The organism is Marilutibacter maris, assembly GCF_003233695.1.
Classification (GTDB): Bacteria; Pseudomonadota; Gammaproteobacteria; order Xanthomonadales; family Xanthomonadaceae; genus Marilutibacter; species Marilutibacter maris.
The window spans coordinates 2782503-2838240 of sequence record NZ_CP029843.1 but is presented as its reverse complement, the minus strand read 5'-3'; the positions used below and the strand labels follow the sequence as shown (position 1 = coordinate 2838240).

The 55738-nt window shown below is 68.6% G+C and carries 54 protein-coding genes and 1 pseudogene (2 of these 55 only partly in view); 33 read left to right on the top strand and 22 right to left on the bottom strand.

The window, feature by feature from the left end; genetic code table 11:
- The 5 genes from C9I47_RS12525 to C9I47_RS12505 all read right to left on the bottom strand — a co-directional run.
- Window positions 1–283, bottom strand: partial view of a carboxymuconolactone decarboxylase family protein gene (locus C9I47_RS12525; RefSeq protein WP_111267038.1) — the 5' portion only. It extends 128 nt beyond the left edge of the window; only the first 283 of its 411 coding nucleotides appear in the window; it begins with the start codon at window positions 281–283; its stop codon lies off the left edge, out of view.
- A 186-nt stretch (window positions 284–469) separates the two neighbouring features.
- The gene (locus tag C9I47_RS12520) at window positions 470–844 is read right to left on the bottom strand and encodes a MerR family transcriptional regulator (protein ID WP_111267037.1); all 375 of its coding nucleotides are present in this window, start codon (window positions 842–844) and stop codon (window positions 470–472) included.
- Window positions 845–939: 95 nt separating this feature from the next.
- A complete protein-coding gene (locus C9I47_RS12515) occupies window positions 940–1959 on the bottom strand; it encodes a zinc-binding alcohol dehydrogenase family protein (RefSeq protein WP_111267036.1) in 1020 nt (339 codons plus the stop codon).
- Between the two features lie 102 nt (window positions 1960–2061).
- The gene (locus C9I47_RS12510) at window positions 2062–3333 is read right to left on the bottom strand and encodes an SGNH/GDSL hydrolase family protein (protein ID WP_111267035.1); all 1272 of its coding nucleotides are present in this window, start codon (window positions 3331–3333) and stop codon (window positions 2062–2064) included.
- 66 nt (window positions 3334–3399) lie between these two features.
- Window positions 3400–4638, bottom strand: a complete 1239-nt coding sequence (locus tag C9I47_RS12505) for an MFS transporter (protein ID WP_223250126.1) — start codon at window positions 4636–4638, stop codon at window positions 3400–3402.
- Window positions 4639–4732: 94 nt separating this feature from the next.
- Here C9I47_RS12505 and C9I47_RS12500 point away from each other — a divergent pair, with 94 nt between their 5' ends.
- Window positions 4733–5674, top strand: coding sequence for a LysR family transcriptional regulator (locus tag C9I47_RS12500; protein ID WP_111267034.1), 942 nt, complete (start codon window positions 4733–4735; stop codon window positions 5672–5674).
- On the opposite strand, the gene C9I47_RS12495 is transcribed toward C9I47_RS12500, so the two are convergent.
- The gene (locus tag C9I47_RS12495; RefSeq protein ID WP_111267033.1) at window positions 5659–6477 is read right to left on the bottom strand and encodes a DODA-type extradiol aromatic ring-opening family dioxygenase; all 819 of its coding nucleotides are present in this window, start codon (window positions 6475–6477) and stop codon (window positions 5659–5661) included. The genes C9I47_RS12500 and C9I47_RS12495 overlap by 16 nt on opposite strands.
- Before the next feature lie 354 nt (window positions 6478–6831).
- Between C9I47_RS12495 and C9I47_RS12490 the strand changes: the two genes are divergently transcribed.
- From C9I47_RS12490 to C9I47_RS12475, 4 genes are all read left to right on the top strand, one after another.
- Window positions 6832–7947 (top strand): OmpA family protein, encoded by a 1116-nt coding sequence (locus C9I47_RS12490; RefSeq protein WP_111267032.1) that lies wholly within the window; start codon window positions 6832–6834, stop codon window positions 7945–7947.
- A gap of 409 nt (window positions 7948–8356) precedes the next feature.
- Complete coding sequence (locus C9I47_RS12485) at window positions 8357–9445, top strand: OmpA family protein (protein ID WP_111267031.1); 1089 nt, start codon at window positions 8357–8359, stop codon at window positions 9443–9445.
- 246 nt (window positions 9446–9691) lie between these two features.
- Window positions 9692–10210, top strand: coding sequence for a hypothetical protein (locus C9I47_RS12480; RefSeq protein ID WP_111268131.1), 519 nt, complete (start codon window positions 9692–9694; stop codon window positions 10208–10210).
- Between the two features lie 68 nt (window positions 10211–10278).
- Complete coding sequence (locus C9I47_RS12475; RefSeq protein WP_407067523.1) at window positions 10279–10998, top strand: pseudouridine synthase; 720 nt, start codon at window positions 10279–10281, stop codon at window positions 10996–10998.
- Window positions 10999–11037: 39 nt separating this feature from the next.
- Here C9I47_RS12475 and kbl read toward each other — a convergent pair whose 3' ends face one another.
- Window positions 11038–12255, bottom strand: a complete 1218-nt coding sequence (gene kbl / locus C9I47_RS12470; RefSeq protein WP_111267029.1) for a glycine C-acetyltransferase — start codon at window positions 12253–12255, stop codon at window positions 11038–11040.
- 105 nt (window positions 12256–12360) lie between these two features.
- Here kbl and C9I47_RS12465 point away from each other — a divergent pair, with 105 nt between their 5' ends.
- Window positions 12361–13050, top strand: coding sequence for a hypothetical protein (locus C9I47_RS12465; RefSeq protein WP_145985516.1), 690 nt, complete (start codon window positions 12361–12363; stop codon window positions 13048–13050).
- Window positions 13051–13271: 221 nt separating this feature from the next.
- Here the strand turns inward: C9I47_RS12465 and C9I47_RS18090 are convergent, their stop codons facing one another.
- The gene (locus C9I47_RS18090) at window positions 13272–13403 is read right to left on the bottom strand and encodes a hypothetical protein (protein ID WP_262982903.1); all 132 of its coding nucleotides are present in this window, start codon (window positions 13401–13403) and stop codon (window positions 13272–13274) included.
- Between the two features lie 7 nt (window positions 13404–13410).
- Window positions 13411–14445, bottom strand: a complete 1035-nt coding sequence (tdh, locus tag C9I47_RS12460) for an L-threonine 3-dehydrogenase (protein WP_190238503.1) — start codon at window positions 14443–14445, stop codon at window positions 13411–13413.
- 210 nt (window positions 14446–14655) lie between these two features.
- Here tdh and C9I47_RS12455 point away from each other — a divergent pair, with 210 nt between their 5' ends.
- The 3 genes from C9I47_RS12455 (at window position 14656) to C9I47_RS12445 (ending at window position 19646) form a co-directional block, all read left to right on the top strand.
- Entirely contained in the window at window positions 14656–16821 is a 2166-nt protein-coding gene (locus tag C9I47_RS12455) for a S46 family peptidase (RefSeq protein ID WP_111268129.1), read from the top strand.
- 171 nt (window positions 16822–16992) lie between these two features.
- Window positions 16993–17412: a MerC family mercury resistance protein gene (locus C9I47_RS12450; RefSeq protein WP_111267027.1), complete on the top strand. Its 420-nt coding sequence runs from the start codon at window positions 16993–16995 to the stop codon at window positions 17410–17412.
- Window positions 17413–17474: 62 nt separating this feature from the next.
- Window positions 17475–19646 carry a S46 family peptidase gene (locus C9I47_RS12445; RefSeq protein ID WP_111268128.1) on the top strand — a complete coding sequence of 724 codons (2172 nt, stop codon included), beginning with the start codon at window positions 17475–17477 and terminating at the stop codon, window positions 19644–19646.
- A gap of 76 nt (window positions 19647–19722) precedes the next feature.
- Here C9I47_RS12445 and C9I47_RS12440 read toward each other — a convergent pair whose 3' ends face one another.
- Together C9I47_RS12440 and C9I47_RS12435 are read right to left on the bottom strand one after the other, a co-directional pair.
- Window positions 19723–19950, bottom strand: a complete 228-nt coding sequence (locus C9I47_RS12440) for a DUF6289 family protein (protein WP_111267026.1) — start codon at window positions 19948–19950, stop codon at window positions 19723–19725.
- A 1120-nt stretch (window positions 19951–21070) separates the two neighbouring features.
- Complete coding sequence (locus C9I47_RS12435) at window positions 21071–21472, bottom strand: DUF3224 domain-containing protein (RefSeq protein ID WP_111267025.1); 402 nt, start codon at window positions 21470–21472, stop codon at window positions 21071–21073.
- A gap of 296 nt (window positions 21473–21768) precedes the next feature.
- On the opposite strand from C9I47_RS12435, the gene serA reads away from it, so the two are divergent.
- Together serA and C9I47_RS12425 are read left to right on the top strand one after the other, a co-directional pair.
- Window positions 21769–23334, top strand: coding sequence for a phosphoglycerate dehydrogenase (serA, locus tag C9I47_RS12430; protein WP_111267024.1), 1566 nt, complete (start codon window positions 21769–21771; stop codon window positions 23332–23334).
- Window positions 23335–23338: 4 nt separating this feature from the next.
- Entirely contained in the window at window positions 23339–23986 is a 648-nt protein-coding gene (locus tag C9I47_RS12425) for a histidine phosphatase family protein (protein WP_111267023.1), read from the top strand.
- Window positions 23987–24059: 73 nt separating this feature from the next.
- Here C9I47_RS12425 and C9I47_RS12420 read toward each other — a convergent pair whose 3' ends face one another.
- Window positions 24060–24284 carry a DUF6289 family protein gene (locus tag C9I47_RS12420; RefSeq protein ID WP_111267022.1) on the bottom strand — a complete coding sequence of 75 codons (225 nt, stop codon included), beginning with the start codon at window positions 24282–24284 and terminating at the stop codon, window positions 24060–24062.
- Between the two features lie 224 nt (window positions 24285–24508).
- On the opposite strand from C9I47_RS12420, the gene folC reads away from it, so the two are divergent.
- From folC to C9I47_RS12395, 5 genes are all read left to right on the top strand, one after another.
- Complete coding sequence (gene folC, locus C9I47_RS12415; RefSeq protein ID WP_223250125.1) at window positions 24509–25780, top strand: bifunctional tetrahydrofolate synthase/dihydrofolate synthase; 1272 nt, start codon at window positions 24509–24511, stop codon at window positions 25778–25780.
- 163 nt (window positions 25781–25943) lie between these two features.
- Entirely contained in the window at window positions 25944–26900 is a 957-nt protein-coding gene (locus C9I47_RS12410) for an SPOR domain-containing protein (RefSeq protein WP_111267020.1), read from the top strand.
- 40 nt (window positions 26901–26940) lie between these two features.
- Window positions 26941–27804: a CvpA family protein gene (locus C9I47_RS12405; RefSeq protein ID WP_111267019.1), complete on the top strand. Its 864-nt coding sequence runs from the start codon at window positions 26941–26943 to the stop codon at window positions 27802–27804.
- Window positions 27805–27870: 66 nt separating this feature from the next.
- Window positions 27871–29340 (top strand): amidophosphoribosyltransferase, encoded by a 1470-nt coding sequence (gene purF, locus C9I47_RS12400; RefSeq protein WP_111267018.1) that lies wholly within the window; start codon window positions 27871–27873, stop codon window positions 29338–29340.
- 92 nt (window positions 29341–29432) lie between these two features.
- Entirely contained in the window at window positions 29433–30239 is an 807-nt protein-coding gene (locus C9I47_RS12395; protein WP_111267017.1) for a ferritin-like domain-containing protein, read from the top strand.
- Between the two features lie 17 nt (window positions 30240–30256).
- On the opposite strand, the gene C9I47_RS12390 is transcribed toward C9I47_RS12395, so the two are convergent.
- Together C9I47_RS12390 and lpxH are read right to left on the bottom strand one after the other, a co-directional pair.
- Complete coding sequence (locus C9I47_RS12390) at window positions 30257–30850, bottom strand: hypothetical protein (RefSeq protein WP_145985515.1); 594 nt, start codon at window positions 30848–30850, stop codon at window positions 30257–30259.
- Window positions 30851–30861: 11 nt separating this feature from the next.
- Window positions 30862–31596 carry a UDP-2,3-diacylglucosamine diphosphatase gene (lpxH, locus tag C9I47_RS12385; protein WP_111267015.1) on the bottom strand — a complete coding sequence of 245 codons (735 nt, stop codon included), beginning with the start codon at window positions 31594–31596 and terminating at the stop codon, window positions 30862–30864.
- A 141-nt stretch (window positions 31597–31737) separates the two neighbouring features.
- Between lpxH and gltX the strand changes: the two genes are divergently transcribed.
- From gltX to C9I47_RS12370, 3 genes are all read left to right on the top strand, one after another.
- Complete coding sequence (gene gltX, locus C9I47_RS12380) at window positions 31738–33144, top strand: glutamate--tRNA ligase (RefSeq protein WP_111267014.1); 1407 nt, start codon at window positions 31738–31740, stop codon at window positions 33142–33144.
- Between the two features lie 9 nt (window positions 33145–33153).
- Complete coding sequence (locus C9I47_RS12375) at window positions 33154–33639, top strand: transcriptional repressor (protein WP_111267013.1); 486 nt, start codon at window positions 33154–33156, stop codon at window positions 33637–33639.
- 99 nt (window positions 33640–33738) lie between these two features.
- On the top strand, window positions 33739–34362 hold the full coding sequence (locus C9I47_RS12370) for a hypothetical protein (protein ID WP_145985514.1): 624 nt from the start codon (window positions 33739–33741) through the stop codon (window positions 34360–34362).
- A gap of 55 nt (window positions 34363–34417) precedes the next feature.
- Here the strand turns inward: C9I47_RS12370 and C9I47_RS12365 are convergent, their stop codons facing one another.
- The gene (locus C9I47_RS12365) at window positions 34418–36634 is read right to left on the bottom strand and encodes a TonB-dependent receptor (RefSeq protein WP_111267011.1); all 2217 of its coding nucleotides are present in this window, start codon (window positions 36632–36634) and stop codon (window positions 34418–34420) included.
- An 80-nt stretch (window positions 36635–36714) separates the two neighbouring features.
- Between C9I47_RS12365 and C9I47_RS12360 the strand changes: the two genes are divergently transcribed.
- The 11 genes and pseudogenes from C9I47_RS12360 (at window position 36715) to C9I47_RS17630 (ending at window position 44034) form a co-directional block, all read left to right on the top strand.
- Window positions 36715–37137, top strand: a complete 423-nt coding sequence (locus C9I47_RS12360; RefSeq protein WP_111267010.1) for a MerC domain-containing protein — start codon at window positions 36715–36717, stop codon at window positions 37135–37137.
- 413 nt (window positions 37138–37550) lie between these two features.
- Window positions 37551–37730: a 30S ribosomal protein THX gene (locus C9I47_RS12355; RefSeq protein WP_111267009.1), complete on the top strand. Its 180-nt coding sequence runs from the start codon at window positions 37551–37553 to the stop codon at window positions 37728–37730.
- Window positions 37731–37866: 136 nt separating this feature from the next.
- Window positions 37867–38100 (top strand): hypothetical protein, encoded by a 234-nt coding sequence (locus tag C9I47_RS17955; protein ID WP_223250407.1) that lies wholly within the window; start codon window positions 37867–37869, stop codon window positions 38098–38100.
- On the top strand, window positions 38097–38717 hold the full coding sequence (locus tag C9I47_RS12350) for an RHS repeat-associated core domain-containing protein (protein ID WP_223250374.1): 621 nt from the start codon (window positions 38097–38099) through the stop codon (window positions 38715–38717). The genes C9I47_RS17955 and C9I47_RS12350 overlap by 4 nt, the downstream gene beginning before the upstream one ends.
- 103 nt (window positions 38718–38820) lie before the next feature.
- Window positions 38821–39372, top strand: a complete 552-nt coding sequence (locus C9I47_RS12345) for a hypothetical protein (RefSeq protein ID WP_111267008.1) — start codon at window positions 38821–38823, stop codon at window positions 39370–39372.
- A gap of 110 nt (window positions 39373–39482) precedes the next feature.
- Window positions 39483–39945: pseudogene (locus tag C9I47_RS17950) on the top strand (transposase); the annotation flags it as partial.
- Window positions 39946–40178: 233 nt separating this feature from the next.
- On the top strand, window positions 40179–40412 hold the full coding sequence (locus C9I47_RS17945) for a hypothetical protein (protein WP_223250407.1): 234 nt from the start codon (window positions 40179–40181) through the stop codon (window positions 40410–40412).
- Window positions 40409–41149: an RHS repeat-associated core domain-containing protein gene (locus C9I47_RS17940; RefSeq protein ID WP_223250373.1), complete on the top strand. Its 741-nt coding sequence runs from the start codon at window positions 40409–40411 to the stop codon at window positions 41147–41149. Before C9I47_RS17945 ends, C9I47_RS17940 begins: the two co-directional genes overlap by 4 nt.
- A 733-nt stretch (window positions 41150–41882) precedes the next feature.
- A complete protein-coding gene (locus C9I47_RS12325) occupies window positions 41883–42206 on the top strand; it encodes a hypothetical protein (protein ID WP_111267007.1) in 324 nt (107 codons plus the stop codon).
- A 464-nt stretch (window positions 42207–42670) separates the two neighbouring features.
- Window positions 42671–43543 (top strand): RHS repeat-associated core domain-containing protein, encoded by an 873-nt coding sequence (locus tag C9I47_RS12320; protein ID WP_190238502.1) that lies wholly within the window; start codon window positions 42671–42673, stop codon window positions 43541–43543.
- Entirely contained in the window at window positions 43543–44034 is a 492-nt protein-coding gene (locus C9I47_RS17630) for a hypothetical protein (protein ID WP_145985513.1), read from the top strand. Before C9I47_RS12320 ends, C9I47_RS17630 begins: the two co-directional genes overlap by 1 nt.
- A 242-nt stretch (window positions 44035–44276) precedes the next feature.
- On the opposite strand, the gene C9I47_RS12315 is transcribed toward C9I47_RS17630, so the two are convergent.
- Complete coding sequence (locus C9I47_RS12315) at window positions 44277–45398, bottom strand: hypothetical protein (protein WP_111267006.1); 1122 nt, start codon at window positions 45396–45398, stop codon at window positions 44277–44279.
- A 128-nt stretch (window positions 45399–45526) separates the two neighbouring features.
- On the opposite strand from C9I47_RS12315, the gene C9I47_RS12310 reads away from it, so the two are divergent.
- A complete protein-coding gene (locus C9I47_RS12310) occupies window positions 45527–46468 on the top strand; it encodes a LysR substrate-binding domain-containing protein (RefSeq protein WP_111267005.1) in 942 nt (313 codons plus the stop codon).
- Window positions 46469–46475: 7 nt separating this feature from the next.
- Here the strand turns inward: C9I47_RS12310 and hutI are convergent, their stop codons facing one another.
- Window positions 46476–47735, bottom strand: a complete 1260-nt coding sequence (gene hutI, locus C9I47_RS12305) for an imidazolonepropionase (RefSeq protein ID WP_111267004.1) — start codon at window positions 47733–47735, stop codon at window positions 46476–46478.
- Complete coding sequence (locus C9I47_RS12300; protein ID WP_111268126.1) at window positions 47728–49077, bottom strand: chloride channel protein; 1350 nt, start codon at window positions 49075–49077, stop codon at window positions 47728–47730. The genes hutI and C9I47_RS12300 overlap by 8 nt, the downstream gene beginning before the upstream one ends.
- 103 nt (window positions 49078–49180) lie before the next feature.
- Here C9I47_RS12300 and C9I47_RS12295 point away from each other — a divergent pair, with 103 nt between their 5' ends.
- Window positions 49181–50584, top strand: a complete 1404-nt coding sequence (locus tag C9I47_RS12295; RefSeq protein WP_223250123.1) for a formimidoylglutamate deiminase — start codon at window positions 49181–49183, stop codon at window positions 50582–50584.
- Between the two features lie 46 nt (window positions 50585–50630).
- On the opposite strand, the gene C9I47_RS12290 is transcribed toward C9I47_RS12295, so the two are convergent.
- The 4 genes from C9I47_RS12290 to C9I47_RS12275 all read right to left on the bottom strand — a co-directional run bounded on the left by C9I47_RS12290 (window position 50631) and on the right by C9I47_RS12275 (window position 55200).
- A complete protein-coding gene (locus tag C9I47_RS12290) occupies window positions 50631–51446 on the bottom strand; it encodes an isocitrate lyase/PEP mutase family protein (RefSeq protein ID WP_111267003.1) in 816 nt (271 codons plus the stop codon).
- 117 nt (window positions 51447–51563) lie between these two features.
- On the bottom strand, window positions 51564–52091 hold the full coding sequence (locus tag C9I47_RS12285; RefSeq protein WP_111267002.1) for a methylated-DNA--[protein]-cysteine S-methyltransferase: 528 nt from the start codon (window positions 52089–52091) through the stop codon (window positions 51564–51566).
- Window positions 52088–53662 (bottom strand): DNA-3-methyladenine glycosylase 2 family protein, encoded by a 1575-nt coding sequence (locus C9I47_RS12280; RefSeq protein WP_111267001.1) that lies wholly within the window; start codon window positions 53660–53662, stop codon window positions 52088–52090. The genes C9I47_RS12285 and C9I47_RS12280 overlap by 4 nt, the downstream gene beginning before the upstream one ends.
- 254 nt (window positions 53663–53916) lie before the next feature.
- Window positions 53917–55200: an alkaline phosphatase family protein gene (locus tag C9I47_RS12275; RefSeq protein ID WP_111267000.1), complete on the bottom strand. Its 1284-nt coding sequence runs from the start codon at window positions 55198–55200 to the stop codon at window positions 53917–53919.
- A 169-nt stretch (window positions 55201–55369) separates the two neighbouring features.
- On the opposite strand from C9I47_RS12275, the gene C9I47_RS12270 reads away from it, so the two are divergent.
- Window positions 55370–55738, top strand: partial view of a YybH family protein gene (locus C9I47_RS12270; protein WP_111266999.1) — the 5' portion only. It continues 201 nt past the right edge of the window; only the first 369 of its 570 coding nucleotides appear in the window; the start codon lies at window positions 55370–55372; its stop codon lies off the right edge, out of view.

Here is a 55738-nt window from a genome sequence, read left to right as displayed (position 1 = left end):
CCACGTTGAGCGCACCATGGATGTGCACCTTCAGTTGCGGCGCTGCGTTGCCCAGTGCGGTCAGCGCGGCAACGGTGGCGATCTCCCGCGACCTCAGGTCCAGCCCGGGGCGGCTGTAGACGTCCCCGAATGGAAATTCGATGGTGTAGCGGCCAAGGTCGGGGGCGATGTCCTTCAGGGACTCGATGACCCGTTCGCCCGCTTCGCCGTCGATTTCCCGTAGCTTCTCCCAGCCTCGCTCGAAGCGCTCGTCGTTGTCGATGCCCACGCTGTTGATGCCCATGCCTGTCTCCCGATGGATTGAAGTGCGGCCGGCGGGTGCGTATTGACCGCAGGCCACTGCGCCCAGCAGTCCTGCCGTGCGCAGCAAGCGCCGCCTGTCCCGAGAGTCGGGAGGTGTGCCCGGTTCCTTCACGTGTCCATGCTCCTGCCGGTGTGTTCGACGGGAGCTTGCGGGTTCGAGTCGGCTCTAAGTCAAGCGCGTTTCGCGCCCGTCCATCGCCGCCCGATAGAGCGCGATCTTCTCGCGGAGCCGGTCCAGGTGGCGCTGCTGTTCGGCGAGGCTTTGCTCCAGCGCAGAGGCATGTCGTTCGAGCAGGTCGTGCCGCTCCCTCAGCGTCGATGCGCCTTCGGCCCTGAGGTCGGCGTAGCGATGGATCTGCTCCAGTGGCATCCCGGTGTCCTTCAGCCTCTGCACGAAGCCGATCCAGGAGATGTCTTTCTCGGAGAAATCGCGGTGACCGTTGGCAAGGCGGTGGACATCGCGCAACAACCCGATCTTTTCGTAGTAGCGGACGGTGTGCGGACTGATGCCCACCCGACTGGAAAACTCCTTGACGTTCACCGCGTGGTCTCCCGCTGCCGTACCCGGAGGTTGGAATGTAGCAGTGCGTCCGCCCCCGGGCTCGGCATCACGACGACGGCATCGCGACGACTGTCCTACCAACCGGCCACGACCAGCTTGCCGATCGTCGCGCCCGATTCGAGCCGGCGGTGCGCTTCGCGCAGGTTGGCGGCATTGATCGGCGACAGCGTGTCGCGCTGGACGCTCTTGAGCTCGCCCGCGTCGATCAGGGCGGCGACGCGGTCGAGCAGCTTGCCCTGCTCGTCCATGTCCGCGGTCTTCAGCAGCGGCCGCGCGAACATCATCTCCCAGTGGATGCCGATGCACTTGAGCTTGTAGGGGTCGCCGATCTTCAGCGGCGCGTCGGGCTCGACGATCAGGCCGACGTGGCCCTGCGGCGCCAGCAGCTCGCCGAGCACCTCCCAGTAGGCGACGGTGTCGGCCAGGTTGATCGCCGCGTCGACGCTCTCCAGGCCCAGTGCCTTGAGCTGCGGCGCCAGCGGTTGGCGATGGTTGATCACGTGATGCGCGCCCATCGCCTCGCACCAGGCGACGGTGTCCTCGCGCGAGGCGGTGGCGATCACGGTGAAGCCGGCGCGGCGCGCGAGCTGGATCGCGATCGAACCGACGCCGCCGGCGCCGGCGATCACCAGCAGGGTCTTGCCCTCGCCACCCTTCTCGCTGTCGTAGGGCATGCGATGGAACAGCAGCTCCCAGGCGGTGATCGCGACCAGCGGCAGCGCCGCGGCCTGGCCGTCGTCGAGCGAGCGCGGGGCATGGCCGACCACGCGCGAGTCGACCAGCTGCAGTTCGGCGTTGCTGCCGGGACGGCCGATGTCGCCGGCGTAGTAGACGCGGTCGCCGGGCTTGAAGCGCGAGACCGCGTCGCCGACCGCCTCGACGATGCCGCAGGCGTCGTAGCCGAGCACGCGCGGATTGGCTTCGACGGTGGCCTTCGGCGAACGGACCTTGGTGTCGACCGGATTGACCGACACCGCGGCCACCCGCACCAGGATGTCGTGGCCGCTCGGCGCCGGCGGCGCGGGCAGGTCGACATCCTGCAATGACTGAGGGTCGTCGATCGGCAGGTAGCGGGTCAGGGCGATGGCTTTCATATGAGTGGTTCCTTCGGTGGCAGCGGCAGTCCGCGAGCGGAATGCATGGATCGCAGCGGACTGGCGATAGGGAGTGTCGGTTGGGGTGGGCGTGCCGGCGGGTCAGCGGTCGCCGAGCAGGGCCTGCAGGTCGATCGCATCGGCCATCGCACGGTAGCCGGTGTCGCCTGGGTGCAGGTGGTCGCCGGAGTCGTAGGCGGGGCGCATCCGCGAGGGTTGCGCCGGGTCGCGGACGATGGCGTCGAAGTCGACGACCGCGTCGAACTCGCCGCTGTCGCGGATCCAGGCGTTGACCTGTTGACGGATGCGCTCCTTGTCGGCGTTGTAATAGCCGCGCATCGGCGTCGCATCCAGTGCGCCGGCAAACGGGGTCAGGGTCGCGCCGACGATGCGCACGCCGCGCGCACGGGCGCGGGCGATCAGCTGGCGATAGCCTGCGATCAGCGCGGGTGCGGCGGTCGGGGCGTCGTCGACCGCCAGCGGCGTGCCATCCCAGCCGATGTCGTTGATGCCCATCAGCACGATCACGCTGGCGACGCCGGGCTGGGCGAGCACGTCGTGCTCGAAGCGTGCCAGCGCGTTCTGGCCCATGCGGTCGCTGAGCACGCGCGCGCCGGAAATGCCGGCGTTGAGCACGGCGATGCCATCACCGGCCAGACGCTCGGCGAGCGCGTCCGGCCAGCGTGCGTTGGCGTCGATGCTGGCCATGTTGCCGTCGGTGATCGAGTCGCCGAACGCGACCACGCTGCGCGTGCCGGAAGCGGCCTCGACCTCGATCGCGGACAGGAACACCCGCGTGGTGAGGGTCGCATCGGCTTCCATCGAGATCGCACCGGTCTGGTCGCCGGCCCCGACATGAGCGGTCTGGCGCGCGTCCCAGTGGAAGGTCGACGGCGGCGTGGGCTCGGGCAGGTACAGGCTGACCGCGACCTGCGACAGCGCGGCGACGTCGAGGTCGACCGGGTCGCTGAGCATCGGCGCGCCGGGCGGGATGACCACCTCGCGCTCGCCGCCGAAGCTCAGCACGCGGTCGCTGCCGGCGACGATCGCGCCGTCTTCGCCGGCCAGGGCCAGATGCGCGGCGCCGATCCGCAGCGGACGGTCGCCGTAGCGGTTCGACACCTGCACGCGCACGCGTTCGCCGCCGATGCTGACCCGCGCGACCTGGCGCACGGTCTGGTTCCAGAACTGGAACGGCAGGTTCGTCGGCAGTGCGAACTCGCCGTCCCAGCGCGGTTGTGGACTGGCGGTCCAGGTCGCGGTCCAGCTCGGTGTTGCCGGCGTGGCTGCCTGCAACGGCAGGGCGATCGCCAGCAGCAGGGCGGCGACGGGAGCGGCCAGGCGCAGGCGCCAGGTGGGTGTGGGGCTGGACATGTCGAGTCGATCTCCGTTCGAGGGAAGGTGCGCGGCGGTTTCGTGGCGGCGTGGTGGGAAGCGCTGTCAGGCCCGTCCCGGCACGCAATCGGCGGGGAGCGCGGCGCGGCTGCGCGCGGTGCTTTCCAGGCGCACGCTCCAGCCCGCCATCGCCAGTCCGGCCAGGGTCACCAGGGCGGCGACCCAGGTCACCGAAGCCAGTCCCGGACCGTGTTCGATCACCGCGCCGCCGAGCCAGGCGCCGGTGGCGTTGCCGAGATTGAACGCGGCGATGTTGAAGCTTGAGGCGAGGTTCTGGCCGGCGCCCTCGGCGAAGCGCAACACCCGCAGTTGCAGCGGCGACACCGTCGCGAACGCGGCGACTCCGAGCAGGCCGACGAAGACGGTCATCGCGGTCGGCGAGCGCAGCGCGAAGCTCATCGCACCCAGCACCAGCGCCAAGGCCAGCAGGCTGCCGAGCAGGGCCGGGGTCGGTCGGCGGTCGGCCCAGCGCCCGCCGAGCAGGTTGCCGACGACCATGCCGCAGCCGAACACCAGCAGCGCCGGCGACACCGCCGCCTCCGGCATGCCGGTCAGCCGGGTCAGCATCGGTTGGATGTAGGTGATCACCGTGAACACCCCGGCGAAGCCGAGCATGGTCATTGCCAGTCCGATCAACACCTGCGGACGCGCCATCGTCGCCAGCTCCTCGCGCAGCGGCACCGTGGCGGACTCGCCGCGGCTTCGCGGTACCCACAGTGCGATCACCAGCAGCGAGACCAGACCGACCGCGACCATCGCCCAGAACGTCGCGCGCCAGCCCAGTTGCAGGCCCAGCCAGGCGCCCGCCGGCATTCCCAGCAGGGTCGCCAGGGTCAGCCCGGCGAACATGATCGATATCGCCGAGGCGCGCCGCTCGGCCGGTACCAGTCCGGTCGCGACCACCGCGCCGACTCCGAAGAAGGTGCCGTGGGTCAGCGAGGTCAGCACCCGCGCCGCCATCAGGCTGGCGTAGTCCGGCGCCAGCGCGCAGGCGGCATTGCCGACGGTGTAGATCACCATCAGCGACAGCAGCACCGCCTTGCGCGGCATCCGCCGGGTGGCCAGGGTCAGCAGCGGTGCGCCGACGAACACGCCCAGCGCATACCCCGACACCAGCAGGCCGGCGGCGGCGATCGAGACCTGCAGGTCGGCGGCGACCTGCAGCAGCAGGCCCATGATCACGAATTCGGCGCAGCCGATGCCGAACGAGCCGGCGGTCAGCGCGTACAACGCGACCGGCATGCGTTCGCGGCGGGAAGGGGCGGTGGGGGCGGCGGTCGGCATGGCGGCGGATCCGGAAAGGAGTCGCCAGCCTAGGGAGTTGCATATTATTCTGAAACGGCCATTATCGATAATTACTTTCAAGTATTGGTTGATAATGGACCGTGTCGATGACATCCAGCTGTTCCTGCGGGTGCTCGATCAGGGGTCGATCAGCGCCGCCGCGCGCAGCCTGGACCTGTCGGTCGCCGTCGCCAGCCAACGCCTGAAGCGGTTGGAGCGCGAACTCGGCGTGCGGCTGCTCCATCGCACCACCCGCCGCCTGCATCCGACCCCGGAGGGGCAGGAGCTTGCCGAGCGCGGGCGCGCCCTGGTCGAGGATCTGGAGGCGTTGACCAGCGGCCTGCGCCAGGGCGGCACCGAGGTCGCCGGCATGCTGCGGGTGACCGCATCGGCCTCGTTCGGGCGCCAGTACCTGTCGCCGTTGCTGGCCGAGTTCATGGCCCTGCACCCGCGGGTGACGCTGAGCCTGAACCTGACCGACGAGGTCGTCGACCTGGTCAGCGCCGGCTTCGACCTCGCGATCCGGATCGGCCAGCTCGAGGACTCGCGGCTGGTCGCGCGCAGGCTGACCGACAATATCCGCCTGCTGTGCGCGTCGCCGGAGTATCTGCGCCGACACGGCACACCGCGCACGCCGGCCGAGCTGGCCGGGCACGATTGCCTGCTGCTGGTCGGCCGCCAGGGACGCCAGGACGTCTGGCGGCTGAGGGACGCGGGCGGCGACGAGATCGCGGTGCGGGTCCGCGGCCGCTTCGAATCCAATTTCGGCGAGGCCCTGCGCGACGCCGCGGTCGCCGGTCTCGGCATCGCCCTGCATTCGACCTGGCACGTGCATGAGGACCTGTGTGCCGGCCGCCTGGTCCGGGTGATGCCGCAGTTCGGCAACGACGACGGCGGCATCCATGCAGTGATGCCGCAGCGGCGGTTGGTGCCGCCGCGGGTCCGTGCCTTCGTCGACTTCCTGCTCGAACGCCTCGGTCGCGAGCCGCCGTGGGAGCGCGAGCCGGTCTGCGCCGACGGTCAGGTAAACGCGTAGGCGTCCAGCGCCAGCGAGCCGTACTCCTGCGAGGCGTGCAGGGGCTGTGGCGTCGGCGACAGGCCGGCGGCACCGAGGGCGACGAACAACGGCATCAGATGTTCGACGGTCGGATGCGCACGCTGCGCATGCGGTGCTCGCGCCTGCCAGTCCAGCAGCGCCGGCCAGTCGCGTGCCCGCAGCCGCTCGCGCATCCAGTCGCCGAACTCGCGCGCCCACCCTGGCGACGGCGCATCGATGCGGGTGAAATCCAGGTCGCCGAGATTGTGGATGAAGCCGCCGGAGCCGATCGTCAGCACGCCCTCCTCGCGCAGTGGGGCCAGCGCTCGGCCCAGCGCCAGGTGGGTGGCGGCGTCGGCATGCGGCATCACCGACAGCGGTATCACCGGAATGTCGGCATCGGGAAACATCCGCCGCAGCGGCACCCAGACGCCATGATCGAGTCCATGCGCGGGTCGCAGGCGCGCCGGCAATCCGGCACCGGCGATCAGACCGGTGATCCGCTCGGCCAGCGCCGGCTCGCCGCGGGCGGGGTAGTCGATCGCGTACAGCGGCTCGGGGAAGCCGTTGAAGTCGTGCACGGTGCGCGGTCGCGGATCGCCGCCGACCAGCGGCTGCATCGACATGAAGTGCGCCGACGCGACCACGATCGCCGACGGCCGCGGCAAGGTGTCGGCCAGGCCATCGAGGAAGCGGCCGGCGGGCGAGTCCTGCACCGCCAGCAACGGCGAACCGTGCGACAGGAACAACGTGGGCAGCGGCCGGGTGGGCAGCGACGGCGGAGCGGGGCGATGACTGTTCATGCCGCAAGCTTGCGGCCGCGGTCGGGCGCGACCAAGCGTCATGCCGGCATCGTGCTGTTCCAGCCATGCAATGGTGGGCGCTACGGACGACGGCAGGGAAGATGTCGAACGGGCGTCACGAGATGACTTTTGGGCGCTTCCACTCGATTCCGGAGCACGCCGCCAGAGCTGTCTGAACCCCTGTTAAGTTTCGGACTTTCGAGCTTGCCAATGTTAGATACGCGTTAACATCGCTTTCACGATGACGCGCCTACCCTGCGCTCCGATGGCGTCCGAACATGGGTGACCGTCCAGACGGTATGGATCCTCGCAGACGCGTGTTTCCACTATTTATTTAGAACCAAGGAGCAACAGATGAATAAGAAACTCCTCTGCGCCGCCCTGCTGGGTGGTCTGGGACTTGCCCAGGCGGCCAATGCGCAGGACTTCGATGACCGCTGGTACATCACCGGTGCCGCCGGTTTCAACCTCCAGGACAGCGACCGCGAGACGCGCAATGCGCCGTTCGTCAGCCTGGGCCTGGGCAAGTTCATCACGCCGAACTGGTCGATCGACGGCGAGCTGAACTACCAGAACCCGAACTGGGACGCGAACCAGAATCTGAACTGGAGCCAGTACGGCATCTCGTTCGACGCCCGCCGCCACTTCATCCAGGAAGGCCGCGATTGGAACCCGTACCTGCTGATGGGTCTGGGCTACCAGCGCGAGGAGATCGAGACCGACAACTTCCCGAACCCGAACTCTCCGTATGAAGAGGAAGAGGGTGCGGCGGCGATCAAGCTCGGCGGCGGTATCCAGGGCGACATGGGCCGCGTGAAGATGCGTGCCGAGCTGGCCTACCGTGCGGTCGGCATCGACGGCACCCGCGCCCAGCTGGTCAACGACGACCCGTTCCCGGAGAACAACGACGGTGAAGACTGGTTCGGCGACATCCTCGCCTCGGTCGGCGTGGTGATCCCGCTGGGTCCGGAACCGTCCGCTCCGGTCGCTCCGGCGCCGGCTCCGGTCCCGAGCTGCGCGGACCTGGACGACGACGGCGACGGCGTCAACAACTGCGACGACAAGTGCCCGGGTTCGCAGGCCGGCCAGACCATCGGTCCGGACGGTTGCCCGGTGCCGGTGACGATCGACCTGAAGGGCGTGAACTTCGACTTCGACAAGTCGACCCTGCGTCCGGACGCGGTGGCGATCCTGTCGGAGGCGACCGAGATCCTGAAGCGTTATCCGGAGCTGCGCGTCGAAGTGGCCGGCCACACCGACCTGTGCGGTTCGGACGCGTACAACCAGAAGCTGTCGGAGCGTCGTGCGACCGCGGTGTACGACTACCTGACCAGCAACGGCATCGACGCTTCGCGCATGGTCGGTCCGATCGGTTACGGCGAGAGCCGTCCGCTGGAAGCGACCGCCCAGACCTCGCCGGGCTGCCGCTCGGAGGTCAACCGTCGTACCGAGCTGAACGTGCAGAACTGAGTCCGGCCCGGCGGGCCCGAGGGCCTGCCACCGACTCGAAGGAAACCCGGCCTCGTGCCGGGTTTCTTTTTGTCCGCGAATCGTCCGCGATTATGTCGGGCCGGCAAGGTGTCGCCCGGCGCCGTCGGGGCGGTGCGGTTTCGCCAATATGGGCCGAAGCAGCCACTGGCGTGCGTGCCGGGCCCGCGGGATGCGAATCAAGCGCTTGCCGACGCTGCCTGCGGTATGTCGTTAAGATGTTTTAACAAACGCATTGACAGTGTATGATCCCGCTCGCAGTGACCGCGGTGCCGGCAGGAGCTCAGCGAGCGTGTCCCTGAGTTGCAACCGCCGTGCGAAATACTGATCCGATTGATCTGACCCAATCCCAAGACCTGTCCAAGACCGATCTACCCCAAGGAGTGTGAGTATGAAGATCCGCTTGTTGAGCACCGCTCTGCTCGCCGGCCTGGCGTTCTCGCAGGCTGCTGCAGCGCAGGACTACGACGACCGCTGGTACATCACCGGTGCCACCGGCTTCAACATCCAGGACAACGACCGCGGCACCCGCAACGCGCCGTTCGTCGCCGCCGGCCTGGGCCGGTTCCTGAGCCCGAACTGGTCGCTCGACGGTGAGCTGAACTACCAGAATCCGAACCTGGACGCGAACCAGAATCTGAACTGGAGCCAGTACGGCATCTCGCTCGACCTGCGTCGCCACTTCATCCAGGAAGGCCGCAACTGGAACCCGTACATGCTGATGGGCATGGGCTACCAGCGCGCCGAGGAGGAGTACGACGTGTTCCCGAACCCGAACTCGCCGGGTGAGCGCGAAGACGGCGGCCTCGCCGCCAAGCTCGGTCTGGGCGTGATGGGCGACGTCGGCAGCCGCGCCAAGATGCGTGCCGAACTGGCCTACCGTGCCGACTTCGACGGCCAGAACGTGAACGGCGACACCGATACCGACTGGTTCGGCGACGTGCTGGCTTCGGTCGGCGTGGTGATCCCGCTGGGCGAGCGTGCCGTCGAGGCCCCGGCCCCGGCGCCGGCTCCGGTCCCGAGCTGCGCGGACCTGGACGACGACGGCGACGGCGTCAACAACTGCGACGACAAGTGCCCGGGTTCGCAGGCCGGCCAGACCATCGGTCCGGACGGTTGCCCGGTGCCGGTGACGATCGACCTGAAGGGCGTGAACTTCGACTTCGACAAGTCGACCCTGCGTCCGGACGCGGTGGCGATCCTGTCGGAGGCGACCGAGATCCTGAAGCGTTATCCGGAGCTGCGCGTCGAAGTGGCCGGCCACACCGACCTGTGCGGTTCGGACGCGTACAACCAGAAGCTGTCGGAGCGTCGTGCGACCGCGGTGTACGACTACCTGACCAGCAACGGCATCGACGCTTCGCGCATGGTCGGTCCGATCGGTTACGGCGAGAGCCGTCCGCTGGAAGCGACCGCCCAGACCTCGCCGGGCTGCCGCTCGGAGGTCAACCGTCGTACCGAGCTGAACGTGCAGAACTGAGTCCGGCCCGGCGGGCCCGAGGGCCTGCCACCGACTCGAAGGAAACCCGGCCTCGTGCCGGGTTTCTTTTTGTCCGCGTCGTGCCGCCGCCGGCGGGCGCATGGCGGTATGTGCGGGCGGTCATGCCCATCGCCGCCGCAGGTCGCAAACCCGCAATCGGCGGTTGTCGCCGTCGCATCCCGCGCCTACACTCCGATCACGCCCGCGCATCCCGTGCGCATCGGGCGCATCGATCAGGAGAACTTCATGCAGCGCGCCGTCCTTGCCCTCCCACTCATCCTCATGGCCGGGATGGCCCAGGCCCAGCAGGCCGGCGACTGCAATGCGCTGGTCGCGCCCAAGTCGATGCCGATCCGCCCGACCATCGTGGCGCCGGTGTCGGGCGAGCTGAGCGTGCCCAGCCACCAGCTCGGCGCACCGACCGGCGTACTTGCGCATGCCTACGACGAGGCGCAGTCGATCGACCAGGTGGTGTTCCGGCTGAAGCTGGAGAACTGCCAGAGCCTGGCCAAGGCGATGCCGGCCACCACGCCGGCCGCGGCCGAGACGCAGGCGCCGGCCGCGTACAAGCCGCGCACCGAGTTCGACAACGGTCCGTGGCGCTTCGACATGAATCAGAACGGCAAGCGCATGACCGCCGAGGAGTTCGACGCCTGGATGAAGTCGCGTGGCGTGCGCGTGGCCAAGGGCGCACCAGCCGCGGCGGCCGCGCCGGCGCCGGCGGAGAACGCCGAGGCGGCCGTAGCCGAGGGCGACGGCCAGTAAGCCATGGCGGTTCCGAAGTTGACCCGAGGGCGGCCGCGAAAGCGGCCGCTGTCGCGATGGGAGCGATGATCCGCCACGGCCTTGCCCGCACCCTGTCCAAGCAGGGGGTGTGTTCGCGTACCGAGGCGACGCGATGGGTGCAGGCGGGGCGGGTCAGCGTGGACGGGCGCGTGGTCCGCGATCCCGAGTTCCCGGTCGTGCGCGACCGCCACTCGATCCGGGTCGACGGCCTCGACCTGCGACCGCCGACGCCGTTCTACCTGATGCTCAACAAGCCGCGCGGCCTGGTCACCACGGTCCGCGACGAGCAGGGGCGCGACACTGTCTACCGCTGCTTCGATGGCGCCAGTCTGCCCTGGATCGCGCCGGTGGGGCGGCTGGACAAGGCCAGCGAAGGGCTGCTGCTGTTCAGCAACGACACCGGCTGGGCATCGCGGATCACCGGTCCGGACTCCGGCCCGGACAAGACCTACCACGTCCAGGTCGGCGGCCAGCCCAGTGCGGAGGTGCTCGCGGCCCTGGTGACCGGCGTCGAGGACGCGGGCGAACACCTGGCCGCACGCAGTGCCCGGGTCCTGCGCCTGGGCAGCCGCAACGCCTGGCTCGAGATCGTGCTCGACGAGGGACGCAACCGGCAGATCCGCCGCCTGCTGGCGGCATTCCAGTTGCCGGTGCTACGGCTGGTCCGGGTCGCGATCGGCGAATTGGCGATCGGAGAACTGGGCAAGGGCGAATGGCGCGAACTCAGTCGCGCCGAGTTCGAAGCGCTGGCGCACCCCACGCGCTGAACCCGCAGCCGCCCGCGGGCCGATTGCCGCGAGCCCGGATCAGGCGGTCTTGAGCACCCCCAGTTCGTGACCGATCCGGGTGAACGCGTCGATGGCGCGGTCCAGGTGCTCGCGGGTATGCGCCGCGCTCATCTGGGTGCGGATGCGTGCCTGCCCCTTCGGTACCACCGGGAAGAAGAAGCCGATCGCGTAGATGCCTTCCTCCAGCAGGCGCGCGGCGAACTGCTGTGCCAGCGGTGCGTCGTACAGCATCACCGGAACGATCGGGTGCACGCCGGGCTTGAGGTCGAAGCCGGCGGCGCTCATCCGCTCGCGGAAGTAGGCGGTATTCGCCGCAAGCCGCTCGCGCAGCTCGCCGGCGCTGGAGAGCATCTCGAAGGCCTTGATGCCGGCGGCGACCACGTGCGGCGGCAGCGAGTTGGAGAACAGGTACGGACGCGAACGCTGGCGCAGCATCTCGATCACTTCGCGCCTGGCGGTGGTGAAGCCGCCCAGTGCGCCGCCCATCGCCTTGCCGAGGGTGCCGGTGATGATGTCGATGCGCTCGAGCACGCCCTTGACCTCGGCCGAGCCCTTGCCGTGGGCGCCGAGAAAGCCGGTCGCGTGGCATTCGTCGATGTGGACCAGGGCGCCGTACTTCTGCGCCAGCGCGGTGATCTCGTCGAGCGGAGCGATGAAACCGTCCATCGAGAACACGCCGTCGGTGGTGATCAGCTTGGTCCGGCAGCCGGCGGCGTCGGCCGCCTGCAGTTGGGCTTCCAGGTCGGCCATGTCGCAGTTGGCGTAACGGAAGCGCTGCGCCTTGCACAGGCGCACGCCGTCGATGATCGACGCGTGGTTGAGGGCGTCGGAGATGATCGCGTCCTCTGGTCCCAGCAGTGGTTCGAACAGGCCACCGTTGGCGTCGAAGCAGGCGGCATAGAGGATGGTGTCCTCGGTGCCGAAGAAGTCGGCGATGGTCTGCTCCAGTCGCTTGTGCAGGTCCTGGGTGCCGCAGATGAAGCGCACCGAGGCCATGCCGAAGCCGTGGCTGTCCAGCGCCTGCTTGGCGGCAGCGATGACATCGGGGTGATCGGCCAGCCCCAGGTAGTTGTTGGCGCAGAAGTTCAGCACCGTGCGGCCGTCGGCGAGGGTGATCTCGGCCGACTGCGGGCTGGTGATGATCCGCTCGGCCTTGAACAGGCCCTGCTCGCGGATCGAGTCGAGTTCGTCGGCGTAGCGGGCGGTCAGCGAGGCGGGGGCGGTGTCGTTCGGCATGGTCGGCTCCGGCGTGGGCGGGGAGGGCGCGGGGAAAACGCCATTCTATCGGCTGGGCGCACGGGGATCGCGGCAGGGAGGGCCGGTATCGCCTAGCATCGATGCATGGACTCCCGCAGCGGACCCATGCCGGCCTGCCTGCCGCCGCCGTGGTGGCTGCCGCTGCTGTGCGCGCTGCTGCCGCTGGTGGCCGGGCACGTGGCGCTATGGCTGTCGGTCCGCGACGGGCTGGTGCCGGCCTGCGTGCCGTATATCGATGGCTGCGTGTCGATCAGCCGGGCGGCACGACACGGAGTCGGCAATGGTCTGTTCAAGGCCCTGATGCTGCCTGCGGCGGGGTTGCAGGCACTGTTCTGGTGGCGGGCGCGGCGCTGGTTGCAGCTGCGTGGTGGGCGCGATCCGGCGGAGATCGCCTGGCTGGGTATCGTCGCGGGCGCGTTCCTGGCCCTGTACACCAGCGCCCTCGGCAGCGAGGGCGAGATCTACGGCCTGCTGCGTCGCTACGGCATCACCGTCTATTTCGGCGGCACCTTCCTTGCCCTGATGGCGCTGTTGCGGCGGATGTCGCACGACCGGGAGGACGCGCCCGGGTTCGCGGCGCTGCGCAGGGTCGCGGTCGGAATGCTGGCCGTCGGCCTGACCAGCGTGGCGGTCACCGCGACGCTCGTCGACCCGATGGCGCGGGAGCGTTGGGAGAACCGTCTGGAGTGGATCCTGGGCCTGTGGCTGACCGCGATGTTCCTGGTGTTCGCCTGGCAGTGGTGGCGCGAGCGGCGGCATGCTGTGCCCCGGTAGGCGCGGCGACCGGAGATTCGGAAAAGAGGGCTTTCCGTGAACGCTTCATCGCGGCTTACGCCGCTCCTACGAAAACCTGTTGCCGCCCCCGATGCCGACGAAGCCGCCCGGACTCGCAGGACGTCCCGCGGTCCGAGCATGCGAACGGACAACGTCAACGCCATCCGCCGGCACGGAATCCCGTAGCAGCGGCGTGAGTCGCGATGGGGCTTCCGCGGGGCCTACGGTGCCTGTGGGGGCTCGCGGTCGTCGCCGCGCGGGCGGGCCGGCAGGCGCGCGCCGCGGATCATCGTCGCGACCAGGCCGGCGAGCAACAGCGCGACCAGCCCGGTCAGCCACGCGGCTGCGGACATCGCCGGCTCAGACCCAGCTCAGCACGACCTTGCCGGCCTTGCCCGATTCCATCAGGTCGAAGCCTTCCTGGAAGTCGTCGATCGGCAGTTGATGGGTCAGCACCTTGCCGAGCGGGAAGCCCGACAGCACCAGTTGGGTCATCTTGTACCAGGTCTCGTACATCTTGCGGCCGTAGATGCCGTGGATGGTCAGGCCCTTGAAGATGATCTTGTCCCAGTCGGCGCCGGCGCCCTTGGGCATGATGCCGAGCATCGCGATCTTGCCGCCGTGGTACATGCAGTCGAGCATGTCGTTGAACGCGCGCGGATTGCCGCTCATTTCCAGGCCGACGTCGAAGCCCTCCATGTGCAGGTCGGCCATCACTTCCTTCAGCGAGGTGTTGGCGACGTTGACCACGCGGGTCGCGCCCATGTCGGCGGCGAGCTTGAGGCGGTAGTCGTTGACGTCGGTGACGACCACGTTGCGCGCGCCGATGTACTTGCAGATGCCGGCGGCGATGATGCCGATCGGACCCGCGCCGGTGATCAGCACGTCCTCGCCGACCACGTCGAATTCCAGCGCACAGTGCGCGGCATTGCCGTAGGGGTCGAAGAACGCGGCCAGCTCGCCGGGGATCTGATCGGGGATCGGCCACAGGTTGCTGGCCGGCATCACGATGTACTCGGCGAACGCGCCGTTGCGATTGACGCCGATGCCGATCGTGTTCGGACACAGGTGTTGGCGGCCGGCGCGGCAGTTGCGGCAGTGGCCGCAGACGATGTGACCCTCGGCGGAGACGCGCTGGCCCGGGCGGTAGCCGGTGACGCCTGGGCCGATCTCGACCACGCGGCCGACGAACTCGTGGCCGATCACCAGTCCCGGCTCGATCGTGCGCTGGCTCCACTCGTCCCACAGGTAGATGTGCAGGTCGGTGCCGCAGATCGCGGTCTTTTCCAGCTTGACCAGGACCTCGTTCGGGCCCGGTGACGGCACCGGCACCTGTTCCATCCAGATGCCCTTGCCTGCTTCGCGTTTGACCAGGGCCTTCATCATTTGCGTCATGGGGGTCGCCGAGGCGGTTGGGGAGATCGGCAATTATACGCCGGGCCCCCTGGGCGCCCCGATCGGCAGCGATGGCCGCCACGGGGCGGCGACCTTGCGCGTCGTGGCCGTTGGCCGCCGCCGCGGGCCGCCGGTTTGCCCACGGCCGCAGGCTTGACCTATCGTCCGGCTTCCCTGTGCCGGATTGACGGACTGATGAACGGATCGACCATGCGCCACCGTCTGTTGTTGCCCGCCCTCGCGTCCGCGCTGATCGTTTCCGCCACCGGAGCCGCGCACGCCGACGAGGGCATGTGGATGCCCTCGCAACTGCCGGACATCGCCGCGCAGATGAAGGCGGCCGGCTTCGAGGGCCGGCCCGAAGCGCTGAGCGAGCTGGCGCAGCCGCCGATGAACGCCGTGGTCAAGGTTGGCGGCGGCAGCGGTGCGTTCGTCTCCGGCGACGGTCTGGTGCTGACCAACCACCACGTCGCCTTCGGGGTGATCCAGTACAACAGTTCGCCGCAGCGCGACCTGATCGCCGAGGGCTTCGTCGCCGCCGATCGTGCCACCGAGCTGCCGGCCAATCCCGACTACCGGGTGCTGGTGACCACCGGATTCGAGCGCATCACCGATCGTGTTCTGGCCGCCGCGCGTGGCAAGCGCGGGCGCGCCTACTTCGACGCCGTCGATAGCGCCGGCAAGGCTGCGGTCGCCGAGTGCGAGCAGATGCCGGCGCAGCGTTGCAGCGTCGCCAACATGGACTACGGCAGCGACTTCTATCTGGTGAAGCAGCTCGAGCTGCGCGACATCCGTCTGGTGTACGCGCCGCCGAGCAGCATCGGCAACTACGGCGGCGAGGTCGACAACTTCATGTGGCCTCGCCACAGCGGCGACTTCACCCTGTTGCGCGCCTATGTCGGTCCGGACGGGCGCCCGGCCGATCACTCGCCCGACAACGTGCCGTTCCATCCGCCGGCGCATCTGCGGGTGTCGACCCGCAACGTCAAGCAGGGCGACTACGCGATGCTGGCCGGGTATCCCGGCATCACCTTCCGCCACCGGATGGCTTCCGAATTCGCAGGTCAGGTCGACTGGCAGCTGCCCTCGCGGGTGGCGCTGTACCGGCGCATGATCGAGGTGATCGAGAACGCCAGTGCCGACGACGGCGAGGCGCGGGTGCGCTACGCCTCGTTGCTGCGCGGACTGCTCAACGGCCTCAAGCGCGCCCAGGGCGAGCTCGACGGACTGCGCCGCAGCGACGCGGTCGCCACCCGCCGTTCCGACGAGGCGGCGATGCTGGCCTGGCTCGACAGCCAGGACGACGCCGACACGACCCGTGCCGACATCGCCGCCGCGCAGGCGGTGCTCGACGAGGTCGCCGCGACCCGCGAACGCGACCAACTGGTCACCACGATCCTGCGACTGCCGCAGTTGCTGCGCGCGGCGGTGACCGTGCAGAGGCTGGCGATCGAACGCGAGCGGCCCGACGCCGAACGCGAGTCGGGCTACCAGCAACGCGACACGGCCTTGATCGAGGGCCAGTTGCGCCAGCTCCAGCGCCGCTATGCGCCGGCGGTCGAACAGGCCCTGCTGACCGACCTGGTGCTTCAATACCAGGCGCTGCCGGCGGACCAGCACCTGGCCGAGTTCGATGCGGTGTTCGGCACCACCCCGGAGCAGGTGCGCGCCGCGGTCGCCGCGCTGTACGCCGGCACCTCATTCGGAGACGAGACGGTGCGGGTCGCGGCGATGCAGGCGGATCGAGAAACGTTGTCGGCTTCGCAGGACCCGTTGCTGCGCGCGACCGCGCGCCTGATGCCGGCGATCCTGCGGCTGGAAGACGCCTACAAGACCCACGAGGGCGAGCTGCTGCGCCTGCGTCCGGCCTACATGCGCACCCTGATCGGCCATCGCCGCGCCAACGGCGAGGCGGTGTACCCCGATGCGAACTCGACCTTGCGGGTCAGCTACGGCCGGATCAGCACCCTCGATCCGCGCGACGGCGTGCGCTACCTGCCGTTGACCACGGTGAAGGGCATCGTCGAAAAGCACACCGGCGAGGAACCCTTCGACGCGCCGCAGCCGTTGCTGGAGGCGATCGCCAAGGGCGATTTCGGCAGCACCGCCGAGCCGAGCCTGGCCACCCAGACCGTCAACTTCATGACCAACCTCGACACCACCGGAGGCAACTCCGGTTCCCCGGTGATGGATGCCGAGGGTCGGCTGATCGGCCTGAACTTCGACAGCAACTGGGAAGCGGTCAGCGCCAGCTGGATGTACGACCCGCGCTACAAGCGCGCGATCCACGTCGACATGCGCTATCTGCGCTGGCTGATGGCCAAGGTCTATCCTGCGCCGCACTTGCTGGAGGAGATGCGGCTGCCGGCCGAATGACGCGCCTGCGTCCGGGGCATCGGCGGCTGCCCGAGGAGGGGTGGCCGCCGCAGGTGGCGGCGGAGAGGGGGCAATGGCGCGGGTGCGGCAAGTCGCGCGCCAGTATCGGCACTGGCCACTCCATAATTGAAATGTTATAACATTTCAATTATGGAGTGGGAGCGATCTGCAATGAAGTCTGCCGGGCTTCAGTTGTTCGACATCTCTGCGATCGGCCTGTCGGGATTGTGCCTGCTGCATTGCCTCGCCTTGCCGGCATTGGCGGCGTTCCTGCCGATGCTTGCCGCGGGCGCCGATGCCGCCTGGGTGCACCTGCTGCTGTTGGCGCTGGCCGCACCACTGGCGGCGACCGGGCTGTGGTGCTCGCACCGCCAGTGCCCGCTGCCATGGGCCTTGTGGTTGCTGGCGGGCTTCGGGCTGGTGGCGCTGCTGGCCGGTGCGCTCGGCTGGCCCACCGAGAGCCGGGAGACCGTGCTCACCGTCGCCGGCAGCCTGTCGCTGGCGGCGGCGCATGTCTGGAACTGGTTCCGGCGTCTCCGGATCGCGATGGATGCCGGCGCCTACCGCAACCGGCGCATGGCGTCGGATTGACCATCACCAAACCCCGCGGGCTAGACTCGCCGATTGATCTGTTCAGTAGGGAGATGCTTCAGATGCGTTATTCGATCCTGGCGATGGCCGCGACCTTGTTCGTTGCCTGCACAGTCGCCGGAGACGCCCGCGCGGGCGAAGGCATGTGGGTGCCGCAGCAATTGCCGGAGATCGCCAAGCCGCTGCGCAAGGCCGGCCTGAAGCTCAAGGCCGAACAGCTGGCCGATCTGACCGGCGATCCGATGGGCGCGGTGGTTTCGCTGGGCGGCTGTACCGCCAGCTTCGTCTCGCCGCAGGGGTTGGTGGTGACCAACCACCACTGCGCGTATGGCGCCATCCAGCTCAACTCGACGCCCGAGCGCAACCTGATGCAGGACGGCTTCAATGCGCCGACCCCGGGCGACGAAGTCTCGGCCGGCCCCAATGCGCGGATCTACGCGCTGGACTCGATCCGCGACGTCACCGAACAGGTCACCGCCGCGATCGCCGCCGCACCCGATGCGCTGGGCCGCACCCGCGCGCTGGAGAATGTGGAGAAGCAGCTGGTCGCCGATTGCGAGGCCGAGGACGGTTACCGCTGCCGCCTCTACAGCTTCGCCGGCGGCAACACCTATCGGCTGTTCCGCAACCTCGAGATCCGCGACGTGCGCCTGGTCTACGCGCCGCCGGGCAGCATCGGCAATTACGGCGGCGAGGTCGACAACTGGATGTGGCCACGCCACACCGGCGATTTCTCGTTCTACCGCGCCTATGTCGGCAAGGACGGCAAGCCGGCGGCCTTTGCCGACGACAACGTGCCTTACCAGCCGCGGCACTGGCTGAAGATCGCCGACCGTCCGCTCGAGCCCGGCGACTTCGTGATGGTCGCAGGCTATCCGGGCCGCACCGCGCGCTACGCGCTTGCCGAGGAGTTCGACGAGACCGCGGACTGGACCTATCCGACCGTCGGCCAGCACTACAAGAACCTGATCGCCCTGGTCGAGGCTGCCGGCAAGGACGATCCCGATGTCGCGGTCAAGTACGCCAGCACCGTGCGTGGCTGGCAGAACGCGATGAAGAACTACGACGGCCAGCTGGAGGGCTTCCGTCGCATCGATGCCGCCGCGGCCAAGCAGGCCGAGGAAGCGGCGGTGCTGGAGTGGCTGCGTGGCCAGGGCGAGAAGGGCAAGCCGGCGCTGGACGCCCACGCCCGCCTGGTCGAGCTCGACGAGCAGGCCCGCGCCCATCGCGAACGCGACCTGGTGTTCGGCCAGTTGCGCCGTACCGGCGCGATCGGCGCCGCGGTCCAGCTCTATCGCCTGTCGATCGAGCGCGCCAAGCCCGATGCCGAGCGCGAACCCGGCTACCAGGAACGCGACCTGCCGGCGTTCGAAGGCGGCCTGAGGCAGATGGAGCGTCGCTACGAGCCGAAGATGGATCGCCAGCTGCAGGCCTACTGGCTGCGCGAGTATCTCAAGTTGCCTCAGGACCAGCGCGTCGCGGTGGTCGACGAATGGCTCGGTGGCGACGATGAGCGCGCGATCGAGCGGGCGTTGGGCAAGCTCGCCAGGACCGACCTGGGCATCACCGACATCCGCCTCAACCTGATGAAGTCCGATCGCGCCGCATTCGAGAAGAGCCGCGATCCGGCGATCCGGTTCGCGGTGGCGATCATGCCGACCCTGCTGGCGCTGGAGGAGGAGGGCAAGGCCCGCGCCGGCGACGCGCTGCTGGCGCGCCCGCTGTACCTGCAGGCGGTCGCCGACTACCGCAAGAGCAAGGGCGAACACGTCTATCCCGACGCCAATTCCTCGCTGCGGATCACTTTCGGCAACGTGATGGGCTACACCAAGGCCGACGGCAGCGCACAGGCGCCGTTCACCCAGCTGGAGCAGATCGCGGCCAAGGCGACCGGCGAGGCGCCGTTCGATCCGCCGCAGACGTTGCTGGACGCGATCGCGGCCAAGAACTACGGCGGTCTGGAAGACCGCAAGCTGGGCACCGTGCCGGTCAACTTCATGGCCGACCTGGACATCACCGGCGGCAACTCGGGTTCGCCGGCGATGGACGCGCACGGCCGCCTGGTCGGACTGGTGTTCGACATGAACTGGGAAAGCGTCAGCTCGAACTGGGTGTTCGATCCGGCGATGACCCGGGTGATCGGCGTCGATCAGCGCTACATGCGCTGGATCATGCAGGAAGTGTTCCCGGCACCGCAGGTGCTGGCCGAGCTGGGCGTGCCCGAGAAGGAGTGACGACGCCCGCGTGGATGCACAGACGGGCCGGCATCGCCGGCCCGTCTGCGTTGGCGCAAGGCCATTGCGGCCGGGGTCAGATCTCCGGTTCGCAGAGGAAGTAGCCGTCGGAGTAGTTGTGCGTGCCCTTGCCCCAACTCTCGCGGCTGCCATCGCAACGGATGGCGCTGTAGCCGACCACCTGTCCGGCATCGTCGAAGTAGTAGTAGAACTGCCCGGGTCCGGTCGGGCCGATCGCGGCGATCGCCGCACCCGCGGCGACAGTGGCGGCCAACCCCAGCATCAAGACGATCTTCCTGCGCATGGTTCGTTCCCTGTGTTGGTGCGCCGGCGTCATTGCCGGCCTGCCGATTGCCGGGGTAGCGGCACGCCGTGTCCAGTGACCACGGTTGGGGCGATTGCGGTTCTGTGACTTGCGACCGCGGCGGTGCGTCGAATTGTGCGGTCGGTTGCGGTTGGGGCCTGGGCCTGGGCCAGGGTGGCCCGGAAGGAAGCGGATGCTTCGTATGCCTCACTGATAAGGCGTCGTATGTCGAAGGCGGGCGAAATCGATTGCCGACCTTGATGAAGGGGCATTGATTCAATGCAAGAATCAAAGGCTTCCGCCACCAGGGCGGCGGGCGGCTTTTCTTTGCTGGCCCAAAGAAAAGTCGCCAAAAGAAAGGGCCTCCCCGACGGAGCACAATCATGAGCGGAGTGCCTTCCGGGATTTTTCGACTCGCCATCCCTGGCTCGACCGAAAAACGGCGCGCGTCCCTGCGCGCCGCCCTCCGGGTCTGCGACCGGTGTGGGCTGTCCGAGTGCCAGCAAGTTCAAGAGCGCCCGTTGCTGTCGGCTGTCGGCTGTTGACCTTGACCTTCAGCGACTTAAAGCCCGCCGCGCACCGCAGGGGGCGGCGGCCGTAGAGGCGCCCATGTCTGAGCGCAGCGAGTTTGGGCGCCGTGCCGCCGGCCTCGAGGCGCACAGGGGACCGGGGCGGCGAAGCCGACCCGGCGGGCGTCAGGAGCGGGCGGTTTTGGTTCCTTTTGCCAAGACAAAAGGAACCCGCCGAAGGCGGAAGCCTTTGATCTTGATCCAAGAAGAAGAAACCTTGGACGATGCCCGGTTGCCGGGACGGCGCAGCCGACCCGGCGGGCGTCAGGAGCCGGCGGTTTTGGTTCCTTTTGCCAAGACAATAAGGAACCCGCCGAAGGCGGAAGCCTTTGATCTTGATCCAAGAAGAAGAAACCTTGGACGATGCCCGGTTGCCGGGACGGCGCGGCCGTCCCGGCGGGCGTCGGGAGCGGGCGGTTTTGGCTCCTTTTGCAAGACAAAAGGAACCCGCCGAAGGCGGAAGCCTTTGCCATTGATTCAGCGAACACGAGCCTGTGCGCCGAGGGGCAATATCAACTTCCGCCGCCGCAGGACAAGCTGTGCTGCTGCGGCTACCCCGCCGGCAACGAATAGTCGAACGTATAGAAATGCCTGCCATCGACGATATCGATCGCGATACGGCCGCGCAGGCCGACCAGTTCGCCGTCGCCGGAGTCGGGCACCACCGTGAGCGACAGGCTCGGAGCGCCGCGCTCCAGGGTGCCGTTGTGCTGGGTCACGAAACTGCCGCGACGGCCGTCGAGCGTGCCCTCGATGCGCTCGATCGCGACATAGGCCGCCGAGCCTTCGACCGCGGTGCCGACGGCGAGCATGTGGACCACGGCGGTCGCCTCCAGTGGACCCTGGAAGCGCTTGTCGAAGCGCACGTGGCGAGTCTGGGCCTCGCCACCGAGATCGAGCATGCCCTGCGGCGTGGCGCTGACTTCGAACTCGCCCTTGACCTGCCTGTCCATCGATCGCACTCCGTGGTTCTGGGTTGGGAGAGGGCATCTTGACCCGGCAAGCGGCGGTTTCCAACGCAACTGTTGCATCGCCGCACCAGTCTGCTAGCCTCCTCGACATCGCGGATTCCCATGCCAGCCGGCCCCGTTTCCCGACCGAAGGTACCGTCCAGGCCTCAAGCCCGGGCCGTATCGACCGACCTGCAGGCCCTGCCACAGGTCCAGCCGTGCCCGACGGGCGCGGTCCAATCCGTCCAGCGTGCCGGCTGCATGTGTTCCGCGGGTCATTCCACCCACTGGAGCACGAAATGAAAGTCCTGGCCTGCGATGGCATCCATGAAGACGGCCTCAACCTGTTCCGCGACGCGGGATGGGAGGTCGAAATCGCCCCCGAACCGATCAAGGATCCCGAGGTCCTGGCCGATACCCTGGCCGACTTCGACGCCGTGCTGGTGCGCTCGGCGACCAAGGTGCCGGCCAGCGCACTGGCCAGTGCGGCGAAGCTGAAGGTGATCGGCAGGGCCGGCGCGGGCGTCGACACCATCGACGTCGATGCCGCCACCGCCCGCGGCATCGCGGTGATGAACGCGCCCGACGGCAATACCCTGGCCGCCGCCGAGCACGCGATCTCGCTGCTGTTCGCGCTGGCCCGCCACATCCCGCGCGCCGACGCCGGGATGAAGGCCGGCGAATGGCCCAAGGCCGGACTCACCGGTTTCGAACTGGAGGGCAAGAAACTGGGCGTGATCGGACTGGGCCGGATCGGCGGCACGGTCGCGCGCAAGGCCGCCGGCATCGGCATGGAGGTCGCCGCGCACGACCCGTTCCTGCCGGCCGGGGCCGCCGCCAAGGGCAGCGTGCCGCTCAAGAGCCTGGACGAGCTGCTGGCCTGGGCCGACATCGTCACCCTGCACATCCCGCGGACCAAGGACACCACCCATCTGCTGTCGGAAGCGCGCATGCGCTCGATGAAGAAGGGCGCCTACCTGATCAACGCCGCCCGCGGGGGCCTGGTCGACGAGGCCGCGCTGCTGGCCCTGCTCGACGAGGGCCATCTGGCCGGCGCCGCGCTGGACACCTTCGCCACCGAGCCGCTGCAGGTGGAGTCGCCGCTACGCGCGCATCCGCGGCTGATCCTGACCCCGCATCTGGGCGCGTCGACCAGCGAGGCGCAGCAGGCAGTCAGCACCATCCTGGCACGCCAGATCATCGATTTCACCGCCACCGGCGCGGTCGCCGGCTGCGTCAACCTGCCGCCGCTGACCGCCGAGGCCGCGCGCGAGGTCGGTCCGTGGATGCCGCTGATGTCGGCGTTGGGCCGGCTGGCGGCCCGGCTGGTGCCGGCGCCGACCCGTCTGCATGTCACCTACGCCGGCCGCACCGAGGGCCTGGATACGCGTCCGCTGACCCGCCTGCTGGTGGCGGCGTTGATGGGGACCGCGTCGGGACGGGTGACCCCGGTCAACGCGTTGCACGAGGCCGCCGCGCGCGGGTTGACCGTGGCCGAGACGGTCGGCGGCGACGGCGACGGCTTCGACCGCCTGCTGCGGGTGCGGATCGAGAACGGCGACCGTGCCCGCGAGGTCGAGGCGACCCTGCACCGCGGTCCGCGGGTGGTGCGCCTGGACGGCGTCGAGATCGAGTTCGACCCGCTCGCGCCGGTGCTGCTGATGCGCAACGAGGATCGCCCGGGCATGATCGGCACGGTCGGCTCGAAGCTGGGCACGGCCGGGGTCAACATCGTCAACTTCGCGCTCGGCGCGGCCGGCGACGGTCAGGCGCGCGCGGCGATCACCGTCGACCGTGCGGTTTCCGATGCGGAGCTGGTCGAGCTGCGCGCGATCCCCGGCGTCCTGTCCCTCCACCAGGTGTGAACCGATGCGCGTATTGCTAGCCCGCCACGGGGAGACGCCGTGGAACGCCGAAGGCCGCTACCAGGGCCAGGAAGACATCCCGCTGTCGCCGGTCGGCGAAGCACAGGCGCGCGCGCTGGGCGAACGCCTGCGCGAGCTGTCGATCGCCCGCGCGGTGGCATCGCCGCTGTCGCGCGCGCGCGTCACCGCGCAGTTCGCGCTCGGCGAGCGTGCCGGCCTGCTCGACACCGATCCGGGACTGATGGAGATCGGCCATGGCGAGTGGGAGGGGCTGCTCGCCGGCGAGATCCGCGCGCGCGACCCCGAACGCCTGCGCGCCTGGCGGGAAGCGCCGGAGACGGTGCAGATGCCCGGTGCCGGCGGCGAATCGCTGCAGCAGGTGTTCGACCGCGCCTGGCCGGCCCTGGTCCGTGCCGGCGAGGGACTGGGGGCCGACGACACCCTGCTGGTGGTCGCCCACGACGCGGTCAACCGGGTGATCCTCTGCCATCTGCTCGGGATCCCGTTCCGGAGACTGTGGGGATTCCGTCAGGCCCCGACCACGCTGAACCTGCTGGAAGGCGATCGTATCGAGAGCCTGGACGTCGTCCGCCTCAACGACTGCGGCCATCACACCGCGTTGTTCGGCGAGGCCGTGCACCGCGCACTGTAGGCTGCGCGCGCGCGGGAAGCGCAACGGCCGCCATGCGGAACATGGCGGCCGTTGCGGTCATGGCGGTACCGGCTCAGGGGAGATTGCAGAACAGGTGGCCGTTGGCGACCGAGTTCGAGGTGCGGGTGCCGCTGTAACTGAAGACGCCGTCGCAGCTGACCTGGTAGGTGCCGACGACATTGCCGGCGTCGTCCAGGTAGACGCCCATCTCGCCATTGAGCGGCTTGGCGACGGCGACGCCGGCGACGATGGCGGCGGCCAGGCCCAGGCCGATGATCCACTTGCTACGCGGTTGCATGCGCATCCTGCTTCTCCTTGTATGCGGTCTTCGTTGTTGTGGGTGCCGGCCGATCGACCGACCGGCCGATTCTTGGCAGTGGCGACGGCGGATGCGTAAAGACCGGGTGAGTTCCGCGATAATCGGCGTTCCACATGCTCGAACCGTGCGGCCAGCCGCACCGGCCATGTGACCGTCATTCACCCATCCGCCGCGGACCCGCGGCGTCTGCGCAGGAGCAACGCGTGGCCTCACTCGCCGATTGGCTCGCCCGCATCGAGAAGCAGCACCCCAAGGCCATCGACATGGGCCTGGAGCGCGTACGCGAGGTCGCCGCGCGGATGCGGCTGGGCCGCCCGGCGCGGCAGGTGATCACCGTCGCCGGCACCAACGGCAAGGGCTCGACAGTGGCCTTCGTCGAGGCGATCGCGCGCGCCGCGGGCTGGCGGGTCGGCGCCTACACTTCGCCGCATCTGCTGGCCTACAACGAGCGGGTACGCATCGATGGCGCCGATGCCGACGATGCCGCGCTGGTGGCCGCGCTGGAAGCGGTCGAGACGGCGCGCGACGAGGTCACGCTGACCTATTTCGAGTACGGCACCCTGGCCGCGCTGCGGTTGTTCGAACAGGCCGACCTCGACCTGGCGATCCTCGAAGTCGGTCTCGGCGGCCGTCTGGATGCGACCAACATCGTCGACCCGGACGTGGCCGTGATCACCACGGTCGACATCGACCACCAGGACTGGCTCGGCGAGGACCGCGAGTCGATCGGCCGCGAGAAGGCGGGGATCGCGCGCGGCTGGAAACCGCTGGTGCTGGGCGACGACGACCCGCCGTCCAGCGTGCTGCGCCATGCCTATGCGATCGGCGCCTCGGCACTGCGGATCGGCTGCGATTTCTTCTTCGAGCCGGCGCCGGCCGCCGACGGCCGCTGGCGCTGGCGCGAGGTCGGCGTCGAGCTGACGCTGCCGCAGCCGGCGTTGGCCGGGCCGATGCAGCTGCGCAATGCCGCGGTCGCGATCGCCGCGCTCAGGGCGTTGCCGGAGCCGCCCGGCACGCTGCCGGAGCAGGCCTTTGCCGCCGGGGTGGCCGCGGCGGCGGCGATCGCGCGCTGCCAGCGTTTCCAGTGCGACGGCGTCGACGTGCTGGTCGACGTCGGCCACAACCCGCAGGCGGCGCGGGGCCTGGCCGAATGGCTGCGGGCGCAGCCGGCCAGCGGCCGCACGCTCGCGGTCTATGCGGCCCTGGAGGACAAGGACGCCGCCGGCGTGGTCGGGGCGCTCGCCGATACGGTCGACGCCTGGTACCTGGCCGGCCTGCCGGATGCGGGGCCGCGTGGCGGCGCGGTCGAAGTACTCGCCACGCGTCTGGCCGCCACCGCCGCGGCGGACGCGCCGTGCCGGGCCGACGTCGCCACCGCGATCGCGGCGGCACGGGCCGACGCGCGACCGGGCGACCGGATCCTGGTGTTCGGCTCCTTCCACACCGCGGCGGCGGCGCTTCGGGCATTGGGCTGAGGGCGGCCCCGCCGAGGTTTCCGGCCGTCGCCCGGAGGGCCAGGGAGCGGGCGACTGAACCGCGCCACACACGCCGGGCTGGGGTGCGGACGGGCGGGGGGTATAATCGTGCCGCGAATCGTCCTGGCCTGCGGGACCCCGAACAGCCTCCTGGACCTGCCTAGTGGAACCTGCCCTGAAACAGCGCATGATCGGTGCGATCGTCCTGGTCGCACTCGCCGTGATTTTCCTGCCGATGCTGATCAAGGGCCCGGCCCCGGAGAGCGGGGTGACCGATGTTCCGTTGGAGGCGCCGGAAGCGCCGCAGGGCGAGTTCGAGACCCGGGAACTGCCGTTGGTGACGCCGGGCGACGCCCCCGCGGGCGGCGTGGTCGGGATGGAGTCCGGCGACGGGGCCGAGCGCTTGCCGACCGTCGACGCCGACGTCGCGGATGCCGCCGACGCCGCCAGTGACGGCACGATGATGCCGGCCGCGGTCGCCGGCGGCGACTACGCGGTGAACTTCGGCACCTATTCCAGTTCGCGCGATGCCGACATGGTGATCGTCGCGGTGAAGGGCGCGCAGTTGCCCGCATACCAGGAAACGGTGACGGCCAGCGACGGCCGCACCCTGCACCGCGTGCGGATCGGGCCGTTCGCGACCCAGGCCGATGCCGAGGCCGCCCGGGTACGCGCGACCGGCGTGCACAGCGGGGTCGTCGCGCGGGTGGTCAGTCTCAACGCCGACGCCGCGACGCCGGCACAGTCGAAGCCGCCGGCCGAGCCGGTCGCCGCCGCGCCCACGCCGGAGCCGCCGCGCCAGAGCGCCGCCGACCCCGAGTCCGCGCCCGCGCCGCGGGCTCCGGCCGCCACCGAAACCAAGCCGGCGGCCCCGGCCGCCGCCACGGTGGGTTTCGCGGTGCAACTGGGCGCCTTCAGCCATGCCGAGGAGGCCGGCAAGCTGCGCGACCGCGCCCGCGCGGCGGGCTTCACCGCCTTCATCGAACAGATCAGGACCGACAAGGGTGTGCTCAACCGAGTACGGGTCGGTCCAGTGGCCAGCCGCGCCGAGGCCGAGCAGCTGAAGGCGCAGGTCGCCGCCAGGCTCGGGATCGCCGGGATCGTGCGGCCACATCCGTGAAAAGGAGCTTTCCGATGGCAACGACGACAGGGGCCGGGTCATGACGGCGATCGACTGGGTTTTGATCGCGATCGTGGTGGTGTCGGCCCTGCTGGGCCTGATGCGGGGCTTCGTCGGCGTGGTGCTGTCGTTGATTTCCTGGGTGCTCGCCGGCGCGGTGGCATACGGTTTCGGCGACGACGCGGCGATGATGCTGTCGGATACCGCCAGCCCGGGCATGGGCTACGTGGTCGGCGGCTACGCATTGTGTTTCGCCACCGTGCTGGTGTCGGTGAAGTTGCTGAGCTGGTTCGTCCGGCGGGTGCTGGAGTCGGTCGGCCTGTCGGGGATGGATCGCGGGCTGGGCTTCGCGTTCGGTCTGGTGCGCGGCATGTTGTTCGCCTGCGCGCTGGTGCTGCTGATGGGGTTCACCTCGCTGCCGGGCGATACCCAGTGGCGGCGCTCGCAGACCATTCCGATGTTCGAGCCGGGCGCGCGCTGGCTGCGCGACCTGTTGCCGGCGGCGATCGCCGGCCAGGTCAGCTTCAACGGCCCCGGTCCGTTGTCCGGAGAAAACCTGCGGCAGCACAGCCAGGTGCTGGCGCCGATGACCGGTGGCGGCGACATGCTCGGCGGCCAGGACCCGAACGAATTGCTGCGTTCGCTCAGCGAGCAGATGGCCGGCAGTGGCGCCGGACGGCCGGTCGGACCATCCGGCGGACAGCCGATGCAATTGCCGCTGCCGGAGATCGACGGACTCGAGGATCTGCAGGGACTGATCCCGGCGCAGCTCGGCCGGACGCCGAAGAAGGAAGCCGCGACGCCTGGCGTGGATCCGGCCAACGTCGACGCCGCCAGCGGCGGCCAGACCTATGATCCGGCCGCGGTCGACGGCCCTTCCTCGCGGCCGTCGCCATCCAGGTAATCCAGCGGTCGCGGCGGATGCCGGGGCCACAGCAAGTCATTCACTCCCCAGCAGGACACACGCGCCATGTGCGGCATTATCGGTATCGTCGGCCAGAACGACGTCGCGGCACAGTTGTACGACGGACTTACGGTGCTCCAGCACCGCGGCCAGGATGCGGCCGGCATTGCGACCGCGGAGGGCACGCGTCTGCGCGTGCACAAGGGCAACGGTCTGGTCCGCGACGTGTTCGACCAGGTCTCGATGCAGCTGCTGCGCGGCAACATCGGTATCGGCCACTGCCGTTATCCGACCGCCGGCAGCGAGGGCTCGGACGAGGCGCAGCCGTTCTACGTGAACTCGCCGTTCGGCATCGTGCTCGCCCACAACGGCAACCTGGTCAACACCGAGGCGCTGCGCGGCGAGGTGTTCGCCCAGGACCGCCGCAACGTCAACACCGAGTCCGACTCGGAGGTGTTGCTGAACGTCTTCGCCCATGAGCTGGACACCCAGAAGGCGCTGAGCCCGGCGGCGGTGTTCAAGGCGATCGAGGGCGTGCACCGGCGCTGCGTCGGCGGCTACGCGGTGGTCGCCGCGGTGCTGGGCCTGGGCCTGGTCGCGTTCCGCGATCCCCACGGCATCCGTCCGCTGGTGCTGGGCAAGCGGCACAAGGACGGTCGCGACGAGTACGCGGTGGCCAGCGAATCGGTCGCGCTCGACCTGACCGGCTTCGAGCGCGTGCGCGATGTGCGTCCGGGCGAGGGCGTGGTGGTCACCGAGGACGGCCGGTTGTTCGTCCAGCCCTGCTCGGAGGAGGTGCCGCACACGCCGTGCATGTTCGAGTACGTCTACTTCGCGCGCCCGGATTCGATGATGGACGACGTCTCCGTGCACAAGGCGCGCATGCGCATGGGCCAGACCCTCGGCGAGAAGATCCTGCGGCTGCGGCCGGACCACGACATCGACACGGTCATTCCGATCCCCGATTCCTCGCGCGACGCCGCGCTCGAGGTCGCCAACGTGCTGGGAGTGAAGTACCGCGAGGGCTTCATCAAGAACCGCTACGTCGGCCGCACCTTCATCATGCCGGGCCAGAGCGAGCGCGCGAAATCGGTGCGCCGCAAGCTCAACCCGATCCCATTGGAGTTCCGCAACCGCGTGGTGCTGCTGGTCGACGATTCGATCGTGCGCGGTACCACCAGCCAGCAGATCGTGCAGATGGCCCGCGAGGCCGGCGCGCGCAAGGTCTACCTGGCCTCGGCGGCGCCGCCGGTGCGGCATCCGAACATCTACGGCATCGACATGCCGACCCGCGAGGAACTGATCGCCTACGACCGCGACGAGAAGGAAATCGAGGCGATCCTGGGCTGCGACTGGCTGATCTACCAGGACCTGAGCGACCTGGAGCAGGCGGTGTCGGGACCCAAGCAGCGGATCGCGCGCTTCGATTCCTCCTGCTTCAACGGCGAGTACGTCACCGGCACCGCCGACGACTACTTCGAGCGGATCAAGCACCTGCGCTCGGACGATGCCAAGGCCCAGCGTCGCGCGTCCTGATGGCGCCGGCGCCTGGCGCGTATCCGTCGGTCGCGGATTTTCACGCCACGATGATCACGCAATGACGATCACGCAACGATGACCTCGCCGGCATGACGTCGCTGTTCGACGCTGCGCGCGCCTGCCTGGATGCCGGCGCACCCGACGACAAGCTCGCCCTGACCCTTGCGCACGCGCAGGCCTTCGGCGACGGCGGGCGGCCGATCGACGCCGCCGCGCCGTCGCCGGAACCGATCCGGATGCCGGGCCGGCCGGCGCGACCGCAGCTGGTGCATCCGCGCGAGTTGCCGCGGCGCGGGCTCGGCAGCGACGAGGGGCGGGCGGCGTTCATCCACGCGATCGCCCATATCGAGTTCAACGCGATCGACCTGGCCTGGGATGCGGTCTACCGCTTCCGCGGATTGCCCGATGCGTTCTACGCCGACTGGGTGTCGGTCGCCGCCGACGAGGCGCGCCATTTCTCGATGTTGCGCGCGCGCCTGCGCGAACTCGGCCGCGACTACGGCGACTTCGACGCCCACAACGGGCTGTGGGAGATGGCCGAGAAGACCGCGCACGACGGCCTTTCGCGGATGGCGCTGGTGCCGAGGGTGCTGGAGGCGCGCGGGCTGGACGTGACCCCGGGCATGATCGTCAAGTTGCGCGCGTTGGGCGATGACGCGACCGCTGACATCCTGGAGGTGATCCTGCGCGAGGAGGTGGCCCACGTCGCCGCCGGTTCGCGCTGGTATCGCTGGTACTGCCGGCAGGGTGGCGTCGAGCCGCGCTCACGCTTCCGCGAACTGTTGCGCGAATACGCGAGCGGGCAACTGCATGGGCCGTTCAATCTCGAGGCACGGTTGATGGCCGGCTTCGACGAGGACGAGCTGGCGGTGCTGGAGCAGGCCAGTGGCGGCTGAGCGGCCGCCATCGTGCCTCATCGATCGGCGGAACCGCCGCACAGCTCGAGCGCGCGGACCTCATCGGGTTTCGAGGCCGTTTCGGGATCCGCGTTGAGCATGATGTGTTCGGGTTGCGGGGCCGCGGCGTAGACAGTGCGGCCGGCCGTGTCCGTCCTGCCCCGATGCCATTGCGGGGACGCGCTGCAGATGACCAGCAGGTACGACCTGCCGGCCTGGGGCGTGCCGTCGGAGGCCCGCAATCGCATGACGTCACCGAACTCGCCCTCGCCGAGGCGGCCGGTGAGCCGCCAGGCGCCGGGTTCCACGGGACGGTCCAGTGCGAATACCGGGGTCCGGCCATGCGCGTCGGTGACGCCTTGATAGACATGCAGTTCCGCCGGCAACGGCACCTCGCCGGTCAGCGCCAGGGCAAACGGTGTCCGCGCAGCAGGTGCGGTGGCGGCCGGCGGCCAGAACTCGAAGCAGTAGCGATGGGGGCCGTTGCCGATCACCTCGGCCTGGTCGCTATCGCGGATCTGGCGACCGTTGACGATCTCGACGCTGTCCACGCCGTCGGGGTGGGGCGTATGACTGCAGGCGACACCCAATAGCGTCGCGCACACCGCCATCGACAGCGTCCTCATGGCAGATGTTCCAGCGCGAAGCCGTCGGGCGTCACCCGCAGCACCGAGCCCTGTTCGTACCAGTCGCCCAGCACGATGCGACGGCAGGCACGGCCGTCGACGTCGAGTTCGTGGATCGCCGGGCGGTGGGTGTGGCCGTGGATCAGGGTGTCGATGCCGAAGCGGTGCAGGGTGTCCTCGACGGTGGCCGCGGCGACATCGGTGATGGTCTCCATCGTGCCCTGGTCCTTGAGCCCGGACTGGTGGGCCTGGCTCGCCGCCCGCGCCTGCTGCGCGAACGCCAGCCGCGCCGGCAACGGCTGCGACAGGAACTGCGCCTGCCAGCGTGGATCGCGGACCTGGGCGCGGAACTGCTGGTAGGCGGTGTCGTCGGTGCACAACAGGTCGCCATGCATCAGCAGGGTCGGGCGGCCGTACAGCAGGATCACCGAGGGGTCGGGCAGCAGGGTCATGCCGGCGCGGCGCGCATAGGCGTCGCCGAGCAGGAAGTCGCGATTGCCGCGAATGAAGAACACCGGCACGCCGGCATCGGCCAGCGCCCGGGTCTCGGCGGCGACGGTGGCGCCGGTCTCGGAGGGGTCGTCGTCGCCGACCCAGGCCTCGAACAGGTCGCCGAGGATGTACAGCGCATCGGCCCGGCGGGCCTCGCCGCGGAGAAAGTCGACGAACAGCGAGGTGATGCGCGGACGCTCGGGGTCGAGGTGAAGGTCGGAAACGAAGAGGGTGGTCATGCGCGCATTGTAGTGTCTGCCCGATGCCGGCCGGCGGCGCGAGGCGGGCTTCGCCGCCGGCGATCGTCAACAGGTTGCCCGCGACCGCCCGCCTGCAACCGGCTAAAATGGCCGATCCGTTCGCAGCCGTCCCAATCCCGCATGACCACCCGTACCCGTTTCGCCCCCAGCCCCACCGGTTACCTGCACATCGGCGGCGCCCGAACCGCGTTGTACTGCTGGCTGGAAGCGCGCCGCAACGGCGGCCAGTTCGTGTTGCGGGTCGAGGACACCGATCGCGAGCGCAGTACCCAGGCCGCGATCGACGCGATCCTGCAGGCGATGGACTGGCTCGGCCTGGACTACGACGAGGGGCCGGTCTACCAGACCGCCCGGCTGGAGCGCTACCGCGAGGTCGCCGAGAAGATGCTGGCCGACGGCACCGCCTACTACGCCTACGAGACCAAGGAAGAGCTGGAAGCGATGCGCGAGGCGGCGATGGCCGCCGGCGAGAAGCCGCGCTACAACGGCGCCGCGCGCGATGCCGACCTGGGGTACCGCGACGACCCCAACCGGGTGATCCGTTTCCGCAATCCGCAGGGCGGGTCGGTGGTCTGGGAGGACAAGGTCAAGGGCCGTATCGAGATCAGCAACGACGAGCTCGACGACCTGGTGATCTTCCGTTCCGACGGCTACCCGACCTACAACTTCGCGGTGGTGGTCGACGATATGGACATGGGCATCACCGACGTGGTGCGCGGCGACGACCACGTGAACAACACTCCGCGCCAGATCAATATCTACCAGGCGCTGGGGGCGCCGGTGCCGCACTTCGCGCATCTGCCGATGATCCTCGACGAGCAGGGCGCCAAGCTGTCCAAGCGCACCGGCGCGGCCGACGTGATGCAGTACCGCGAGATGGGCTACCTGCCGCACGCGCTGTTGAACTATCTGGTGAGGCTGGGCTGGTCGCACGGCGACCAGGAGATCTTCTCGATCGCCGAGATGACCGGGCTGTTCGACCTCAAGGACGTCAATGCCAAGGCCTCGCGGCTGGATCCGGCCAAGCTCGGCTGGCTGAACCAGCAGTACCTCAAGAGCGACGATCCGGCCGAGGTGGCCAAGCATCTCGACTGGCACCTGCGCGAGCAGGGGTTGGACCCGGCCCGGGGCCCTGCCGCGGCCGACATCGTGATCGCGCTGCGCGACCGCGTGCAGACCCTGAAGGAGATGGCCGAGCGCGCGCGGGTCTGGTTCGGTCCGCTGACCGGGTACGACGACGCGGCCGTCGCCAAGCACCTGGGCGAGAAGGCGCGCGCGCCGCTGGCCGAGGCGCGCCAGCGCATCGCCGCGCTGCCGGAGTGGAACGCGGAGGCGATCACCGCCGCGCTGCAGGCGACCGCGCAGGCGCTGGAGATCGGCATGGGCAAGGTCGCCCAGCCGATGCGGGTGGCGGTCACCGGCACCCAGGTCAGCCCCGACATCGGTCACACTGTCTATCTGTGCGGCCGCGACGAGGCGCTGGCGCGGATCGACGCCGCGCTTGCAAAATTGCCCGAAGGGACCTAGATCTGGGCCATGAGCGAGTCGCACGCCTGCACCGATCCCAAGCACCACGTGCACGATGCCGATGGTTTCGTGCGCGAGGTCGAGCGCCTGTGCGGGCAACGCGGCCTGCGCCTGACCCCGATCCGCGCCCACGCGCTGCGCCTGATCGCCGACGCCGGGCGTCCGGTCAAGGCTTACGACCTGCTCGACCAGATGAAGGCGACCCACGATTCGGCAGCGCCGCCGACGGTCTACCGGGCGCTGGACTTCCTGCTCGAACACGGCTTCATCCACAAGCTCGCCTCGATCAATGCCTTCGTCGGTTGCCACCATCCCGGTTCCGAGGCGCATGCGGTGCCGTTCCTGATCTGCGACAAGTGCCAGTCGGCGACCGAGCTGGAGGACGAGGAGATCGTTGCTTCGCTGGACCGGCGCGCACGCGCGCTGGGCTTCGTGCCGCAGGCGCAGACGCTGGAAGTGCACGGCGTCTGCGCCGACTGCGCGCGCAAGGGCTGAACCGCAATCCGGCCGCCGTTGTCGCGGCAACGATTTCCTAACCACGCCGCCGGCGGCGCCGGCTAGAGTGCGCCGGTCGTCCCCGGGACCGGAGCATGGATGCGCAGCCGTGGTAGCAGTCAGGAGTCGCTGGCGCGGATCGCGTTGATGGCCTTCGTTGCCGCGCTGCATCTGTACGCGTCGTGGTGGCTGTTGTTCCGGTTCCAGATCCAGCCGCCGCCGCTGGCCGTCGACCGCGACGAGGAGGCGGTGCTGCAGGTGCATTTCATCGCCAGGTCTTCCGAACTGCGGGAGCCGGCGCCGCCGGTTGCGGCATCGCCGGTGACCGTCCGGCGCTCAGCCGAGGCGGTGGCGTCGCCGGAACCATCCGCCACGCGCGGGATCTCGGCGGTGTTCCTGCCGGCCTCGAGCGAGCCTGCCACGCCGCGTCGTCCGCTGGATCTGTCGGTGCCCGAGCGCCGCGAGCCGATTGGCTTCGACCGCCCCGATCCGCTGGCGTCGCGCGCTTCGCTCGACCCGCGCCGCACCCGTTTCGCCGACGACTGGGCCACCGACGGCGACGCGGTCGAGAAGCTGAAGGAGGACTCGCGGGTCGCGCGGACCCTGCTCGGGCTGTTCGGGGGCCGCGACACCTGCACCGAACAGGCGATCCGGGAGCGCCGCGACGACTGTGTCGGCGCCGACTACCGGCCCGGGTTGCACGAGGTGCTGCAGGGGCGTTGAACGCAATGCGGGCGCCACCTTGTGGCGGCGCCCGCGGATCGTGGCCGGTGGCGGATCAGAAGAACGCGCGCACGCCGAAGGCGACGCCACGTCCCGGCAGCGGGGCCAGGTCCTTCAGGAACGAGGTGTGCGCGCGGGCTTCCTCGTCGAGCAGGTTGCTGCCGTCCACGAACACCTCCCAGGCGCCGCCGGATGCGGTGTCCAGATGCCAGGCCACGTGAGCATCGACCAGGGTGTAGCCCGGGGTCGGCTCCTCGTGCTCGGCGACGTCGTCCTGTTCGGCGTAGCGGGTCGCGCCGATCGAGGCGCGCCAGGCACCCATCGCCCAGCGCAGTTCGCCGCCGACGCGCGACGGCGCGATCCGCGGCAGGTTGCCGCCGCGGGCCAGGTCCACGGTGTAGTCGTGGGTGTGGTCGCCGTGCGGGACCGAGACATCGACCGCGCGGGTGCCGCTGCCGCTCAGCTCGCCGCGCACCACGTCGCCGAACACGCGCAGGTCCCAGCTGCCGCTGGCGTTGTCGGCGAAGTTCCAGCTGGCCTCGGCCTCGGCGCCGTTGAAGCGCGCGTCGTCCTGGGTCCACACCCGCACCGGGCCGCCGTCGTCGATGCCGGTGTCGGCCAGGTAGACGAAGTCGTCGAAGCGGGCGTGATAGACCGAGGCGCCGAGCTTGAACGGCCCGGCATGCCAGTGCAGGCCCAATTCGGCGCGGTTGGCGGTTTCCACGTCGAGATCGGGGTTGCCCAGTTCGACGCTGGCGGTGGCCACGTGCAGGCCGTTGGAGTACAGCTCCTCGGCGGTCGGTGCGCGCTGGGCGCGATCCAGGCCGAAGGACAGGTGGAAGTCCGGGCTGATGTTCCAGCGCATCGATGCCGACAGGCTGGTGGTGTCGAAGTCGCGGTCGGGGCCGATCGCGGTGGCGGCATCGATGTCGATGCTGTTGCGGTCGTGGCGCGCGCCCAGCTCGAACTTCAGGTCGCCGAACTCGCGCTGGCCGATCCAGAACAGGCCGGTGTCGCGCGACTTCGAGGCCGGCACGAAGGCTTCCTCACCGATCGCCCTGAAGTCGCGGTCCGCCCATTGCAGGCCGATCGCGCCGTCCCAGCCCAGCACCGGTCGGTGGACCAGCTCCAGTCGCGCCTCGGTGCTGTCGTTGTCGAACACGGTGCCGACTTCCTCGCCCTCGTACTCGGTATGGGTGTAGTCGGTATGCGCGAGCTTGCCGCGCAGGGAGACGAACGGGCCGATGTCGTTGAGCCCGCCGCGCAGCTCGGCGCGACGCTGGTCCATCACGATCCGGACCGGTCCCTCCTCCTCGTGCTCTTCGTCGTCGTGGTCGTGCCCGTGGTCGTCGTGACCGTCTTCTTCGCCGTGCGAGTGGCCGGGTACGCCGTAGCGGGTGTTGAACAGGCTGACGCCGACGCCGAGGAAGCCGCGCTCGCCGACCCAGGACACGCCCAGCGCGCCGGCGTCGGTGCGCACCGCGCTGTTGGCCAGGGTGCCGCGCACGCCTTCCTCTTCGTGCCCGTCATCGTCATGGCCGTCGTCGTGATCGTCTTCGTGGGCGTGCTCGCTCTCGGCGAAGCCGGGGATGTCGTAGTCGCCGGTCTCGCGGTGCAGGGCGTCGAAATGGAACACCAGATTGCCCCCGGCCGAGGTGCCGTCGAGGCGGACCATGCCGGTCTTCTCGTCGTTGACGGTGCCGGCGCGCAGCTCGGCGCGGCCTTCCAGCGGCCTCGCCGTCGCCGCCTCGGGAATGCGGCCGTCGATCACGTTGACCGCGCCGCCGATCGCGCCGCTGCCATAGAGCAGGGTGGCCGGGCCCTTCAGCACCTCGATCTGGTTGGCCAGGAACGGCTCGATGCTGACCGCGTGGTCGACGCTGACCGTCGACACGTCACCGGCACCGAGGCCGTCGCTGAGCACCTGCACGCGCGCACCGTCGAAGCCGCGCACGATCGGCCGGCCGACGCCGGGACCGAAGTAGGTCGACTGCACGCCCGGCAGCTTGGATACGGTCTCGCCGAGCGAGTTGGCCTTGGCTTCGTCGAGTTTGTCGCCGGCCAGGATCTCGACCGGCCGGGTCAGGTCCTCGGCGGTCCCGGCCAGCGGCGTGGCCCGTACTTCGACTGCGTTCAGGTCCACGGCTTCGTGGTCGTGGTCCTGCGCGGTCGCGCTGTCGGTGGCCGCAAGCAGTTGCGGAGAGCCGGCCATCAGCGCAGCGGCGAGGGCGAGTGAGAGGGGAAGGCGACGCGGGAGGCTGTTGGAATGCATGGGCTTGAGCTAAAGTGACGTACCGGGATGATCGGAATGTTATACTATAACAATTCGAGATCCAGCCCCTGCCGTACGTCATGCCCCCCTCACGTATCCGTTCGTTCTTCCACCATCTTCTCGATCGCGTCGGTGCGGTCGGCTCGCTGCTGTGCGCGGTGCACTGCGCGTTGCTGCCGGTGCTGATCGCGACCCTGCCGTCGCTGGGCGTGACCGGCTGGTTCGACGACGGCTTCGAGCTGGCCTTCGTGGTGTTCGCGACCGGGCTGGGGCTGTTCAGCGTGGTCTGGGGGTATCGCCGGCACCGTGCGGTGCGGGCCTTGTCGCTGTTGATCCCGGGCCTGCTGGTGCTGTGGGCGGGCGTGCTGTACCGGCCGTTGCACGAGGCACTGCTGCCGCACGCGGTGGCGATGACCTTCGGCGGCACCCTGGTCGGCCTCGCCCACCTGGCCAACCTCAGACTCAACCACGGCCACGTCCACGACGCGTCCTGCGCGCATTGATGCATTGATCCGGATGCACGGCATCCGGATCAATGCCAGGATTGGCTGCGCAAATCCCGGGCCCCGGCCTCGCGCCTCCGATCCCCCGCCCCTTCGGGGCGCCCCCCCTTACCAAGGGGGGGCTTGGGGCTGCTCTCGCGCCGATTGGGGTTCGTCAGGCCCTGACCGCGCTGCTGTGCCCCGGACGCACGGCATCCGGATCGATTCCGGGATTGGCTGCGCAAATCCGCCCTCCCTGCCCAGGGCCGTCCGAGGGAGGGGGCAGTCCCGGCGGGCGTGGGGGCGACAGCCTCCGGACGCGCCGGTTCGCGTGTTAGAATGGACGGTCACGCCTGATGGCGTATCCCGACAGCGCATCCTCGCCGACGGCGCGTCACCAACAACACACTCACGACAGATTCGGAGCACGGAACATGGGTAAGGGCGACCGCAAGACCGCCAAGGGCAAGCGTTACAACTCCAGCTACGGCAACGCCCGTTCGCACACGGCCGTGACCAAGGCGACCGGCTCGGCGTCGTCGCCGGTGGCGAAGAAGGCTTCCAAGGCGCCGGCCAAGAAGGTCGTCGCCAAGAAGGCTGCCGCCAAGGAGTAAGCGCGGCGCCTCGCCGCGAGCGGCGAATGGCACGAAAACGGCGGGCATGGCCCGCCGTTTTTTTTGGGGGGAGCGACCACAAGCAGTTGTGAGCGTACTGAAGGGGTCACGATTTTCAAAGGACTAGGGAAACGCGATGCGTAACAGGGTACTGACAGTCTTGTGCTGGATGAGCGCGTTGTGCCTACCGGCCCAGGCCCAGACGGTGACCTATATCCACACCGACGCCCTCGGCAGTCCGGTGGTGGAGACCGACGCCAACCGCAACGTCATCGAGCGCAACGAGTACGAGCCGTACGGCAGGAGCAATCAGCCACGGACGACGGCCCCGGCTATACCGGACACGTCGACGATGCCGCAACCGGGCTGATCTACGTGCAGCAGCGCTATTACGACGAGGATATCGGGCGGTTTTTGTCCGTCGATCCCGTGACCGCCTATGACGATCCGATAGCGCAGTTCCATCGCTACCGCTACGCGAACAGCAATCCCGACAAATTCACTGACCCAGGCGGCCGGCAGTTCCGTGAAAATGTAGATCCGCCATCTACCGGAGTACCACGATTTGATTGGCTTATGAATCCATCAGATGGACGGGGCAGTACAGGTCAATTGGTAGGGGAGCAGCTTGTATCTGAATTCAGTAAGCCGCATGGCACGGAAAACGTTGTCTTGTACACCGTAACTGCGATGTCGCTCGGAACCGGTGTTGCACTCCGCGGAGTCGCTGGCAGGGTCAGTGCGAATCGCTCTGGAAATGCAGTCCGAGGTGGCTTGGAGAGCAGGGGGTACCGTCCCGTGCCGGGTGAGCGTACGATCCAAGGGCAGGTGGATAGTGCTGTTTCCACAGCAAACGGCAATCCGACAATCGTCCGTAATGGCAATGACGTCGTACGCCTGCGCTCATCGGGACACGGGAAGCAATGGGCCATCAGCGACTCCTATCAAGATGAACATCGCTCCGGATGGGCGTCGTTTTCGCGGTGATGGCGCGGACCGACCCGTCTCGAATAGAGATATTCGGGAACTGCACAAGGCCAATGATGGCCAAAATGGAAGCGAGATCAGAACCCGGGGTCGCAGATAGATCATGAGCCTGTCGATGGGTATTGCCTTTGAACTTGAGGATTCGCCTGCGCTCGCGGTGGTCATCGAGGTGTTGGACGAAATGGGCATCGGTCATGCGCCAGGATTGGAGGCGTTTGAGGCGGATGTCAGGGACGGAATTGCCTCACTAGTCAGTGTGATGCATCTGGGCGAGGTCCTTGCGTTGCGGGCTCCAAGAGACCAAGAGGTGAATATGGTTCCGGCCATCGAAGCGGAACTGACGCTTCTGGAAACCAAGGGAAGTATGCCTGGAGTCTTCGCAGTATTGCGGCGGATCGAGCAGGCAATGGTGGCGAACCGGGCCGGTAGATTCTTCATGCTTTTCGCCGCAGAGTGGGCCGAGGATGAAGAGGTCCGCTTCAGCTATGGAAGTACTGAAGACCTAATCGCGATGCTCAGCAGGCCCGGGGGCTGGTGCCTGAGGCTGCTCGATCTTCGCAATGGCATGGAAATGAATTCCATCCAGTACCCTTTCGTTTTCGAGGTTCTCGTTCGTGGACCAAAGGGGACGGGGGCAATTAAGCCGATTCCATGAACGCACAAGGCCTGCATTCGCGGGCCTTGTTACTGACCTCCTTCCTGTAATTCGGACCAGTCAGAAGTAGAGAATTCGGCGACACTCAGGCCTGAAGGAGACCCGTCGCCATGAAGAAGTCAAAGTTCGCCGAAGAACAGATCGCATTCGCTCTGAAGCAGGCCGAGAGTGGCACGACCGTGGAGGAGATCTGCCGAAAGATGGGCATCAGCCAGGCCACGTTCTACGCTTGGCGCAAGAAGTTCGGAGGCCTCGGGGTGGCCGAGCTGCGCCGCCTGCGTCAGCTGGAGGAGGAGAACCGCAAGCTCAAACAGTTGGTCGCCGACCTGAGCCTGGACAAGGTCATGCTGCAGGACGTGCTGTCAAAAAAGCTCTGAGGCCCGCGCAGCGCAAGACGCTCGTGGGCCATCTGATCGATCGATACCGCATTGGTGTGCGCCATGCCTGCAGCGTGGTTAAGCAGAGTCGTTCGGCGTGGTGCTACCAACCCCAGGATAGCGATGATGGCCCACTGCTTCGGCGGATCAGGAGGTTGCCGCCACGCGGGTCCGCTACGGCTTTCGCAGGCTGAACTCAATCTGCGGCGCAAGTGCCCGCGTCTGACCTGTCACTGAATGACGCCCGCCGGAAGATCGAAAGCTGGAGGGGCGATTACGATCTCTCCGGACGCACTCGTCGATCGGCGATGTCCCGCCGGCCGAGTTCGCCGCCCGATTCACTTCCCAACCCAAGGCCGAAATTTCCAGTTCTGCTCGGGCCTGGCATTGGGAAGGGGGCAGCGATTTTCAAAGGACAAGGGAATAGCGATGCGTAACAGGGTACTGACAGTCTTGTGCTGGATGAGCGCGTTGTGCCTACCGGCCCAGGCCCAGACGGTGACCTATATCCACACCGACGCCCTCGGCAGTCCGGTGGTGGAGACCGACGCCAACCGCAACGTCATCGAGCGCAACGAGTACGAGCCGTACGGCAGGAGCAATCAGCCACGGACGACGGCCCCGGCTATACCGGACACGTCGACGATGCCGCAACCGGGCTGATCTACGCGCAGCAGCGCTATTACGACGAGGATATCGGGCGGTTTCTCAGCGTCGATCCTGTTGCCGCGAATCCGAACACGGGTGCGAGTTTCAATCGCTATGTGTATGCGAATAACAATCCGTACAGGTTCACCGATCCAGATGGTCGGCAGTCCCGTGGAAATGTACAGCTGCCGTCCACTGGAGTGCCACTCTTTGACTGGCTAATGACCCCATCAGATGCACGGGGCAGCTTTGGTCAGATGATGGCGCAGCAGTTTGGAGTTGAGCTCAGTCAGCCGCATAGCGTCGAAGACGTTGTGTTGTATATCGCAATTGCGATGTCGGCTGGAACCGGTGCGGCAGGTGGGGTGCGAGGGTTGGGTGCGGGCTGCCTGGTTTCCACAGAGAAGCGGCTAGCCGACGGTGCGTTGGTGGTGCGTGGTGGATCAACTGCGGGTGCAAACTCAGCCGAAGGCCTCGCCAAGGGAATTGGTACACATCCAGCTGGTGTGACCGGATTTTCGGCAGAAAGCGCTAACGGTGCTTCGTTGTGTCAGCTATGCACCAACGTCCAGCACAATCAGGTTGGCGTAACAACAGTGGGCCAAGTGCGCGCCGCTGGCGGCGACGTAATATCTACTGGAGGCAGGTCGCCAAATCATGCGACGGTCACCGGCCTTGCACCTGAAAAGGCAGCTGAACTTATGGCAGTTCAGCCCAACCCCGTTCCGGCCGCAGAGCGAGCCAAATTTTGAGATCGGTTCAAATGAATTACATCTATGCAGATTTCAACAACAGGGATGCAGATGGCTTCTTGCGCCTTAATAACACTGGCACTACGAACGACCTTGCCGCGAGATCAATTAGCCTTGTCGCCGGTTTGGAGCTGGTTGTGTCTGACGGTGATCTTTTTGCAACGATAATTGTTCGCGAGCCAGGGGATGAACTCGTTTGGAGGGGGGAGGTCGTTGGGACGGTAACGGAGTTGTAAGGTAAGCGTCCGGCGACCACATCGATCCGGGAAATGGGGTCAGGTTGGACTGCCCCGGCTTTCACAGACAGGTAGTCAGGATACAAGCCTGACCGATAGATAGTTCCTCTCCGCCTGCACCGGTGATTGGTAGTCCAGTGCCGAGTGCATGCGGATGGGGAAAATGGTGTCAGGTTCATTTGTTCGTGTGACCAAATGGATAAGTGAACTATTCTTGCCGACTGGGGTCGGCATCTGCCCTGGTCAATAAGCAGCAACGAGGATGGCCCGGTTGATCGAGCAGCGAAGGCATGACGCGAGGGCGCTGGATGCAGTGACGCAGTGCCAGCAGGTGCGAGCGGTTCCGACGGGTGCTCTTGCGCCCCGGCAGGCAATCGGATAGCCGCCTGTATGCACCAGGATCACGAAATAGGCAGGCGTGTCTGGCCTGTTACGATTGGTGTCCGCCATGCGCATGGCCGGACATGTAGAATTTTCAGGCGATTGAGGACGATTGAATGACGATCAAGGCCCTATGGGGAGCGCTTGCCGTGCTCTTGCTCTCCTTCCCATGCGCAGCCGCGCGCAACAACACTGGCCATACCATCGCCCGGATCGGTACGGGCTGGGGAGCCGAAGCGATCTATGTGCACTCGGTGAACGCTGCTCCGGTCGAGGAGGGCTGCGGTGGCACGCAGTACCGGATCAATCTCAACCACCCCTTGCTCAAGGAGATGCTCACGCTGCTGGTGGCGGCGCAGCAGTCCGGGGCACAGGTGGACCTGTATGTGGACGGTTGCCAGGGCAGCGCGATGGTCTTGCAGGCCGTCGCCATACATTAGTGGCGCTTGAGTCCCGAGGACTTCGGGGAATGTCGCGATTGGTGGTTGTCCTGGCGGCCCTGTGACCCGGTCGGCTGCCCGTTGTCCATGCCGATGCCCAGTTCCATGTCAGGCCAAGTTGGCCTATCCGGCCCTTGATGCCAGCGGCAGCGTGAACGTCACTATCGACGGAGTATCGCCGGTTCACGACGTATGCAACCTGCTGACTGGCGAATGCCTACAACGCTTGGGCTGAACGCCGCTACGAAGATCCGCTGCTGACCGACTGTTCGCGGACCGCGCCATGGTCCAGACAGCGTGGTTGCAACCATGTCTCGCCGCAGTAAGGCGACGTGAGTGGATGGAAAGAGGACGGGATACGAGGCCTCAAGGCCAGAGCATTCCAGATTGACGGGGCACTGAATCGATCAACAACAAGACGGCCGCTCAGGTGTCACGAGCCGGTCAGGCAACAAGGACAAGCGATGCGTAACTGGCTTCTGACAATCCTGCTGTGGACGACCGCGCTCGGGCTGCCTGCCCAGGCGCAGACGGTGACCTACATCCACACCGACGCGCTGGGCAGCCCGGTGGTGGAGACCGATGCCAACCGCAACGTCATCGAGCGCAACGAGTACGAACCCTACGGCAGGAGCAGTAAGCCGCTGGACGACGGCCCCGCCTATACCGGACATGTCGGCGATGCCGCAACCGGGCTGATCTACGCGCAGCAGCGCTATTACGACGAGGATATCGGGCGGTTTTTGTCGGCTGATCCGGTGGCAGCTTATGGGAATCCACTTGATGCATTCAATCGATACTGGTATGCGAGCAATAACCCATATCGATTTACTGATCCGGATGGACGTGAGATTAGATTTGCTCCGGGAGCTCCGCCTCAGTTCATGAGGAACTTTTCTAGGGCCGTTCGCTATCTCAACTCTGGGAGAGCGGCCAATGGGATCGGTGCCATCCATGCCAGCGACATCGTCGTTACCGTGAAGCCGGCAGCTGATCGCACGAACGCAGCCCAGACCAATTACAACCCTGAAACCAATGAGGTGACTTGGGCTGATCAAGGCGCAATCGAGGTAATCGATTCTACGAACGGGGAGAGGGGCGTCATTTCGCCAGCGCTTAGTCTGGGGCACGAGTTCGAGCATGCAATGAACGATATTTTTGGCGATAGCATTGCCATGGATGCGAACACTTTTGACAGTCAGTATGGTACTCAGGAAGAGCGGAATGTCATTGAGGACTACGAACGGCCAGCAGCTCAGCGTCTACAGGAGCCTCAGCGTGGGGATCACTCTGGAAAGCCTGTAGAGGCTAGGTGTCCAGTTCGGGAGTGTGGGTGATGATGGCCAATATGAGCCGATCGGCTCTGTTGATGACAGTGCTTTGTTTAATGGGGTGCAGTCCAGAAGCTTCTGACCCAGAGCCAGGCCTCCTTGTGGATCGAGTCGAGATCTATTACCGGGATTTCGATGCGCTGGCTCCCATTCGATACTCAACGGAGGACCTGATCAGGTCTGCGAGCTTCCGGGCCGTCGTCATTGATAAAGGCGAGATCAGGGATATTAATAGATTGATCTCGTTGAGTTGCGAGGCCGATCAGGAGGTGAAAAGGGACCAGGTTGATGTGTACTTGCTTGTACGCGAGTACGTCAGCGGTGAACTGGTGGGCACCTGGGCGGCATCCCGGTTCCATTTCTATGAGTGGCCGGGCAATGGCCACCCATGCAAGTTGAATCCCGCGAGTCGAGATGCGCTCAAAGACGCGCTTGCAGGTATGAGCGGCCACAAAGAACGCAGCCATGGAAGCGATCCCGGCGCTGATGCCCCCTGAGGATGTCGCCCATGGCCGCATACAGGCTTGATTCTGCGCGGAAAGACGTCAGCTCTGCCATGACGAGTGTCCGTGAACGGTGGCTGGCTCGATACAGCTATCTCGGCTTCCTTTTGATCTCTCCCCCAATGGATCGGGTCAGCCAGTACTAGAGGATTGGGCGACACTCCAGCCCCAAGACGCCTGCTGCAAGTCGAAGTTCAGCGAGGAGCAGAGCCCCTTCGCCCGGCGCCGGGCCGCGGTCAGCCGATGCGGGTGAAGTCGCTGGTCCAGTTCACTTCCCAGGTCTGGCCGCCGTCGGCGGAACAGGCCTGCTCCCAGCGCGCCGAATCGGCGCTGATATGCGACCAGATCACCCGGGTCTTGATCGGCTGTCCGCGCAGGGTGTCGTCGCCGATCAGGAGACGGTTGTCGCCGCCACCGGTGAAGCGCCCCTTCACCGGCGGCTCCAGCCGCGAGGGGTCGCGGTTGTCGATCCACCAGCTCAGCCACTGGCCGGTGCCGGCGTCGTAGCTGCGCACGCTGACCCCGCGCACGTCGCCGCCGGGGAAGTGCATCACGTTGTCGCCGACGTTGCCGTAACCGCCCAGCACCGGCCAGTTGTGCAGGGTGCCGGGGAACTCGTCCCAGTCGTCGTTGCCGACCAGGCGTTCGCGCAGACGCCGGTTCCATACCTTCCAGCGGCCGGCGATAAAGCTGAAGTCGGTCGGCGCGTCCGCGCGCATCGGCAGTGGATGCGGCGTTGCCGAGGTGCGGGTGAACCAGTTGCGCCAGTTCACCTCCCAGCTGGCGCCGTCGTCGGGCGAGAACGCCTGCTCCCACCACGGGCGTTCGCCGTGGATGTCGTGCCAGCGGAAGCGCATCAGGATCGGCTGGCCCCTGAGGGTGTTGCGACCGCTGAAGGTGCCGGTGTCGCCGTCGAAGCCGCCGCGCACCGCCGGTTCGATCCGGGTCGGATTGCGGCCGTCCAGCCACCAGATCGCCCACGTCCCGCTGCCCGGATCGAACACCCGCAGCCCCAGTCCGCGGTAGGCGTCGCCGGGCAGGTCGAGGCTGTTGTCGTCGATCGTGCCCAGGCCGCCCATCGTCAGCCACATCGCACTGCGACCGGCGAACTCCTCCCAGCGGGTGTCGCCGACCAGGCGTTCCTTGAGCCTGCGGTGGTGGACGTCCCAGTTGCCGCGCAGCCATTCCCAGTCGCGTGCATGGGGGGCATCCAGGCGGTCGATCGCGGCGCGGGCAGCGCGTATCGACGGCTGCAGGCCCAGCGCCGCGGCGCCGCCGGCGATCGCCGCCGCGGTCAGGAAACGGCGCCGAGGCGGCGAGAAACGGTCATCGTGCGGCGGGTCGAATGGCGGATTCATGGCGGCTCCCTGGAGGGGCGTCGGGTACCGGCGGCCGCTGTGGACGCCGCTCGACGCGGTGTCCCGATCTTGGTCGGCATCGTCGCTGTCGACGACCCGAATACGAGGCGCTAGGCTAAGCCTCGCTTATGGTCGGATACCGCCGCCTGCCATCGCTGCCCTCGATCCGCGCGTTCGAAGCGGCCGCGCGTCTGGGCGGGTTCGCCCCGGCGGCGCGGGAACTGGACACCACCGCCGCCTCGGTCAGCTACCACGTGCGCCGGCTCGAACAGCAGGTCGGGGTGCGCCTGTTCCGGCGTCATCCGCAGCGGGTCGAGCTGACCCGGGCCGGCCGGCTGGTGGCGCAGGAGGCCAGCCAGGCGTTCGCGGCCCTGAGCGCCTGCTTCATCAAGGCGGCGGAGACCGACGAAGCCTGCCTGTCGTTGACCGCGCTGCCGAGCATGGGCACCAGTTGGCTGACGCCGCGTTTGGGCGGCTTCCGTCGCCTGCATCCGCAGATCACGGTCGAGCTGGACCTGTCGGCCGACGCCCAGGACCTGGTCGACGGCCCGTTCGATGCGGCGATCCGCAACGGTCACGGCGACTGGGCCGGGCTGCGCGCGCAGGAGCTGTTTCCCAGCATCTTCATGCCGCTGTGCGCGCCGCAGTTGCTGGAGGTGGCGCGGGCGATCGACGACCCCGCCAGGCCGATGCCGCTGCCGTTGCTGGGGCGGCCGGAGTGGTGGCGCTGCTGGTACCGGGCGCGTGGCCTGCACGAGGTCGAACTGGGCGGGCGTTTCGGCACCAGCCTGTCGGCCGAGTATCTGGACATCGCCGCGGCGGTGGCCGGCCATGGTGTGGCGATCGGTTCGCCGATCCTGTTCCGCGACGAGTTGGAGGCCGGCCGGCTGGTGCCCGCGCACGACTTCGTCGCCGCCGACGGGCGCCGCTTCTGGTTCGTCTATCCGCTCGCCCGCCACGACAGCCGCAAGATCGCCGCATTCCGCGACTGGCTGCTCGACCAGGCCGCCGGAGCGATGCGCGAGGCGCGCGGCTACGTCCGCCGCGCGGTCGCCGCCACGGTCGATTGAGCGCGCCTCAGGCGATCAGTCGCCCGCCGGCGAACACTCCGCGGCACAGGCGGCCGCCGAGCCAGTAGCCCAGCTCGGCCGGATGCGCGATGTCCCACAGCACGAAGTCGGCGCGGGCGCCGGCCCGCAGTACACCACGGTCGTCCAGGCCGAGCGCGCGCGCGGCGTGCGTGGTGGCGCCGCGCAGCGCTTCTTCGGGCGTCAGCCGGAAATGGGTGCAGGACAGTTGCATCGCCTGGCGCAGCGACAGCAGCGGCGCGGTGCCGGGATTGCAGTCGGTCGCGACCGCCATCGGCACGCCGTGCGCACGGAACGCGTCCAGCGGTGGCAGCCTGGTCTCGCGCAGTACGTGGAAGGCGCCAGGCAGCAGTACCGCGACGGTGCCGTGCGCGGCCATCGCGCGCACGCTGTCTTCGCTGGTGTACTCGACATGGTCGGCGGACAGGCCGTCGAACGCGGCCGCCAGCCCGGCGCCGCCGAGGTCGCTGAGCTGGTCGGCGTGCAACTTGACCGGCAGACCGAGCGCGCGCGCGGCCTCGAACAGGCGTCGGGTCTGGTCCGGGCTGAAGCCGATGCCTTCGCAGAACGCATCGACCGCATCGACCAGGCCTTCGCCGTGCAGCACCGGCAGCCATTCGATCACCGCGTCGATGTAGCCGTCGGCGTCGTCGCTGAATTCCGGCGGCAGCGCGTGCGCGGCCAGACAGGTCGTGCGCACCGTGATGCCGAGCGCTTCGCCGAGCCGGCGCGCGACCCGCAGCATCCGACGCTCGCTGGCCAGGTCCAGGCCGTAGCCGGACTTGATCTCCAGCGTGGTCACGCCGTCGGCGACCAGCGCCTTGGCGCGTGGCAGCGACTGCGCCAGCAGGGTGTCCTCGTCGGCCTCGCGGACCGCGCGCACGGTCGACAGGATGCCGCCGCCGGCGCGCGCGATCGCCTCGTAGCTCTCGCCGCGCAGGCGCATCTCGAACTCGCGCGCGCGGTCGCCGGCGAACACCACGTGGGTGTGGCAGTCGACCAGGCCGGGGGTGATCCAGCCGCGCGCCTCGATCAGTTCGTCGGCCAGGGCGTCCTCCGGGCCGGGCAGTCGGGCGCGGGGACCGACATAGGTCAGGCGCCCGCCGCGCCAGCCCAGTGCGGCGTCGGCAATGCCGCCGTAGCCGTCGGCGCCGTCCAGGGTGGCGAGCGAGACACCGACGATCAGGCCGTCCCAGCGTGCGTCGCCGGTATCTGCGGAGCGAGAATCGGGGGAGGCGGTCTCAGTCATCGGCGGGCTTCGTCGTCGGTGGAGGTTGCAGGCGGGGCGCCAGTCGCTGCGCCAGCGCCTTGTAGATCGGGGTCGGGCAACACAGGCTGGAACAGGCGCGGGCGATCAGCACGGTGGCGAGAATCGGCAGCAGCAGTTCGTGATTGTCGGTCAGTTCCATCGAGATCACCGCCGAGGTCAGCGGCGCCTGGGTCACCCCGGCCAGGTAGGCGCACATGCCCAGCAACACGATCGCCGACGGGTCGACGCCGGGGAACAGCCCGGTGAGGTTGTCGCCCAGCCCGGCGCCGACGGCCAGTGCCGGCGAGAACAGACCGCCGGGAATGCCGGCCAGGTAGGAGACCAGGTTGGCGGCGAACTTGGCGATGCCGAACTCGGCGCCCGGGGCGTCGTGACGTACCAGCAGCGCCTGCGCCTGTTCGTAGCCGGTGCCGAACACGCTGCCGCCCAGGGCGATGCCCAGCAGCGCCAGCGCCAGTCCGCAGGCGGTGGAGAACCACACCGGGTGCCGGCCGCGCAAGCGTCCGAGCCAGCGCGGGCGACCGTCGGCGGCGGCGATCACGATGCGCGAGAACAGTCCGCCCAATACGCCGCACAGCACCCCGCAGGCGAGGATCGCCAGCCAGCCCTGGCCGAGCGGCAGGCGTGCGGCGATATGGCCGAAATAGGCGTAGTCGCCGAGCAGGCCCATCGACACCACGCCGCCGACGATCACCGCGGTCAGCAGGGTGCCGGAGAAGCGCTGCTCGAATGCGCCGCTGAGTTCCTCGATCGCGAACACCACGCCGGCCAGCGGCGTGTTGAATGCGGCGGCGATGCCGGCGGCGCCGCCGGCGAGCAGGAAGCGCGAGGCCTGGTAGGGGTCGCTGTAGCCCAGGCGTCGGCCGATCGCGTGCATGATGCCGGCGCCGACGTGCACGGTCGGGCCTTCGCGTCCGACCGACGCGCCGCCCAGCAGTGATACCACGGTCAGCAGCAGCTTGAGCGCGGAGACCTTCAGCGAGAGCTGCGCGGCGCGGAACTCGTCACGGCCGATCCGCAGCGATGCGATCACCTGCGGGATGCCGCTGCCGCGGGTCGCGGCCAGGCCGCCGCGGGTCGTCCAGGCCAGCGCGGCGAAGGTGGCCGGCGTCAGCAGCAGTGCCCACCACGGCGAATGGCCGGTGACCTTCAGGAAGACCTCGAATGCGGCGTCGCCGATCTTGGCGAACACGATCGCCGCCAGCGCCACCGCGATCGCGCCGCCCCACAGCGCAAGCCGTCGCTTCCAGGCTTCGCGCGACCACAGCTGGGCCGGACCGTCTCCGTCGGGATCGGGCGGTGTGGGAGCGCTGGAAGCCATCGCGACATTGTAGGCCATGTGTCGTGGTCGCCGGTCCCGCGCCACCGCCGCGCGGCAAATGCGCGACAATCGTGCACCGACAGCAACGACGCGAATTCCGCCGATGAGCCGCAACACGATCCCCTCGGGCATGTTCTGGAGTCCTGGCGACGGCCAGCCGTCGGGCTGGCGCGAGGGCGTGCGCGCCGAAGTCGACGGCCACGGCCGCATCGAAGGGATCGTCCCGGTCGCCGAGGGCGGACGCTTCCATCGCCACACGCGCAGCCGCATCGTGGTGCCGGGCATCGCCAACCTGCACTCGCACGCGTTCCAGCGCGCCATGGCCGGTATGGCGGAGCGGCAGACCCGCGGTCGTCAGGATGCCGAGGCCGATTCGTTCTGGACCTGGCGCGAGACGATGTACCACTTCGCCGCGCGCCTGGGGCCGGACACGCTGTACGCGGTCGCCGCCCAGCTCTATGCGGAGATGCTCGAAGCCGGCTACACCACGGTCTGCGAGTTCCACTACCTGCACCATGCGCCCGACGGCCGTCCGTACTCGGACCCGGCGGCGATGTCGCAGGCGCTGGTCGCGGCGGCGCGCGATACCGGCATCCGCATGACCCTGCTGCCGGTGCTGTACATGAGCGCCGGCTTCGACGGCGCCGCGCTGGGCGAGCGGCAACGCCGCTTCGGCCACGATGTCGATGCCTACCTGCATCTGATCGATTGCCTGTGCGAGGACGCCGGCGACATGCTCCATGTCGGTTGCGCGCTGCACAGCCTGCGCGCGGTACCGGCGCAGGCGATGCGGACCGTGCTCGCGGCCCTGCCGCCGGCGATGCCGGTCCATATCCATATCGCCGAGCAGGTCGCCGAGGTCGAGGACTGCGTCGCGCTGCGCGGCGCGCGACCGGTGCAGTGGCTGCTCGACAACGCCGAGGTCGACGCGCGCTGGACCCTGGTCCATGCGACCCATCTGGATGCCGCCGAAGTGGCCGGCATCGCCCGCAGCGGCGCGACCGTCGCGATCTGCCCGACCACCGAGGCCAACCTCGGCGACGGCCTGTTCCCGTTGCGCGAGTTTCTCGATGCCGGCGGCCGCTGGGGCATCGGCTCCGACTCGCATATCTCAGTGTCGCCGGTCGAGGAGCTGCGCTGGCTGGAGTACGGCCAGCGCCTGGTCACCCGCCGCCGCAACATCGCGGTCGCCGCCGATACGCCCAGCGTCGGCGAGACCCTGTTGCGCGGCGTCGCCGCCAGTGCCGCGTCCTCGTCCGGCCACGCCATCGGCACCCTGGAGGCCGGCCAGGTCGCCGATGCGGTGGTGCTGGACAGCGCCGCTCCGCAATTGGCCGGCGCCGACGCCGAGGACCTGCTCGACCGCTGGATCTTCAGCGGCAACCGCAACCTTGTCGACGAGGTCCATGTCGGCGGCCAGCGCGTGGTCGCGGGCGGCCATCATCGCGATCGCGAGGCGATCGCCGCCCGCTATCGGGATGCGCTGGCCGCGCTGATGCCGGACTGAGCGGGACTTCGCGTATCCGGAGGCCCGGCGGCGGTTCGGGTCGCGCTCAGCGATCGCGCGCGAACAGCGCGTTGAGTTCGCCGTAGGGCACCGCGGTGTCGAGCCTGCGTGCGGTGTCGCCGCCCAGGAAGCCGCGCACCGCGTCCAGGCCGGCGGCGAACGCGTGCTGGAACACGCCCTCGCCGGCGCTGATCCGGCTCACGCCGGCCTCCCGCAGTGCGGCCAGCGGCGGCAGTCCGGGCATCGCCATCACGTTCAACGGCATCGCGGTGCCGGCGGCGACCGCGGCGATCTGGCCGAGATCGGCGATGCAGGGGACGAAGGCGCCGTCGGCGCCGGCCGCCGCGTACAGCGCCAGCCGTTCCAGGGTCATCGCCACCGCGGCCTCGCCGTCGGCCATGCCGCGCAGGTAGACATCGGTGCGGGCATTGACGAACAGCGGTTGTCCGTCCAGTGCGCTGCGGATCGCGCGCAGCTTCGCGGCCAACAGCTCGGGCGCGTCGGCGCCGTCCTCGAGATTGATGCCGACAGCGCCGGCGGCGGCGACTTCAGCGACCAGCGCCGCGACCTCGGCCGGGTCGTCGCTGTAGCCGTCCTCGATGTCGATGCTGACCGGCACCGTGGTCACGCGCACGATCTCGCGGACCTTGTCCATCAGCGCGGCGCGCGGCAGGGTGCCGCCGTCGGCGTGGCCGCAGGCCCAGGCCATTGCCGCGCTGCTGGTGCCGATCGCCGGCGCACCGGCGTGCTCCCACAGCGCCGCGCTGGCGGCATCCCAGGCGTTGGCGATCAGCAGCGGGCTTGCCGCGCGATGCAGGGCGAGGAAGCGGGCGTGCTGTTCGGTGCGGGCGGAAGCGGACATCGGCTCATCCTTCGTAGGGGTAGGGGCAGGTAGGGCATCCCGGCCGCGAAGGGTCGCGACCGCTTGCCGTTATGGGGCACTGCGGTCGCATGCGTTGCGACGTGCGCCGGGGGCGTCTCAGGCGGCGAACAGGTCGTCGGCGATCGCGGCCTTCGGCAACGCGCCCTCGAGTTCGAGCAGGAACTGCTTGGTCGGCAGCCCGCCGCCGAAGCCGGTCAGCGAGCCGTCGGCGCCGATCACCCGGTGGCAGGGCAGCACGATCGGCAGCGGGTTGCGGCCGTTGGCGGCGCCGACCGCGCGCACCGCGGCCGGGCGCCCGACCCGCGAGGCCATCTGCGCATAGCTGACCGTGCTGCCATACGGGATGCGCGCCAGCTCCAGCCAGACGCTGCGCTGGAAGGCGGTGCCTTCCGGCGCCAGCGGCAGGTCGAACCCGGTGCGGCGTCCGGCGAAGTAGTCGTCCAGCTGCGCGGCCACCGCATCCAGCAGCGGGTGCTCGCCGGCCTGCCAGCGCGCGTCGCGCGGCACCGGGTGGCGCTGGGCGTGGAACTCGATCGCGTGCACGCCGACGTCGGAGGCGGCGATCCGCAGCGGGCCGACCGGGCTGTCGTACAGGCGGTGGAAGATCGGGGCGGGAGCGTTCATGCGGTTTTCCTCCGCTTGGCGGCGGGACGGGAAGGCGCGGTCCTGGCGGTTCTCTCGGTTTCGGCGGCCTTGGCCGCTTCGCGCCACAGATGGATCACGGCGTAGCCGCGCCACGGACGCCAGGCTTCGGCGTGCCTGCCCAGGGCCTTGGCGCTCAGTCGCGAGCCGTCGGTGGGCAGGGTCTTCTGCAGGACCAGGTCCTCGGCCGGAAACGCGTCCGGATGCGCGAGCGCGCGCAGGGCGATGTACTGGGCGGTCCAGGGACCGATGCCGGGCAGCGCGGTCCAGCGTTCGACGAACTCCTCCAGGGTCTGCTCCGGACGGAAGTCGACGCGGCCGTCGAGCAGGGCGCAGGCGATCGTTCGGACCGTCGCCGCGCGCGCCCGGGTCAGGCCGATGCCGTCGAAGTCGGCCTCGGCGAGCGCGGCCGGGGTCGGGAACAGGTGGGTCAGGCCGTCGGCCAGCGGTGTCTCGAAGGTGGTGCCCAGGCGTGCGGCCAGGCGTGCGGTGACGGTGCGCGCGGCGGCGACGCTGACCTGCTGGCCGATGATCGCGCGTACCGCGATCTCGAAGCCGTCCCAGCCGCTGGGCAGGCGCAGTCCGGGACGCTGCCGCAGCAGCGGTCGCAGTCGCGCGTCGGCCGCGAGCGTGTCGGCGATTGCCTGCGGGTCGGCATCGAGGTCGAACATCCGCCGCACCCGTGTCACCACCGTCTGCAACTGCAAGGGCGGTACCGCGTGCAGTTCCAGTTTCAGCGCGGGCTCGCGATCCGGCCAGGCCCCGACCCGCAGCCAGCCGGGCGCCGCATTGCCGCCGCTCGGAGCGATCACGCGCTGGTAGCCGTGGGCATCGACCACTTCGACGCCCGGCAGCGCGCGGCCGCGCAGGAAGTCGAGCATCGCCTCCAGGTCGTAGGGCGGGCGGTAGCCCAGGCGCAGGGTCAGGGTCTCGTCGCGGGTGGCGCCCGGGCGCCTGCGCAGTTCGCGCGGCGCCATCCGGTAGGCCTCCTTGAAGGTGGTGTTGAAGCGGCGCAGGCTGCCGAAGCCGGCGGCCATCGCGACATCGGTGATCGCCAGGTCGGTCTCGGTCAGCAATTGCTTGGCGAACAGCAGGCGCCGGGTCGCGTGCACGCCGAGCGGCGCGGCGCCGAGACGTTCGACGAACAGCCGCCGCAGTTGCCGCTCGCCCAGGTGCACGCGTTCGGCCAGCGCCGACACCGGCGCATCGGCGAGCAGGCCTTCGTCGATCAGCCGGATCGCGCGCGCGACCGCGGCGTCGCCGCGGCGCCAGTGGCCGTCGGCAGGCGACAGTTCGGGGCGGCAGCGCAGGCAGGGCCGGTAGCCGGCCGCTTCGGCCGCGGCGGCATTGGCGAAGTAACTGACGTTCTTCTCGTGCGCCGGTGGCGCCGGGCAGACCGGTCTGCAGTAGATGCCGGTGGTCGCGACCGCGGTGAAGAACAGCCCGTCGAAGCGGACGTCGCGACTCAGGCGGGCCTGCGCGCAGACCTGCGCCGGCAGGCCGGGACGCTCGTGCTGGGTACCGGAAGCGGCGGTGGCGGTGGGCGAGGACATGGATGCAGGCTAGCACCGCCCACGGCCCATGACTCGCCAGTTTCGGACATCAATGGACGGGCGGCGCGCTCGCGTCGCCGCGTTCATTCGCCGGCGCGTTGGGGCACCTCTGACCCGCTCGGAGGTGCCGTGTGCCAGGGACGGCGCACGCGCGGATCAAGCACCCAGGTGCTTGATCCAGCGGGAGCAAGGTGGAGCCTGGCTTGACCTTGCGACGCCTGAACGAATCCGGGATGGATTCGTCCAGACCTTCCTCAGGGGGCCGGCGACACCAGTGCCGGCAACAGCGGGGCGATGTCGCCATCGTTCGCGGCCGGCTCGATGCCGATCAGATGCGCCAGCAGCGGGTAGACATCGACGTTGTCGAACGCCGGCAGGGTCGCGCCGGCGCGGAACGCCGGTCCGCGCGCGACGAACAGGGCGCGCATCGACGGCAGCGCCGGGTCGTAGCCGTGCGAGCCGCGGGCGCCGGCGGCGCGCCGGCGTTCCATGTACTCGGCCGGAATCGCGTCCCAGCCCTCGTCCATCTGGCAGATGATCGAGGGGACCCGCGGATGACGGCCGTAGTGCCAGCGCGCCGGCAGGTCCTGCTTGCGCCAGCACTGGTAGTGGTCGTGACGGCCGACCAGCCTGGTTTCGATCGCGGCAGCGCGCTCCGGGGCGGGTTCGATGCCCACCGACTGGCCGTAGGAGACCACCTTGCCGTCCGCCATCGACACCATGTCCTCGACCGCGATCGTCCGCTCCGGCGCGGTCGGCGCCATGCCGTGGTCGGACACCACGATCAGGTTGACCGCTTCGAGCAGGCCGCGCGCCTGCAGGCCGTCGAGCAGGCGTCCGATCGCGGTGTCGGCCTCGCGGATCGCCGCGCGCGTTTCCGGCGAGTCCGGGCCGTGGTCGTGGCCGGCCTTGTCGACGCGCTCGAAGTACAGGGTCGCGACCCGCGGCCGCGTCGCCGCCGGCTCGGACAACCACCCCAGCACGGTGTCGACCCGTTTGCGGTATGGCAGGTCGGCGTCGAACGGCGTCCAGCGATCCGGACGCACGTCCTGGACCGGCGCCTCGCTGCCAGGCCAGAACAGGGTCGCGTTCGCCAGGCCGGCCTTGTGCGCGCCGACCCAGATCGGCTCGCCGCCCCACCAGCGGCCTTCGCCGACCGCCTCGCGCATGCTCAGCCGGAACAGACCCAGGTCGGCATCCTCCATGCTGTTGTGGACGATGCCGTGGTGGTCCGGGCGCAGGCCGGTGACGATCGAGTAGTGGTTGGGGAAGGTCAGCGACGGGTAGGACGGATTCATCCACTCGGCGCGGACCCCGTGGTCGACGATGCGTTGCAGGTTCGGGGTGATGCCCAGGTCGAGGTAGTCGGCGCGGAAGCCGTCGATCGAGATCAGCAGCACCGGTGCCGGCGACGAGGCCGGCGGCGCGACCGGTTCGCTGCGCGTCGCGCAGCCGCCGAGGGTCAGGCCGGCAAGAACGAGGAGGGTGGGAAGCAGGCGGTGGCGCGTCGTCTGCGCCAGGTCGGGAATCCATCGCATCCGGAGATAGTAACGGTGCCATGTTGCGTTGCGCTTGCGGCTGGCGCGCTGTCATGCGTCGGGGGCATGACTTCCTGTGCTGGCGGTGGCGCTGCACTGTGCCGATAGTGACGATTGGTCGCGGCGGGCTGCCCGCCCGCCGCCGCTCCTGGCCGATTGGAGAACCGCGATGCGCATCCCCGTCCGCAAACCCCGTCCGCGATCGCTGGCCATTGCCTGCGTGACCATCGTCTGCCTGGGAACGACGGCCGCGGCCGGTCCGCCGGCTGCCGCGGCGCCGACCCACAGCGACGCCGAATGCGAGGTCTGGGCGCGCGAGCTGGGCTTCGCGCGCAGCGTGGCCGAGCACGATGGCGCGGCCTTCGCCGCCCACGTCGGCGAGCAGGCCGCGTTCAACAGCGGCCAGGCCGCGCCGCTGCGCGGGCGAGACGCCATCGTCGATGCCTGGGCCGGCATCATTGCCGGCGAGTCGCTGAAACTGTCCTGGTACCCGGCCCGGGTCACGATCGCCGGAGCGGACGATGTCGCCGCCTCCAGC

Excerpts from the sequence above, each read along its gene's own strand:
- C9I47_RS12450 (WP_111267027.1), top strand. The coding sequence starts at position 16,993 with ATGAAGTCTGCCGGGCTTCAGTTGTTCGACATCTCTGCGATCGGCCTG.
- C9I47_RS12345 (WP_111267008.1), top strand. The coding sequence starts at position 38,821 with ATGAGCCTGTCGATGGGTATTGCCTTTGAACTTGAGGATTCGCCTGCG.
- C9I47_RS18090 (WP_262982903.1), bottom strand. The coding sequence starts at position 13,403 with ATGTCCGCAGCCGCGTGGCTGACCGGGCTGGTCGCGCTGTTGCTCGCC.
- C9I47_RS12495 (WP_111267033.1), bottom strand. The coding sequence starts at position 6,477 with ATGAACAGTCATCGCCCCGCTCCGCCGTCGCTGCCCACCCGGCCGCTG.
- kbl (WP_111267029.1), bottom strand. The coding sequence starts at position 12,255 with ATGCCGAACGACACCGCCCCCGCCTCGCTGACCGCCCGCTACGCCGAC.
- C9I47_RS12425 (WP_111267023.1), top strand. The coding sequence starts at position 23,339 with ATGCGCGTATTGCTAGCCCGCCACGGGGAGACGCCGTGGAACGCCGAA.
- C9I47_RS12360 (WP_111267010.1), top strand. The coding sequence starts at position 36,715 with ATGCCCCCCTCACGTATCCGTTCGTTCTTCCACCATCTTCTCGATCGC.
- serA (WP_111267024.1), top strand. The coding sequence starts at position 21,769 with ATGAAAGTCCTGGCCTGCGATGGCATCCATGAAGACGGCCTCAACCTG.
- C9I47_RS12370 (WP_145985514.1), top strand. The coding sequence starts at position 33,739 with ATGCGCAGCCGTGGTAGCAGTCAGGAGTCGCTGGCGCGGATCGCGTTG.
- gltX (WP_111267014.1), top strand. The coding sequence starts at position 31,738 with ATGACCACCCGTACCCGTTTCGCCCCCAGCCCCACCGGTTACCTGCAC.
- C9I47_RS12310 (WP_111267005.1), top strand. The coding sequence starts at position 45,527 with ATGGTCGGATACCGCCGCCTGCCATCGCTGCCCTCGATCCGCGCGTTC.
- C9I47_RS17955 (WP_223250407.1), top strand. The coding sequence starts at position 37,867 with ATGCGTAACAGGGTACTGACAGTCTTGTGCTGGATGAGCGCGTTGTGC.
- C9I47_RS12405 (WP_111267019.1), top strand. The coding sequence starts at position 26,941 with ATGACGGCGATCGACTGGGTTTTGATCGCGATCGTGGTGGTGTCGGCC.
- C9I47_RS12355 (WP_111267009.1), top strand. The coding sequence starts at position 37,551 with ATGGGTAAGGGCGACCGCAAGACCGCCAAGGGCAAGCGTTACAACTCC.
- C9I47_RS17630 (WP_145985513.1), top strand. The coding sequence starts at position 43,543 with ATGATGGCCAATATGAGCCGATCGGCTCTGTTGATGACAGTGCTTTGT.
- C9I47_RS12280 (WP_111267001.1), bottom strand. The coding sequence starts at position 53,662 with ATGTCCTCGCCCACCGCCACCGCCGCTTCCGGTACCCAGCACGAGCGT.
- C9I47_RS12480 (WP_111268131.1), top strand. The coding sequence starts at position 9,692 with ATGCAGCGCGCCGTCCTTGCCCTCCCACTCATCCTCATGGCCGGGATG.
- C9I47_RS12275 (WP_111267000.1), bottom strand. The coding sequence starts at position 55,200 with ATGCGATGGATTCCCGACCTGGCGCAGACGACGCGCCACCGCCTGCTT.
- C9I47_RS12390 (WP_145985515.1), bottom strand. The coding sequence starts at position 30,850 with ATGGCGGTGTGCGCGACGCTATTGGGTGTCGCCTGCAGTCATACGCCC.
- C9I47_RS12465 (WP_145985516.1), top strand. The coding sequence starts at position 12,361 with ATGGACTCCCGCAGCGGACCCATGCCGGCCTGCCTGCCGCCGCCGTGG.
- C9I47_RS12500 (WP_111267034.1), top strand. The coding sequence starts at position 4,733 with ATGGACCGTGTCGATGACATCCAGCTGTTCCTGCGGGTGCTCGATCAG.
- C9I47_RS12325 (WP_111267007.1), top strand. The coding sequence starts at position 41,883 with ATGACGATCAAGGCCCTATGGGGAGCGCTTGCCGTGCTCTTGCTCTCC.
- C9I47_RS12435 (WP_111267025.1), bottom strand. The coding sequence starts at position 21,472 with ATGGACAGGCAGGTCAAGGGCGAGTTCGAAGTCAGCGCCACGCCGCAG.
- C9I47_RS12455 (WP_111268129.1), top strand. The coding sequence starts at position 14,656 with ATGCGCCACCGTCTGTTGTTGCCCGCCCTCGCGTCCGCGCTGATCGTT.
- C9I47_RS12505 (WP_223250126.1), bottom strand. The coding sequence starts at position 4,638 with ATGCCGACCGCCGCCCCCACCGCCCCTTCCCGCCGCGAACGCATGCCG.
- C9I47_RS12365 (WP_111267011.1), bottom strand. The coding sequence starts at position 36,634 with ATGCATTCCAACAGCCTCCCGCGTCGCCTTCCCCTCTCACTCGCCCTC.
- purF (WP_111267018.1), top strand. The coding sequence starts at position 27,871 with ATGTGCGGCATTATCGGTATCGTCGGCCAGAACGACGTCGCGGCACAG.
- C9I47_RS12295 (WP_223250123.1), top strand. The coding sequence starts at position 49,181 with ATGAGCCGCAACACGATCCCCTCGGGCATGTTCTGGAGTCCTGGCGAC.
- C9I47_RS12375 (WP_111267013.1), top strand. The coding sequence starts at position 33,154 with ATGAGCGAGTCGCACGCCTGCACCGATCCCAAGCACCACGTGCACGAT.
- C9I47_RS12320 (WP_190238502.1), top strand. The coding sequence starts at position 42,671 with ATGCGTAACTGGCTTCTGACAATCCTGCTGTGGACGACCGCGCTCGGG.
- C9I47_RS12485 (WP_111267031.1), top strand. The coding sequence starts at position 8,357 with ATGAAGATCCGCTTGTTGAGCACCGCTCTGCTCGCCGGCCTGGCGTTC.
- C9I47_RS12490 (WP_111267032.1), top strand. The coding sequence starts at position 6,832 with ATGAATAAGAAACTCCTCTGCGCCGCCCTGCTGGGTGGTCTGGGACTT.
- C9I47_RS12290 (WP_111267003.1), bottom strand. The coding sequence starts at position 51,446 with ATGTCCGCTTCCGCCCGCACCGAACAGCACGCCCGCTTCCTCGCCCTG.
- C9I47_RS12300 (WP_111268126.1), bottom strand. The coding sequence starts at position 49,077 with ATGGCTTCCAGCGCTCCCACACCGCCCGATCCCGACGGAGACGGTCCG.
- C9I47_RS12440 (WP_111267026.1), bottom strand. The coding sequence starts at position 19,950 with ATGCGCAGGAAGATCGTCTTGATGCTGGGGTTGGCCGCCACTGTCGCC.
- C9I47_RS12315 (WP_111267006.1), bottom strand. The coding sequence starts at position 45,398 with ATGAATCCGCCATTCGACCCGCCGCACGATGACCGTTTCTCGCCGCCT.
- hutI (WP_111267004.1), bottom strand. The coding sequence starts at position 47,735 with ATGACTGAGACCGCCTCCCCCGATTCTCGCTCCGCAGATACCGGCGAC.
- C9I47_RS12395 (WP_111267017.1), top strand. The coding sequence starts at position 29,433 with ATGACGTCGCTGTTCGACGCTGCGCGCGCCTGCCTGGATGCCGGCGCA.
- C9I47_RS12515 (WP_111267036.1), bottom strand. The coding sequence starts at position 1,959 with ATGAAAGCCATCGCCCTGACCCGCTACCTGCCGATCGACGACCCTCAG.
- C9I47_RS17945 (WP_223250407.1), top strand. The coding sequence starts at position 40,179 with ATGCGTAACAGGGTACTGACAGTCTTGTGCTGGATGAGCGCGTTGTGC.
- C9I47_RS12445 (WP_111268128.1), top strand. The coding sequence starts at position 17,475 with ATGCGTTATTCGATCCTGGCGATGGCCGCGACCTTGTTCGTTGCCTGC.
- C9I47_RS12420 (WP_111267022.1), bottom strand. The coding sequence starts at position 24,284 with ATGCAACCGCGTAGCAAGTGGATCATCGGCCTGGGCCTGGCCGCCGCC.
- C9I47_RS12510 (WP_111267035.1), bottom strand. The coding sequence starts at position 3,333 with ATGTCCAGCCCCACACCCACCTGGCGCCTGCGCCTGGCCGCTCCCGTC.
- lpxH (WP_111267015.1), bottom strand. The coding sequence starts at position 31,596 with ATGACCACCCTCTTCGTTTCCGACCTTCACCTCGACCCCGAGCGTCCG.
- tdh (WP_190238503.1), bottom strand. The coding sequence starts at position 14,445 with ATGACGCAAATGATGAAGGCCCTGGTCAAACGCGAAGCAGGCAAGGGC.
- C9I47_RS12285 (WP_111267002.1), bottom strand. The coding sequence starts at position 52,091 with ATGAACGCTCCCGCCCCGATCTTCCACCGCCTGTACGACAGCCCGGTC.